Raw genomic sequence first — 57671 nt, 5'->3', positions numbered from 1 at the left:
CAACTCCGATGTGCCGGACGCGATCCGCCGCATGGTGGCCGCGCTGGTGCCCATGGTGCCCGAGGGCCTGGTGCTGCTGACCAGCATCGCCTTCGCCGTCGGCGTGGTCCGGCTGGGGCGGCGGCAGTGCCTGGTGCAGGAGCTGCCGGCGATCGAGGGCCTGGCGCGGGTGAACGTGGTGTGCGCGGACAAGACCGGCACGCTGACCGAGAACGGCATGCGGCTGGCCGAGGTCCGCCCGCTGGACGGCCACGACACCGCCGAGATCGGCACCGCGCTGGCCGCACTGTCCACAGTGGATCCACGCCCGAACGCCAGCCTGCAGGCCATCGCCGAGGCGCACCCCGGCGGCGCGGACTGGACGGTCAGCGCGATCGCGCCGTTCTCCTCGGCCCGCAAGTGGAGCGGGGCCAGCTTCCAGGGCGACGGCGACTGGGTGCTCGGCGCGCCGGATGTGTTGCTGGACAACGACTCCCCGGTGCGCGCCGAGGCCGAGCAGACCGGCTCGCAGGGCCTGCGGGTGCTGCTGCTGGGCCGGGCCAGCTGTGCGGTGGACGACGGCGCCGCGCCCGGCGTGGTCACCCCGGTGGCGCTGGTGGTGCTGGAGCAGAAGGTCCGCCCGGACGCCAAGGAGACACTGGACTTCTTCGCCGCACAGGACGTCGCGGTGAAGGTGATCTCCGGCGACAACGCGGTCTCGGTCGGCGCGGTGGCCGCCTCGCTGTCCCTGCCCGGCGCGGACCGGCCGGTGGACGCGCGCACCCTGCCGGAGGGCAAGGAGAACCTGGCCGGGCCGGTCAACGACGGCGTGGTCTTCGGCCGGGTCACCCCGGCGCAGAAGCGGGACATGGTCGGCGCGCTCCAGTCCCGCGGGCACACCGTGGCGATGACCGGCGACGGCGTGAACGACGTGCTCGCGCTCAAGGACGCCGACATCGGCGTGGCCATGGGCGCGGGCAGCCCGGCCACCCGGGCGGTGGCGCAGATCGTGTTGCTGGACAACAAGTTCGCCACCCTGCCGTACGTGGTGGCCGAGGGCCGCCGGGTGATCGGCAACATCGAGCGGGTGGCCAACCTGTTCCTCACCAAGACGGTGTACTCGGTGCTGCTGGCGGTGCTGGTGATCATCGCCCAGGTGCCGTACCCGTTCTACCCCAGGCATTCCACCCTGCTCAACGCCTTCACCATCGGCATCCCGGCCTTCTTCCTGGCACTGGCGCCCAACACCGAACGCGCCCGCAGCGGCTTCGTGGCCAGGGTGATGCGGCTGGCCGTGCCCGCGGGCGCGATCGCCGCGGTGGCCACCTTCACCAGCTACCTGCTCGCGCTCAACGACTCCACCGCGACCCAGGACCAGCAGAGCACGGCCGCGGTGGTGACGCTGTTCCTGGTGGCCTTCTGGGTGCTCGCGGTGATCGCCCGCCCGTACGCCTGGTGGAAGGTCGCGCTGCTGCTGGTGATGGCGGGCGGCTTCGCCTTCGCCACCCTGATCCCGTTCGGCCAGGAGTTCTTCAAGATCGACCCGAACCACTCGCCAACCCTGCTGCTGGCCTTCCTGGTGGCCGGGGTCGGCATGCTGCTGATCGAGCTGAGCTGGTGGCTGGACGGCTGGCTGCGCCAGGAGAAGGAACGCCTGGCCGAGACCGCCTGACCTGGCCGAAAGTACAACAAAAAGAAACAGGGTGAACGCACCGAGCCGCCACTCGGTGCGTTCACCCCTACCCTGGATCGGCGGTAGCCATCCGGGGAGCCGTACTGACTGACTGATCAGACAGTAAGCCTTGGACCTGCGGTTCGTCAAGAAGTGGCGCGGATGAATACGTTGTCATCCGGACGCTACTCCATGCTGACCAACCTGGGCCAGACCGTATTGACAGCTCGATGCACTCTCGTCGCACCGCGCGTGCTTGTGTCTGTTTCCGTTGATTTTTGACCGGTTGGCCGCTACCGCCAAGATCATCGCGCCTGCGGGCCGGGTGCCGCGGCCCTTGACGATGGGTGAGCGGGGTCACTAACATCCGTCCCACTGTTAGGAAACTAACCTAACAATGTTCCCTGGTACGAACCCTGCTTCTGCTCCACCGAACCGCCGCCGCCACGCACCGCCGCAAACTCGCACAGCTCGGCGGCCCCACCCTGCCCTGGGGCTCCGGACGAGAGGAGCGCAAACGATGGGACGGCTCAACGTAGTCAGGCGTGCACTCGGCATCATCGCCGCCGCCGCACTGGCCACAACCGGTGTGCTTGCCACCAGCGCACAGGGCTCTCCTACCCCCGAACCGGCGGTGGCCAACGCCGCCACCGCGCCGCTGGGGCCGGCCGCCCTGCCACCCGGCACCCCCGCGGCGATCAACGGCCAGCTCAAGGTCTGTGGCCTGCAACTGTGCAACAAGAACGGCAAGCCGATCCAGCTGCGCGGCATGAGCACGCACGGCATCCAGTGGTACAGCCAGTGCCTGAAGACCGCTTCGCTGGACGCGCTGGCCAAGGACTGGGGCGGCGACGTGCTGCGCATCGCGATGTACATCCAGGAGGGTGGTTATGAGACCAACCCCCGGAAGTTCACCGACATGGTGCACGGGTACATCGAGGAGGCCACCAAGCGCGGCCTCTACGCGCTGATCGACTGGCACCAGCTCACGCCGGGCGACCCGAACCACAACACCGCGCGGGCCAAGACCTTCTTCAAGGAGATCGCCCAGCGGCACAAGGACAAGACCAACATCATCTACGACATCGCCAACGAGCCCAACGGTGTCTCCTGGTCCCGGATCAAGACCTACGCCGAGGCCGTCATGCCGACCATCCGCGCGGAGGACCCGGACAGCCTGATCCTGGTCGGCACGCACGGCTGGGGCTCGCTCGGGATCTCCGACGGCCGCAACGAGCAGGACATCATCAACAACCAGATCAACATCCCGAACATCATGTACACGTTCCACTTCTACGCGGCCTCGCACAAGCAGCAGTACCTGGACGCGTTCACCCGCGCGGCCGCCAAGCTGCCGCTGTTCGTGACCGAGTTCGGCACCCAGACCGCCAGCGGTGACGGCGGCAACGACTTCACCTGGTCCCAGAAGTACCTCGACTTCATGAAGCAGAAGAAGATCAGCTGGACCAACTGGAACTTCTCCGATGACAACCGCTCCGGCGCGGTCTTCAAGCCGGGCACCTGTGCCGGCAACAACTTCAGCGGCACCGGCGTGCTGAAGCCGGCCGGCGCCTGGATCCGGGAGCGCATGCGCACCCCGGACGAGTTCTGAGCCCTCCTCCACAGGAGAACACCGGGGACTGTCCACTTCGGACGGTCCCCGGTCCTTTTCCCGGCGGGGTGCGGTTTTCCACAGCAGCACTGTCCGGTCGACCGCATGGTTCACCCCGCCGGCCCCGCATACCGTCACGCCCATGATGCTCAAAGTGATCTTGTCCCTCGCCCTGGCCGCAGGCCCGGCCGGCCCGCCGCCGGAGATCCCGGTGGCCGAGCTGCGCGACCGGCTGACCAGCCTGGCCGCCAAGGGCGACATCACCGCCGGGCTGGTGCACGTCCAGGACGGCGCCACCCGGTGGTCGGACGCGGTGGGCGTGCGGGACCTGGCGTCGGGGGCGCCTGCCCAGGCCCACGGCCACTTCCGGATCGGCAGTGTCACCAAGACCTTCGTGGCCACGGTGCTCCTGCAACTGGCCGACGAGCGACGGCTGACCCTGGACGACCCGATCGCGCGGCACCTGCCGGGCGTGGTGCCCGGCGGCGAGCGCATCACCGTGCGGCACGTCCTGCAGCACACCAGCGGCCTGCCCGACTACATGAGCGAACCGGGCTACTCGACCAACCGCTGGCGCGGCGAGGCCCGCTTCGACGACTACTCGCCCGCCCAGTTGTTGCGGGTGGCGTTCGCGACCAAGCCGCCCTTCGGGCCCGGCGAGTCCTGGCGCTACTCCAACACCAACTACGTCGTGGCCGGGCTGCTGATCGAGAAGCTGACCGGCCACCGCTACGGCGATGAGGTGGCGCGCCGGATCCTGCGCCCGCTCAAGCTCAGCCACACCAGCCTGCCCGGCAACCACCCGTCCCTGCCCGCCCCGCACGCCCACGGGTACGAACCGCTGCCCACGACTCCGCCGACGTTCGTGGACGCCACCCGGATGGACCCGTCGCTGGACTGGGCCGCCGGCGAGATGATCTCCACCTCGCACGACCTGGCCACCTTCGTCACGGCGCTGCTCGACGGCAGGCTGACCAGCCAGGCCGGTCTGGCGGAGCTGCGGCGCATGCGGGCTGCCGACCCGCTGTTCCGCTACGGCCTCGGGTTGCAGGAGTTCACGCTGCCCTGCGCAGACGGCCCGAAGCCGGTGTGGGGGCACACCGGGCAGCTGATCGGCTACCTCACCGTCGCACTCGCCGACGGGCGGGGCAGGTCGCTGGTGCTGTCGCTGAACCCGTACCGGCAGGACCCGTCCACCACCGCGGTGCTGCCCATGGCGGTGGCGGTCTTCTGCCGCGGGTGATCCTCAGTTGACCGGGAGCGCGTCGCTGCCCAGGACCAGGCGCAGGAAGGCCTGGGCGGACGGGCTGACGTGCTCGCCGGAGCGCAGCGCGATGCTGGCCTCCCAGTTCGGCGCGGCCGGGTTGAGCTCGGCGACGCAGACCGGGAAGCCCTTCTTGTAGGCCATCGGCCGGGGCACCACCGCGACGCCGAGGCCGTGCCCGACCAGCTCCAGCAGGCTGTGCACGTCGTTGAGCTCCAGGGCCACCCTGCGGGTCATGCCCTGGGCGGCGAAGACCCGGTCGGTGAGCTGGCGGGCGCCCCAGTCGCTCTGGAAGTCCACGAACACCTCATCGGTCAGCTCGGCCCACTCCACCCGGTCGCGCCGGGCGAAGCGGTGCTCGCGGCCGCAGACCAGCAGCATCGGCTCGGTGGCCAGGTGGGCCAGGCTGACGCCGTCGGGGGCCGGACGGGGCTGGTCGACCAGGGCCAGGTCCAGCCGGCCCGCTTTCACCCCTTCGATGAGCTTGGCGCCGCCGGACTGGGTCAGCCGGACCTCGACGCCGGGGTGCGCGGCGTGGAAGCGGGCCAGCAGCGCGGGGGCGTCGATCACGCCGAGGCACTGCACCATGCCCACCGACAGGGTGCCGCGCAGCACGCCCTGCACCGCGGCCACCGCGTCCTTGGCCGCGGCCACGCTGACCAGCGTGCGCCTGGCCTCCACCAGCAGCGCGCGTCCCGCCTCGGTGAGTTCCACCCGTCGGGTGCTGCGCACGAACAACGGCGCGCCGAGTTCGCGTTCCAGTGCTTTGATCGAGGCGGAGAGACCGGACTGCGCGACCCGCACCCGCTCGGCGGCTCGCGTGAAGTGCCGTTCTTCCGCTACCGCGACGAAGTACTCCAGGTGCCGAAGCTCCACGACTGTGCACGTTAGCCGATGAGTGCCAGCAGGTTCTGCTGTTGGACTCAACCGAGACCACACCGCAAGCTGGAGAAACGCCCACAGCTGAGGACAGGAGCAAGTATGAGGACTCGCCGGATCGGCGACGTCGAGGTGAGCGCGATCGGCCTGGGCGCGATGCCCATGGCATCGGAGTTCGGCAAGGACCGGCAGGCGTCGCTGACCACCGTGCACGCCGCGCTGGACGCCGGGGTCACGCTCATCGACACCGCGGACGCCTACTGCACCAACAGCGCCGACTTCGGGGACAACGAGCGCTTCGTGGCCGAGGCGCTGGCCGCCTACCCCGGCGACACCAGCGCGGTGCTGGTGGCCACCAAGGGCGGGCACACCCGCGACGAGCAGGGGGCCTGGGGCCTCAACGGCGACCCCGGCTACCTGAAGCAGGCCTGCGAGGCCTCGCTGAAGCGGCTCGGCGTGGACGTGATCGGCCTCTACCAGTTCCACCGGCCGGACCCGAGGGTGCCGATCGGTGACTCGGTGAGCGCGCTGCGTGACCTGCTGGACGCCGGGAAGATCCGCTACGCCGGGGTGTCCAACTTCAACCCGGCCGAGATCAGGGAGGCCAACGAGATCCTCGGCGGCAGGCTGGTCTCGGTGCAGAACCAGTTCTCCCCCGCCTTCCGCTCCAGCGAGCCGGAGCTGGCCCTGTGCGCCGAGCTGGGCATCGCGTTCCTGCCCTGGAGCCCGCTGGGCGGCATCGCCAAGGCGGCCGAGCTGGGCAGCGGGTTCGCCGCCTTCGGCGAGGTCGCGGCCGGCCGTGGGGTGAGCCCGCAGCAGGTCTGCCTGGCCTGGATGCTGGCCAAGTCCGAGGTGGTCATCCCGATCCCGGGCGCCAGCCGGACCGCCTCGGTGCTGGACTCGGTCGCCGCGGTGCACCTGGAGCTCAGCGCGGAGGAGATCGCGCACCTGGACCAGGTCTAGGCACGCCGCCGCCCGTGTCCACTGTGGACACGGGCGGCCGTCCCGGTGGCTCAGTAGCCGCCGGTCGCGCCGCCGCCCTTGGCGCTGCCACCGGCCGCGCCCTTGGCCTTCTTGCCGTCGGGGGCCGCGACGAACCAGGTGCCCTGCACGGCCTGGCCCTTGGTGTCACCGGCCTTGGCGTCCTGGGTGAAGCGGTACAGCGGCCAGCCGCCGAGGGTCACCTGCTCGGAGCCGTCGGGCCGCTTGACCGAGCCGACCAGCGCCTGGTCCACGCCCTGCACGGTGACGTTGCCGTTGACCAGCACCGGCGGCCAGGCCTCCAGGCACTTGCCGGCGCAGTTGGACTTGGACGGCTTGGCGGTGTCCTTGTCGAAGCGGTACAGGGTCAGGCCGTTGACGTCGGTGACGATGTTGCCCAGCTCGCTGGAGGCCACCGCGTTCAGGGTGGCCGCGGCGTTCTGGCCGCCGCCGTTGCTCGCCTTGGCCTTCTTGCCCTCGGGGGTGGCCGCGAACCAGGTGCCCTGCACGCCCTGGCCCTTGGCCTCGCCCGGCGCGGTGTCCTTGGCGAAGGTGTAGAGCGGCCAGCCGGCCAGGGTCAGCTGCTCGGTGCCGTCGGCCCGCTTGAGCGACCCCACCAGCGCGGAGTCCACGCCCTGCACCGTAGGCTGCCCGTCGACCAGCGCCGGGGGCCAGGCCTCCAGGCACTTGTCCGCGCAGTTGGACTTCGGCGGCTTGGCGGTGTCCTTGTCGAAGCGGTACAGGGTCTTCCCGTTGGCGTCGGTGACGACCTCGCCCAGCTGCGCCATGGTCGAGACGTTCAGCGTGGCCGGCTCCGGCTCCGGGGCCTGGCTGCTGGTGGGTTGCTGTGACGGTGCGGGCGGCTGGGGCTGGGGTGCGGCACCGTCCACTCCGGACCCACACGCGCCGGCCAGCAGCACGGCGGACACAGCGGAAACTGCCATGATCATGGTGCGCACGCGTCGAGTCTGCACGGCTCATCCCTCCACGAAGTCTTCGGTGTTTCGCCCAGCAGGCGGACGTCGTGGAATACGAGCCCATCGGCCGCGCGGGTTCAGTTCAACGGCAGAAACGGCCGAATGTCCTAGAACAACCCAGCTTCCTGAACCGGAACCGCGGACTCCTCGTATCCCACGGGAAGGACGCCCTGTGAGCAGCGCGAAGGAGCGAGGCGGAGATGAGTCGGCGACGAAAGGCAGCGCGGTGAACGTACGGCGCTTCGGCAAGCCGGAGAAGCGCGAGGACGAAGCGGAGCGCCAGCTCATCGCTCTGCTCTACCGCCAGTACGGCCAGGTGCTGATGCGGCACGCGATGCGCCTCACCGGCAACGACAAGTACTGGGCCGAGGACGTGGTGCAGGAGACGCTGCTGCGGGCCTGGCGGCACGCGGAGAAGCTGGACCGCGATCCGGACCTGTTGCGCGCCTGGTTGTTCACCGTGGCCCGCCGGATCGTCATCGATGCCCGCCGCAGCAAGGGAATCCGGCCGCAGGAGGTGGACCCGGCGCCGCTGGAGGTGATGCCGGAGCCCGCGCGCACCGACGAGGCGCTCTCCCGGATCGTGATCAAAACAGCGCTGGACAGTCTCAGCGCCGAGCACCGGGAGGCGGTCGAGCAGACCTACCTGCGGGACCGCTCGGTGACCGAGGCCGCCGCCGTGCTGGGCGTTCCGCCTGGCACAGTGAAGTCGCGGGTGTTCTACGCGCTGCGGGCACTGCGCCGGACTTTGGAAGAACAGGGAGTCACGCCATGACGCCGCCGATCGACCACACGGACGTGGGCGCCTACGTCCTCGGCGTGCTGGACGCGCACGAGGCCGAGGCGTTCGAGGCGCACCTGCTCGGCTGCGAGCTCTGCCAGGCGGAGCTGAAGTCGCTGTCCGCGCTGCCCGACCTGCTCGACGAGCTGCGTGAGCCGACCTCGGCCCCGGTCGCGGTGGAGATGCCCAGGCTGCTGGACGAGGTGGCCGCGCGCCGCCGCAGGCGCAAGATCGTCACCTGGGTGGCCGCGGCCGCCGCGACCATCGCGATCATCGCCGGTCCGATCGTGACCGCGGCGCTGACCAGGACCGACCCGAACGTGGTCGCCTTCCCGGACGGGGTGCCCAAGCTGACCGGCTCCGGGCCGACCGGCGCCTCGATCGAGCTGACCGTGCAGGAGAAGGGCTGGGGCTCGGACGTGGTGCTCTCGCTCAAGGGCGTGCGCGGTCCGGAGAAGTGCGAGCTGATCGCGGTGGGCAAGAACGGGCAGGAGGCCACCGTGAACAGCTGGCTGGTGCCCTCCTGGGGCTACGGCGTGCCCGGCTGGCCGCAGCCGCTGATGATGCGCGGCGGCGCGGCGATGAAGCCCGGCGACATCGCCAAGTTCGAGGTGCGCACGCTGGACAAGAAGGTGCTGGTCAGCGTGCCTGCCTGAGCCGTGCGACGAGAAGGGGGCGAACCCGCCTGGGTCCGCCCCCTTCTCACCCGCAGTGTTACTTGAGCGCAGGGTTACTTCAGCGCATAAGCCCTGATCAGGGTCTGCTCCACCGCGTTGCCGTCGACGTCGGTGGCGTGCACCTTCAGCGAGACGAACCCGCTGCTGTCGGCCTTGCGCGGGTGCTGGACTGTCCCGCTGTAGCCGCCGTCAGCGCCGATCGCGCGGAGCTTGACCGGTTCCCAGGTGCCGCCGTCGTTGAAGGAGACCTCAGCCCTGGCCTCGGCGACCTTGACCGGGGGCGCGCCCGGCTGGGTGGCCGCGGTCAGGTTCAGCGCGAACACCCGGTCCGCCGGGGCCGCGTTGTCCAGGTCGAGGTCCAGGTTCCACCGGGCCTGCAACACCGGCAGCGGCACCGTCTTGCCCGCCTCGCCCCGCGCGGAGCTGAAGCTCCACGAGGAGAACGACTCGGTGCCGATCGACCAGCCCGGCCGGCCCTGGTTGACGTCCAGCTCCACCCGGTAGTTGGCCTTCTCCGCCACGCCGACGGCCACCTCACCGAGCGCGTGCGGCTGTTCGGCCACCTGCTCGCCGTCCCGGTACACCCTGGCCACCGTGCTCGCGCCGAGGTCGCGCAGGTAGTGGTCGGGGTCGCTGTCCAGGAACTCGGCGAAGTTGAGCCGCAGCTTGTCATCGGTGCGGCTCACCGGCAGCAGCGCCCTGGACACGCCGGGTTGGAACGGCCCCTGGTACCAGGACACGGTGCGGCTGCTGCCCGCCACCGGCGGCGGCGCGCTGCCGTTGCCCGCCATGCCGTCCGCGCCACCCGAGCCGTAGAACAGCGGCTGGTACCGGGTGCCGTTGGCGGAGAAGTAGCGCAGGTGGTCACTGGGCACGCGCCGCTCGAAGCCGGCGGCGATCGCGATGAAGTCGTACGGCCGGAAGCTGAACATGCCCTGCGAGCCGACCTGGTCCGGCCGCACCGCGTGCAACCTGGTCCGCTCGGTGGCCACCGTCACCGGGCTGACGTCGAAGGACAGGTCCGAGGGGATGCGCTGCGCGAAGGGCTGCACCAGGTGGTACTGCACCGGGCTGTGCGCGGTGCCCTTGAGCTCCACCGTGACCGGTCCCCTGGCCAGCAGCTCCAGCAGCCGCTTACCCTCCACATTGGACAGTTCGAGGCCGGGGATGGCCGGGTTGCGGGTGGTGTAGTCGGCGAAGCGGCCCGGTCCCGAACCGAACACCGCGGCCACTCCTGCCTTGGCGTTGGCCGCGTTGCGCACCTGGTCGTTCGGCGTGATGTCCTTGGACTGCTGGATCAGCGCGATCTTGCCGCGCACGTCCCGCCCGGCGAACTCGGCCGGGGTGCCGGTGCCCACGTAGACCACCGGCAGCCGGTGCGTGCCGTCGATCCGCTTGCCGAGCTCCTGGCCGGTGCCGAGGTAGTCGGGCCGGAGCACGGTCTCCGGCGCGACCACCTTGGCGGTGAGCTTCGGCGCTTCCAGCCACATCCGGTTGGCCAGCTCGAACTCCCCGCGTTTGACCGGCTCGGCGGGCACGGCGTAGATCCGGTCCACGGTGCGGCCGTAGAAGAACCCGCTGGTGAACCGGTTGTTGCCGGCAGCCCTGGTCCAGGTCTGGGACAGGGTGACCGGTTCGGTCCGCTCCGGCGTGCGGGCCTGGACCTCCTTGCCGCCGCGGGCATCCAGGGTGATCGAGGCGGGGCCGTTGACCTCCAGCTCGTCCTTGGTCACCACGGTGTACTCGGTGTCGTTGCGGCTGGGGTCGGCGGTGGAGAGGAAGCCGCCGAGGAAGTACTTCCCGGGCGGCAGCAGCAGGGTGCCGGAGCCGGTGGCGTCCACGCTGACCCGGTGGTAGCGCGCGTTGTCCAGGTTCCACGCCGAGATCGCGGCGTAGCCGGGGGCCTTGCCGTCGCGGCCGATCGCGCTGATCGAGACCTTGTGCTGGAGGTCCTTGTGGAAGCCCAGCACGGTCCGCAGCACCGCGCCGCCGCCGTGCTGGCTCGCGGTGAGCGCGCCGGCGTACAGGCCGAGCTCACCGGCGTTCGGGTTGACCGTGACGGTCGCCGTGGCCGAGCCACCGGCCGGGATGGACACGGTGGCCGGGCTCACCGAGAGCAGCTCCGCCGGTGCGCTCACGCCGGTGGCGGACTTGGCCGCGACGGCGAGGTCGAGCCGCGCCTCGGCGGCGGAATCGTTGGTGTAGGTCACCTTGCGGGTCACCGGCTCGACTGAGCCGTAGGGGCCGAGGAAGCGGCCCAGGCTCAGCGAGCCCGCGTCGGCCCGCAGCTGCTGCTGCGCGGTCGCGGCCACCCCGGCCGCCACCCGGCCGGCGCCCTGGTCGTAGGCGCTGATGCCGTCCAGCGGCTTGGCGGTCTGCATCAGCGCGGCCTTGAGCTGCGCGGCGGTCCACTTCGGGTTGCGCTGGGCCAGGATCGCGGCCGCGCCTGCCACGTGCGGGGTGGCCATCGAGGTGCCGTCAGCGGACATGTACCGGTCGCCGCCCGCGGAGTTCGCCCTGGCCGCGCTGATCGCCACACCGGGTGCGGCGATGTCCGGCTTGAGCGCGTTGTCGCCGTAACGCGGTCCCTTGCTGGAGAAGTCGGCCAGCCGGTCCTGCTTGTCCACCGCGGCCACGGTCAGCGCCGAGTCGGCCGCGCCGGGCGAGGACACCGTCTCCGTGCCACCGCGCCCGGAGTTGCCCGCCGCGATCACGAACAGCGCGCCGGTGTCCGCGGAGATCCGGTTGACCGCCACGCTCATCGGGTCGGTGCCGTCGGTGGGCCCGCCACCGAGGCTCATGCTGACCACCTTGGCCTTGCTCGCGGCCCACTCCATCCCGGCGATGATGCCGGACTCGGAGCCGGAGCCGCCGTCGTTCAACACCTTGCCGTTCAACAACTTCGCGCCTGGCGCGACACCCTTCTTGGCACCGCCGGCCGCCGCGCCGGAACCGGCGACGGTGGAGGCGACGTGGGTGCCGTGGCCGTGCTTGTCGGTGGCGTCCGGCGCGGTGCTGAAGTTCTTGTGCTCCACCACTTTCCCGGCCAGGTCGGGATGCGTGTCGTCGATCCCGGTGTCCAGCACCGCGACCGTGCCGCCACTGCCGTCGAACCCGGCCTGCCAGGCCGCGGGCGCGCCGATCTGCGGCACACTGGTGTCCAAAGTGGACTTCACCTGGCCGTCCAGCCAGACCTTGGCCACGCCGTTGTTCAGCGCCTTGGCCCCGGGGTTGGTCAGCGCGGCCCAGAACTCGCCGAGCTTGCCCCGGTCCGCGCGCACCGCCTGCGCGCTGGCGCTGGCCAGCACGGCCTGGCGGCGGCTACCGGCGGGCGGGGTCGCGGTGACCGACAGCTGCGGCCGGTCGTAGGTGAGGATCAGCGGCAGCGAGTCCTGCCGGTCGAAACCCTGCTCGACCAGCTTGGTGACGTTGAACAGCCGCTCGTCCAGCAGCCCGGCCGCGAGGTAGGGCTCGGCGGCGAACGGGATGACGTGGGCCTGCTTGTCCACGGTGTACGTGCGGTACTGCTCGGAGCCGCGGACCCGCGCGGCTTGGCGGCCGTCGGCGTAGTGGTCAAGGGCCACGGTGTCCCCGGTGACCAGGGTCAGTTCGGTGGACCGGACCGGCACGTCCTGGCCAGGTCTGGGCTGCGGTGCCGCGGTGCCTGCTCCCCCGGCCACACCGCTTGCCACCAGGCCCAATGCCGCCAGACTGGCGACGACTTTCCGATGTCTCGACAAGGTGCCCCTCCTACCACCAGGCGATATCGGAGCCCGAAGCTAGCGGCAGGCGATGCGCCGGAGGCACCTACAAAGGTGGTCTAAACCTCGCGTTCGGGTGAACCGTCGGCATCGTTTGTCCATTGTGGACAGAACTCACCAGTGGGAGCTAGCCCGAACGGGCTCGTGCCCCCCGCCCGCGACCAGGGAGAGGCACGGGGGACACGAGCCTGGGAGGGATGTCACCGGTCGATCTCGTGCTGGTGCGGCATCGGGATCCGCGCCACGCACAGGACACAGGGCATCCCGGAGCTGGTCGGTTCGATCACGGCTAGTGGAGCCACATGTCCGCACAAGGCGGTGAGATCATCCGGCGGCGTCTCCGGGCGCAGGGTGGCCACCCTGAACCCGTGCACCTGCTTGTCCCGCCAGCTCCGCCACCAGGCCAGATCGTCATTGGCCGCCATCCGCACCACCGTCCCGCGGCGCGTAGTAGTGGCACACGACCTCTCCCCTCCGACACAACCGGCTGATCGGAGGGGTCCGACCCAGCGGTTGTCCCCGGTAACCTGCTTACCGATGGCAGTGGATCAACCACTGTCTGTACAACGTTAGGGAACCTGACGCGACAAGAGGACTGACCGGAAGTACGGGTTGGCTCGCTCCGGCCGGTGCTCGGCGGGAGGGCGAGCGGCGTGGCCGATCGGTCCGGAAGACTGCGAACGGGTCAACGTTCTCCGCGCTGTGTCGGAATCGTCTCCGGCTATGTGCTCAAGCTGGCCAGGGAGTCCGTCCCGTTGAGCCAGTCGGTGCTGGCCGAGCACCTGGGCGTTGACCTGACCACGGTGCAGGGATGGGAAAGCGGGCGCAGGCCGCTGACCGCGATCCGCACCGCCGACCTGATCCGCCTGCGCGCCAAGCTGATCCGGCTGGGCGTGCCGCCGAAGGTGTTCGCCGCCCTTGAGGACGCGCTGGAGGCGGACCTGCTGATCGGGCACGCGGTGGAGACCGGCGACCGCCCGGCCAGGGCGGGCGACCACCCACTGGCGCAGTGCGTGCACCGGCGCAACCTGACCAACATGATCACCTGGCCGTTCACCGGCCTGGTGCCGCCGAACCTGCGTGACCTGGACCGGCAGAGCCACCAGCGCCGCGGCCCGGTGCCGGACCGGCCTGCCCTGGGCGCCGCCGAGACGGACCGGTTCTTCGACCACCTGCTGGTCACCGCGGACGCCGAGGCCGCCGAGGACCAGGCGCTGCTGCGCAGGCAGGCGGTGTACCTGCTCGGCTTCGACGGCCGGGGCGCCACCGCGGAGTGGCTGGCCACCGAACAGCGCAGGGCGCTGCGCAGCGCGGGCCGCACCGACCACGTGCCGTCCTGGGTGGAGGTGCGCTCCTCGGCGATCGCGTTGAGCCGTTCCGGTGACCGGGACCCGTTGCGCGCCTTCGTGCAGACCGCGCTGACCAACGAGGCGCAGGAGATCGCCAACCTGAACTACTGGGCCTACTGGGTGGGCGAGGTCGCCGACGTGCAGATCGACGACGGTTTCATGACCGAGCTGGGCGTGCGGTCCTGGACCGGCGAGGACCTGTTGCGGCACCTGCTGGTCCGGCTGCAGCCCGGCGGCGACCACGCCGAGCTGAACATCCACAGCCTGTGGTCGCTGGTGCTGGCCCGTCCCGCGCTGCTGGACGCCAACCCCGGCTTGCGCCGCCTGGCCAGGGAGCGGGTGGACGGCATGAGCGCGGACCGGGAGCTGGCCAAGCAGGCCCATCGCGAACTGACCGGACTTGACTACGCCATCCGCCTGGCCGCGCGCTGAGCGGGCCGGGATGGCTCCAGGTACGTGACTACCTAGGAGAGAGGTCAGCCAGTGAACGACAAGCACGACCGCGAAGCGGCCGCGGTCGCCGAGTTCGCCTTCGAGCTGGGGGTGCTCAAGCGCACCCGCCGGGCTGGTTGGTGGCACGTCGGCGTCCGCGACCCCGAGTCGGTCGCCGAGCACAGCCTGCGGGTCGCCCAGCTCGCCACCATGCTCGCCGCCATGGAGGGCGCCGACCCCGCCCGCGCCGCGTTACTCGCGCTCTGGCACGACTCCCAGGAGACCAGGATCGGCGACCTCACGCACACCGCCCGCGACTACCTGCAGGCCGCCTCCAACGAGCGGATCACCGCGGACCAGACCGCCGCGCTGCCGGACACCGCGCGCAAGACGGTGCAGGAGGTGGTGCACGAGTACGAGTCGGCGGGCACCGCGGAGGCGCGCTGCGCCAAGGACGCGGACAAGCTGGAATGCCTGCTGCAAGCGGTGGAGTACCGGGAAAGCGGGTACCGGGGCGTGCAGGGCTGGATCGACTCCTCGCGCAAGGCGCTGCACACCGAGGCGGCCCGCCGGGTGGCCGAGGCCGCGCTGAGCGTGTCCACCATGGCCTGGCGCGGGCGCTGACCGCGGCGCCCCCGGCCGAGCTGGCCGGGGGCGCCGGGTTTCAGTTGCGGCTCAAGGCTTCCGCGAGTTTGGTGCGGGACCCCACCCGCAGCACGGTGTTCGCGTAGACGCGGCCGCCGAGCCAGAGCAGCAGGCCGATCGCGGGCAGCATCAGCCCGGCGGCGAGCAGCTGCTGCCACAGCGGGGCCGCGCCGAGGGCGGCCCTGATCGGCATCAGCATCGGCGCGAACGGCGGCAGCAGCGAGGCCCACTCGACCAACCGGTCGGCCGGGTTGCGCAGCAGCAGCGGCAGCCCGGCCGCGAACGGCAGGATGAGCAGCATCATCACCGGGGTGATCACCGACTGCATGTCCTCCTGCCGGGAGACCAGCGCACCGGTGGCGGCGAACAGCGTGGCGTAGAGGGTGAACCCGAGCAGGTACCAGCCGATCATCCCGGCCACCGTGCCCACCGTGCCCCCGGGCAGCGTCACCACCCCCGAGGCGGAAGCGGCGGCCAGTCCGGCCCCGGCGACCAGCGCGAGCTGGGTCAGCCCGACCAGGCCGATGCCGATCACCTTGCCTGCTAGCAGCTGCCAGGGCCGGACCGCGGCCAGCAGCAGCTCGACCACCCGGCTGCTCTTCTCCTCCACCACGCCCTGGGCCACCGTCACCCCGTAGCCGACCAGCGCGAAGTACAGCAGCATCGCGGTGGCGAAGGCCAGCATCAGCCGGGACCCGCGATCCGGGTCGGCCGGGGTCAGCGCGCGCACCTGGGCCGGTTCCGGCGCCCGCCCGGCCTGGTCCAGCACGGCCTTGACCGCGAGCACGTCCAGCGCGCCGCGCAGCTCCCGGTCGGTGTCCCGGTCCACCACCGCGGACACCCCGGAACCGTTGGCCAGGAACACATCCACCTCGCCCTCGCGGACCAGGCGCTCGCCCTCAGCGGCATCGGCCACCGGGCGCAGGGCCAGTTTCCCGCCGGTGGCCTGGAGCTGGGCCCGCAGCGCCTCCCCGGTCTGGGCGCTCTGCGCGGTGACCGCGGCAGTGCGCTCGTTGGTGCCACCGAGCGCGGAGAAGCCGACCAGGCCACCGACGATGGCCAGCATCAGCAAAGTGCCGAGCACGAAGGACTTGCCGCGCATCCGGGTGCTGATCTCGCGGCCGGCCACCAGCCAGACGCCCCGGGCCGGTCCAAGCTGGGTGTTCACGCGCCCGCCTCCTCGGTGACGATGTGCCGGTAGGTCTCAGTCAAGGTCGGTTGCCTGCGCCCGAACCCGCGCACCGGCCCGGTGCGCAGCGCCGCGGCCAGCACCAGCTGGTCGTCCGCGCCCTCGGCCAGCTCCAGCACCGTCTGTCCGTCCACTGTGGACACGGTGTGCACACCGGGGATCTGGTCGGCCCAGCCCGGCGCGGCCGAGGGCGCGTCCACCACCAGCCGCGCCGATCCCGCGCGCTGGAGGTCGGAAACGGTGCCACAGGCCACCATCCGGCCCTGCCGGACGATGCCGACCCGGTCGCACAGCCGCTCCACCAGGTCGAGCTGGTGACTGGAGAACAGCACCGGCACCCCGCGCGCGCACTGCTCGCGCAGCACCTCGCTGAGCACGTCCACCGCCACCGGGTCCAGGCCGGAGAACGGCTCGTCCAGCACCAGCAGCATCGGCCGGTACACCAGCGCGGCGGCCAGCTGCACCCGTTGCTGGTTGCCCAGGCTGAGCTTCTGCACCTCCTCGTCCCGCCGCTCGGCCACGCCGAGGCGGGCCAGCCACTCCTCGGTCTCCCGGCGGGCCGCCTTCGGGGTGAAGCCGTGCAGGCGGGCCAGGTAGGTCAGCTGCTCGCCGACCTTCATCTTCGGGTAGAGCCCGCGCTCCTCCGGCATGTAACCGATCCGGCGACGCCCGGCAAAACCCAGCGGCGCGCCGTCCCAGCGCACCTCGCCCTCGTCGGCGGTGAGCACGCCGAGCACGATCCGCATGGTCGTGGTCTTGCCCGCGCCGTTGCCGCCCACGAAGCCGAACAGCTCACCGGGCCGCACCAGGAAGCTCATCCCGTCCAGAGCCCGCCGCTGGCCGTAGCGCTTGCCGAGCCGATCCACCTCCAGGCCGAGATCCACTCCCACCGTCACTGATGCGTTCATGTGGCGAAGTGTTGTAAAAACCCAACAAGCTGTCAAGTTGTCCAACTAGCCGGTTGTGCCAGACTTAGCCCCGTGAGCCCAGTGCGACGGGGCAAGGACCTGCCGATCTACAACCGGCTCCCGGTGCTGCGCGCCGAAAGGGGCCTGTCCCGGGTCGCACTGGCCGAAGCGGTGGAGGTCAACCCGCAGACCATCGGCGCGCTGGAACGCGGCGACCACTACCCGAGCCTGGACCTGGCCTTCCGGATCTGCGAGGTGTTCGGGCTGCCGGTGGAGGCGGTGTTCAGCCGGCAGCCGTTCACTCCGCTGTCGGAGCAGGTCTATCGAGGGGGCGGGGCATGAGCCTGCGGGAGCGGTACACCGAGTTCGAGCGCCGCCGGACGGCGAAGTTCAGCCGCCAGTTCCCGGACTGGCGCACCAGGCGGCACCGGCGGCGGCTGGCCGTGCTGTGGACGCTGTTCCCGCTCGCGCTGATCGCGATCCTGCTGGTGGACCTGCGTGGCACCGGCTGGTTCCTGCCGCTGTGGCTGGGGGTCTACCTGGGCTGGCTGTCGGTGTGGGGCCTGCTGCGGGTGCTGACCGCGGCGCTCACCGAGACGATGTCGGCCGCCCTGGACGAGCGGCAGCGCCAGCTCAGGGATCGCGCGATCTTCCTCGGATACCACGTCGGGCTGCTCACGCTGCTCCCCGTGCTGGCCTACCTGCTGCTCAACATGCGCTCCCCGGCGGTCGGCGCGACCGGAGCCGTGCTGCTCGCGGTCGCCTTCGTGGTGATCGCCTCCGCGCCCACGGTGCTGCTGGCCTGGACGCTGCCGGACGACGATCCCGAGGACTTTCAGGGCCAGTAGGGCTGCGCCCGCTCCGCCGCGGCCGCGATCGCCGCGCCGTCCACCCTCGCCGTGGTGTCGACCGCGGCGCTCGCCCACTCCACCCGCAGCTCGAACCCGGTGTCCGGCAACGGGTGCAGCCACAGCTGGAAGTGCGAGTCCACCGTGCCGCTGTCCGCGGTGCCACCGTCCGGGCTGCACACCAGCAACGGCCCGGCGGGCTGTTCCTCCGGAGCCGACCCGACCGCGGCGACCTCGGTCCCGTCAGTCAGCCGCACGCTGAAGTGCGGGGCCGACTCGGTGGACGGATCCCGGTTCCAGCGCCGCCGGTGCGCGCCGAACAACCCGTCGTGCAGCTCCCACCAGGCGTCCTCGGCCAGCCCGTCCCGCCGCGCCGCCACCCGCACCTCGACCTGGCAGCCATTCGGATAGGCCCGCGCCCCGACCAGGAAGACCACCGCGTTCGGCGTCCTGGTCACCACCGCGTCCAGCGGCACCAGCACCCCCGGCACGTCCTCCGGCGGGCCGAGCCACACCGCCCGCGCGGGACGGGGCGGCTCGGCCGCGGGGGCAGGAGCGACATCCGGCTCGTCGTCGAAGAAGCCCATGCTCCGACCCTAGCGATCAGTGTCCCACCGGGAACAGCACCTTCGCGCTGCCGCCGCCGCGGCGCACGGGTTCGGCCACCGCCTGGATCCGGCCCCAGCCCAGGAACTCCAGCGCCGCCACGGTGCCGATCTCCGGGTTCGGGGTGAAGGTGGTGGACGGCAGCTCGAACTGGTGCCCGTAGGCCTCCAGCTCGGCGCGCTTGGGCGAGTTGAAGAAGGCGGGCTCGGCCTCGGTCTTGGCCCGGTTGCGCTGGGAGAGCCGGGGCGCGGCCACCGCCTGCGGCAGCGTCATGCCCAGGTCCAGCCGGTTGACCAGGGTCTGCAGCACGGTGGTGATGATGGTCGAGCCACCGGGGGAACCCAGGGCCAGCAACGGTTTGCCGTGCTTGAGCACGATGGTCGGCGACATGCTGCTGCGCGGCCGCTTGCCGCCATCGGGCGCGTTGGCCGGCCACGGCTGACCGGCGGCCGGGGGCGCGAAGTCGAAGTCGGTCAGCTCGTTGTTGAGCAGGAAACCGCGGTGCGGCACGGTGATCGCGCTGCCGCCGGTCTGCTCGATGGTCAGCGTGTAGGCCACCACGTTGCCCCAGGCGTCGGCCGTGCTCAGGTGCGTGGTGGAGGTGCCCTCGTAGCGGTCGGGGCCGGGCGCGGCGGTCTTGCAGCCGCCGGGCTTGAGCGGGTCGCCCGCCGGGGCCGGGTGCGGCATGGCCTTCCTCGGGTCGATCAGGCAGGCCCGGTCCTTGGCAAACTTGTCCGACAGCAGCGGTTTCAGCGGAACGTCCACAAAGGACGGATCGCCGAGCCACTTGTTCCGGTCCGCGTAGGCCAGCCTGCTGGCCTCCAGGTAGGTGTGCGTGGCCCCGTTGACGTCCTTGCCGGACAACGGGAACCGCTCCATGATGTTGAGCGCCTCGCCGACCGTGGAGCCGCCGGAGGAGGGCGGGGCCATGCCGTAGACGTCCAGCCCGCGGTAGCCGATCTTCGTCGGCGCGCGGTCCTCGGCCCGGTAGCGCGCCAGGTCCTCGGTCACCATCAGGCCGGGCCGCACCTTGATGGTGGCGCCCTCGGCCACCGGCGGCTGGTTCACCGTGTGCACGATCTCCCGGCCCAGCTCACCGCGGTAGAGCCAGTCCAGCCCCTTCTCCGCCAGGCCCCGGTAGGTCTCGGCCAGCTCCGGGTTGCGGAAGGTGCTGCCCACCTCGGGCAGCTTGCCGCCGGGCAGGAACAGCTTGGCGGTGGGCGCGATGGCCCGGAAGCGGTCCTCGTTCTGCCAGGTGTGGTCCCGGTACTCCTTGTCCACGGTGAACCCGTCGCGGGCCAGCCTGATCGCCGGGCGCAGCGTCTCGGCCAGGCTCTTGCGCCCCCACTTGTCCAGGGCGCGCTGCCAGGTCAGCGGGGTGCCGGGCACGCCGACGGACAGCCCGGAGGTGACCGCCTCCTCGAACGGGATGGCCTTGCCGTTCTCGACGAAGGAGTCCTTCTTCATCGCCTGCGGCGCGGTCTCCCGGCCGTCGATGGTGTGCACCTTCCCGGTGCGCGCCTCGTAGTAGACGAAGAACCCGCCGCCGCCGATCCCGGCGGAGAACGGTTCGGTCACGCCCAGCGCCGCGGCCGCGGCCACCGCCGCGTCGACCGCGTTGCCGCCCCGGCGCAACACCTCGATCCCGGCCTTGGTGGCGTCCTCGTCCACGGTGGACACCGCACCGCCGTACCCGGTCTGCGTCGGCTGCTTGCCGCTCTGACCAGCATCGGCGGCCAGCGCGACCGGCGCACCGGAGAGGGCTACCGCAGCCGTGGCGCACAGCACCGTTGCCGCGCGCAAGGGTCGTAGGGATCGCACGTCGCCGCCTTTCGCCGGTTTCGTTACCCGGGCAAACTAACGGCTCAACACCCTTCGCACCAGGCGTAGCCCCTGCCGAGGCCCCATATTCGGCAGATATGCCCGGCTGATCGCGTTCGCGATGCGCGGCAGCGCGGCCGGATCCGGGTAGGCCATGTAGAGCGGCTGGTAGGTCGGCTGGAACTTGGCCTTGAACGCGAACAGCGACCGGAACCCGTACACCGGCTCCAGCGCCCGCCCGGCGAAGTCCAGCAGCCGTTGCAGCGCGCCGGGCTGCTGACCGCGGTCCAGCCTGGCCAGCGGGGCGCCGGAGAGGCTGAGGAACTCCGCGCCCTCCTCCTTGAAGCTCAGCGCGGCCGAGGCGATCAGGAACTCCATCACGCCGCGGAAGCCGGTGGCCCGCCGCCGCATGAAGTCCAGCGTCCAGCCCACCACCTGCCCGTCCCGGTGCACCGGCAGCCAGCTGGTGATGCCGTGCACGGTCCGGTCGGCGTCCACCGCGACCAGGCAGCGAACCTCGGGGTCGTTCAGCTCGTCCAGGCCGCCCAGGGTGAAGCCCATCTCGGGCAGGCCCTTGTCCGCCACCCACTCCTCGGAGATCGAGCGCACCTGGTCGGTGATGGCCAGCGGCGCCTGGGGGTAGCTCCACCACTCCGCGGTGATCCCGGCCTTGCCCGCCTTGTTCAGCGCGGTCCGCACGTCCTGCCACTTCTTGCCGGTGAAGGCCAGCTCGGGCAGCGGCACCAGGGTGTCCTCGGCCACCTGCACCGCGCTCCAGCCGAACTCGCCGGTGGCCTGCTTGACCTGCTCGGTGACGCTGTAGAAGCAGGGCGTCCAGCCGTTGCGGGCGCAGAAGTCGGCGAACCCGCGCACCGCCTCGGTCCGCGCGGCAGGCTCGCCGACCGGGTCGCCGGTGGTGATCGCGATGGTGGCGACCACCCGGTAGGCCACCGCGGCCCGCTCGTCCTGGGTGAACCAGTAGTTGTTGCCGGGCCAGGTGGTCATGTGCGCCAGCGTGGAGCCGCCGAACTTCGCCGCCAGCTCGCGGGCGCGGGCGGCCGCGGTCGCGTCGGTCGGCGGCGCGGCCCGCCAGAAGGTGACCAGGAACCCGCCGAGCACCAGCAGCCAGAACACCACGCCCAGGTACTCGCACAGCACCTCGGCCGCGCCGCCGGTGGCGATGAACCGCACCGGGAACAGGTCGAGGTAGCCCGGCGGCAGGAACCGCGAGGGCGCGTCCGCCAGCAGGTCGCCGAAGCTGGGCCGGGGGTCGAACTGGTCCCGCCACAGGTACCCGCCGAGCACGTACAGCGCGCCGAGGGACAGGAACGCGGTCAGCACGAAGGCCAGCAGCCGCCGCCGGGACCGGCGCGGCCCGGTCACGGTGAACTGCCTGCGGGTGATGACCAGCCCGGCCAGCATGGCCACCGACAGCAGCAGCGGCATCGAGGAGTCGAACACCAGCTGCGCCTTGGTGTGCGGGGGCAGGCCGACGATGTCCTCGGCCGGGGTCAGCGCCAGGTCCACCACCGACTGCACGAACCAGACCAGCAGCGCCAGGTTGGCCACGGTGGCCGACCACCAGGCCAGCACCCGCCCCCGCCGCAGCCCCTCGGCCAGCACCAGCAGGAACAGCGCGGGCAGCACGGAGAGGATCGCGCTGGGCAGCCCGTCGAAACTGGCCCTGGCCCGGTGCTCGCGGCACTGCTCGACCAGCTCCGGATCCGCACAGACCGCCGCCACCTCCTCGGCGCTGGGGGTGGGCGCGGTCAGCACATCGCCCAGCGCCACCAGCGGCCCGGCGCTGTAGGGGTTGAGCAGCATGAACACCGGCCCCAGCGCGCAGGCCGCGAGCAGCAGCGCGACCAGCACCCTGGTCTCGGACCGGGACGGCGCGCCCAGCGTCTTGCCGACCCGCCCGAACATGGCCACCCCGGCGAGCAGGCCGACCAGCCCGCCGCACAGCCGCACCACGTCCTGGGCGTAACCGGAGAACAGCGCCAGCGTCACCAGCGCGACGATCAGCACCAGCCGCAACCGCCTGCGCCACAACGCGGGCAGCCGCGAGCTCAGCGCCAGTCCGAGCCCGACCGCGCCGGTGGACGGGCTCAGCGCCAGCTCCGCCGGATCGTCCAGGAAGTTCAGCCACAGCCAGCCGGCCAGCGAGCCGAGCTTGACCACCCCGATGCCCAGCAGGGTGCCGCCGGCCTGGGCGGCCAGGAACAGCACCGCGGTCCGCCCCGCGCCCAGCAGCCGCTCCCCCGCCGCGCCAAAACCCAGCAGCAGCACCGAACTGGCCAGGTAGCCGGTCAGGTCCAGGCACCACAGCGCGCTGCTGAGCGGCGCCCACCAGTGGCCATGGGCCAGCGAGCCGGTGCCGATGCCGACCTGCTGGAGCAGCTCCTCCGACGGCCCGTCCAGCAGGCTGCCGGTCAGCGCGCCCACGGTCCACAGCGCGACCAGGAACACCAGCGTCAGCGGCGCGTGCGCGAACAGCCCGAGCAGTGCGCGCAGCGCGGCCATGCCCTGGTGCGCCAACCGGACCGGGGCTCCTCGGCGCGGCGCGGGCGGACTATCCGCGTGACTGTCCTCAGTGGACACTTGTGGCTCCGATCATCGCGGGGTCAGTCCGGTGTGCTGGGCCAGCCACGGCAGCGACTGCGCCAGCGCGGGCCGCCACACCACCCAGTTGTGCGCGCCGGGCAGCTCCAGCCAGTCCACCTGCATGCCGGCCCGGCGGCAGGCCTTGAGCACGTCCTGCTGCTGCGGCCGGAACTCGCCGTCCTTGTTGCCGGAGGCGATCAGGCCCGCGGTCTTGGGGAACTTCGCGGTGGCCATGATGTCCAGCGGGTTGACCTTCTTGAACGCGGCCTCGTCCCCGCCGAAGGCCGCGTTCACGGTGTCCTTGCGGTTGCCCAGCGAGGGCTCGCGCTGCCCGGAGAGGTCGATGAAGTTGCGGTAGACCTCGGGCGCGCGCACCGCCAGTTGCAGCGCGCAGGTGCCGCCCTGGGAGAACCCGCCGATGGTCCAGGCCTGCGGCTCGGTCGCCACCTGGAGGTGCTGCCGGACCCAGTTCGGCACGTCCTTGGCCAGGTAGGTCTCGGCGTTGCCGAGCTTGGAGTCCAGGCACAGCGGGTTGGCCAGCTCGCTGCCCAGGTGGTCCGGCAGCACCACCACCGGCGCGAGGCCCTTGTTCTCCGCGGCGTAGTTGTCCATGGTCGTGCTCAGCTGGCCGCCGACCAGCCAGTCGGTTGGCGAACCCGGCTGCCCGGACAGCAGGACCAGCACCGGCAGCTTGGGCCGGGGGCTGGCCTGGTAGGCCGGGGGCAGGTAGACCCGGCCGGTGCGGGCGCCGAACCCAGCCGAGGACGGGATGGCCACCTCCGAGACCGTGCCCTGCGCGGGCAGGTCGGCCGGGGGCTGCCACACCTCGCTGAGCGCCTTGCCCGGCGGCACCAGCACGGTGCTCGCGGCGGGTTTGGCCGCCTCGGACAGGTCCGCGGTCTTGCCCTGCCCGCCGCCCAGCGCCGCGCCGACGGTCGGGAACTGGCCGAAGAACCGGTTCACATCGGCCGCCCCGCACACCGCGAGCACCACCACCGCCAGCGCGATGCCGATCCGGGCCGGCCAGCGCAGCGGCAACGCGCGGAACACGCCGAGCGCCAGGCCACCGGCGAGCACGGTGATCCACAGCGTCACGTTGGTCGGCAGCCGGTCGGCGAACGGCCGCCACAGCTGGTTGACCACCAGCTCGACCAGCAGGCCGAGCAGCACCATGCCGAGCAGCGCCAGCGGCACGATCCGCCGCCACCACACCCGGCGGCCATCGGCCAGCAGCACGGCGAAGGCGGCGCCACCGGCGAAGGTCAGCACGGCCGGAACCGCCCCGTCGATCAGGGACCAATCGAGCAGGCTCGCCATGCGCAACACCCTGGGTGCGCGCCACCTGGCGACACAACGCGACAACCTGTCGGTTCACCGATTGGAGCGGTTCGTGTCCCCGGAATTGGTGAAGTATGTGTCCTGTGACCGATCGACTCGCCACCCTGTTGCCCCGCCCCCGGAGCGCGCGTGGGCTCACCGGCACCTTCACCTTCACCGAGCGCACCAGCATCGTCGCTGGTCCTGGCGCTGACGGCAGCACCGACCTGGTGCGCCGCGCGCTGTCCTTCCTGCGCCTGCCGCTGCCCCAGCGCGGCACGCCCGAGCTGGGGTCGGTGGTGGTCACCCTGGACCCGGCCGCGCACGGCCCGGAGGGCTACCAGCTGCTGGTCCGGCCGGACCGGCTGGACATCGTGGCCGGTTCCACCGCGGGCGCGACCTACGCCGTGTCCACCCTGCGCCAGCTGCTGCCGGAGGTGGCCTGGCGGGCCGCCGCGGCCAGGGGCACGGTGTGGGAGCTGGCCTGCTGCGAGGTCACCGACGCCCCGGCCACCGACTGGCGCGGGGTGATGCTCGATGTGTCCCGGCACTTCCTGCCCAAGCGCGAAGTGCTGCGGATGATCGACCTGCTGGCCATGCACAAGCTGAACCGGCTGCACCTGCACCTGGCCGACGACCAGGGCTGGCGGATCGAGAGCGCCCGCTATCCCCAGCTGACCGAGCTGGCCAGCCACCGGCCGCACACCGCGCTCGGCCACGGCGCCGAGCACAGCGGCCACGACGGCACCCCGCACGGCGGCTACTACACCCGCGCGGACCTGGCCGAGATCGGCGCCTACGCGCAGGAGCGGGCGGTCACCGTGGTGCCCGAGCTGGACGTGCCCGGCCACGCCTCCGCGCTGCTGGCCGCGCTGCCCGAGCTGGGCTCGGTGCCCGGCGGCAAGTACGAGGTGCAGACCACCTGGGGCGTCTTCCCGAACCTGCTGTCCCCGCTGCCGGCGGTGGAGCAGGTGGTGGACGAGCTGCTCGGCGAGCTGCTGGAGGTGCTGCCCAGCCCGTTCGTCCACCTCGGCGGCGATGAGTGCCCGCTCGGCCAGTGGGAGGACAACCCGGAGATCCAGGCCTACCGCGAGTCCCGTGGCCTGCCGAACATGGCCGCGCTGCACGGCGACTTCCTGCGGCGGCTGGCCGACCGGCTGGCCGGCCGGGGCGTGCGCGCGGTGTTCTGGGACGAGGCCTTCGGCAGCGGCGGGCTGCGGCCGGACTCGATCGTGATGGCCTGGCGCGGCGACGAGGTGGCCCGCAAGGCCGCGGCCGCCGGGTTCCAGGTGGTGCGCACCCCGGTGTTCCCCACCTACCTCGACTACTACAGCGACGACGACCCGAGGGAGCCGCTGGCCATCGGCGGCCCGGTGCGGCTGGCCGACGTGGCCGCGCTGGACCCGCGTCCCGCCGCCTTCACCGAGGCGGAGAACGCCAACGTGATCGGCGTGCAGGCGCAGCTGTGGAGCGAGTACCTGCCGCACGCCCGGCTGCTGGACTACCGCGCCTTCCCCCGGGTGTGCGCGCTGGCCGAGGTGGCCTGGACGGGTGCCCCGTCGACCTGGCCGGAGGAGCCGGAGCGGGTGCGCGCGCAGCTGTCCAGATTGGACGCCGCGGGCGTGGAGTACCGGCCGCTGGGGGACCCGAAGCCTTGGCAGCGCGGCGGAACCGGCGCCCGCGCCTTCCGCTCCGGCTACCCGATGGCCGAGGTCACCAGGGCGCTGGACGAGCTCGCCGCCGAAGACAACCCGGAAGGCCTACAACCTTCGTCGTGACCGGCCCGTGACCCGGCCGGCCGGTCCGGTACGTTGGCGGTGTGCGTCGCGCCCGTCCCTTGGTGGCACTGCTGCTCGGGGTCCTCTACCTCACTCTCCACCTCGGTGGCGAGTGCTTCGTGGCGCACGCCGCTGACGTGCATTCCCATGCACACAACAGTTCCACCGCCGATCACGGCCAGCACGACTGCGACGGCGACCACCACGACGGCACCGACGAGCTCTGCCTCGCGCTGCCCCGCGGCGACCAGCTGACCAACGTCCCGGTCCTGCCGGACCTGGCCGTCACCGCGCCGATTTCCCTTGCCCCGCAAGCGTTGTCCGCGCCCACCTGGTGTCCCGTCCCCATATCTGTCCACAGTAGACAGTCGATCCAGCTGGTCAACTGCGTGTTCCGGACCTGAGCAGCAGCCGGTAACCCGCCTTCACCCGTACCTCTTTCCCGAGGAAGAACCACGTCATGGATCTGCTGCTGCCTCCTGCCCGCACGTCCCCGGCCCAGCTGCTCACCAGCGCGCCGCGCTGCCAGAACCTGCGCGCCGCGGTCGGCAACACCCCGGTGTTGTGGATCGACGAGCCCTTCGCCAAGCCCGGCAACGGTTTCTGGGCCAAGCTCGAAGGCGCCAACCCCGGCGGCATGAAGGACCGCCCCGCCCTGCACATGGTCGAGTGCGCCCGCCGCCGCGGTGAGCTGGCGCCCGGCGCGATGATCGTCGAGTCCACCAGCGGCACCCTCGGCCTCGGCCTGGCGCTGGCCGGGATCGCCTACGGGCACCCGGTCACCCTGGTCACCGACCCCGGCATGGAACCGATCCTGCACCGGCTGCTCACCGCCTACGGCGCGCGGATCGAGCTGGTCAGCGAGGCACACCCGACCGGCGGCTGGCAGGAGGCCAGGCGGCAGCGGGTGGCCGAGGTGCTGGCCGTCAACCCCGGCGCGTACTGCCCCGACCAGTACCACAACCCGGACAACGTGGCCGCCTACTCGGCGCTGGCGCTGGAACTGGTGGCCCAGCTCGGCCGGGTGGACGTGCTGGTGTGCTCGGTGGGCACCGGCGGCCACTCCGCCGGGGTGTCCCGGGTGCTGCGCGAGTTCTGCCCGGACCTGCGCCTGGTCGGGGTGGACACCGTCGGCTCCACCATCTTCGGCCAGCCGGCCCGCCGCAGGCTGATGCGCGGCCTGGGTTCCAGCATCTACCCGCGCAACGTGGCCTACGCCGCCTTCGACGAGGTGCACTGGGTCGCGCCGGGCGAGTCGGTGTGGGCCAGCAGGGCGCTGGCGCGGACCAGCTTCGCCACCGGCGGCTGGAGCGTGGGCGCGGTGGCGCTGGTCGCGGGCTGGCTGGCCCGCAACGCCGAACCGGACACCCGGATCGCGGCGATCTTCCCGGACGGCCCGCAGCGCTACTACACCACGGTGTTCAACGACGACTACTGCAACGCGCACGGCCTGCTGGACGGCCCGCCGCCCACCGGCCCGGCCGAGATCGCGCACCCCGGCGAGGCCGAGGTGACCTCGTGGACGCGCTGCCGCACCGTGCTCGACCCCGCCCCCGGAGCGCCGTGATGCAGGTCCTCACCCAGTACCGGTCCTTCCCCAGGCCGGTCCGCCTGCTGCTGGTCAACCAGCTGACCATCAACCTGGGCTTCTACATGCTGATGCCCTACCTGGCCGCGCACCTCTCCGGCGGTCTCGGCCTGGCCGCCTGGCTGGTCGGGCTGGTGCTCGGCGTGCGGAACCTGTCCCAGCAGGGCATGTTCCTCTTCGGCGGCGCGCTGGCCGACCGGTTCGGCTACAAGCCGATGATCATCGCGGGACTGTCGCTGCGCACGGTCGGTTTCGGGCTGCTCGGTTTTGTGGACAGCCTGCCCGCGCTGATCGCCGCCTCGGCCGCCACCGGACTGGCCGGGGCGCTGTTCAACCCGGCTTCCAGGGCCTACCTGACCGCGGAGTCGGGTGAGCGGCGGGTGGAGGCGTTCGCGCTGTTCAACGTCTTCTACCAGGTGGGCATCCTGATCGGGCCGCTGATCGGGCTGCTGCTGACCGGGGTGGCCTTCTCACTGACCTGCCTGGTCGCCGCGGTGGTCTTCGCCGTGCTGACCGTCCTGCAGGTCAAAGAGCTGCCCGCGCGGTCGGCCCCCGGTGGCGGCGGCAGTGTGCTCGGCGGGGTCGGCGAGGCGGTGCGCAACCGGCCGTTCCTGTTGTTCTCGGTGGCCATGATCGGCTCGTACGTGCTGTCCTTCCAGATCTACCTGACCCTGCCGTTGCAGGTCAGGGCGATCGCGGGCAGCGAACTGGCCGCCACCATCGGCGTCGGCGCGCTGTTCGCGGTGTCCGGGCTGGTCGCGGTACTCGGCCAGCTGCGGATCACCGCCTGGTGCCGGGCGCGCTACGGCCCGGCCCGGTGCATCACGCTCGGGCTGGCGCTGATGACCGGCGCGTTCCTGCCACCGCTGCTGACCGGCCTGCTGGACCCCCAGCAGCAGGGCGGCCCCGGCCTGTGGCTGCCGGTGCTGCTGCTGACCACGCTGCTGCTCACGGTGGGCACGGTGGTGACCTATCCGTTCGAGATGGACACCATCGCCGCGCTCTCCGGCGGCAGGCTGGTCGCCACGCACTACGGCCTGTACAGCACCCTGTCCGGCATCGGCATCACCATCGGCAACCTGGTCGCCGGCCGCGCGCTCGACCTGGCCGGATCGGCAGGGGTACCGGCGATCCCGTGGCTGACGCTGCTGGTGCTGGGCCTGCTCGGCACGTTCGCCGTGCACCGGATGGACCGTTCCGGACGGCTCACCCCGGTGCCGGTGTGAGTGTTGCGGGTGGCTCCCGATTCCGCGTCGACCGGGAGCCGCCCGCACCTCCCGCATGCCCCTTCGACACGGGAAGTCCGGCAGCAGGCGGCGATCAGCCCCGCCACGGTCGCGCTGCCCCTGCTCGACCATGGCGGGACCTCGACCGGACCGCGCCGTTGCCCGGGATATCTGTCCGGCCCCTGCTCGGGTTACACAGGCAAGACAGGTCCACTCGGACGAGTGAGTACGGCCGTCCGGGGGATGTCAGCCGCCAACCCGTCATGCGCGTCCCCGCCGGGTCTCTCACCATGGGACGAGGCCGAGCGGGAGGCGTCAATGGACCACACACCGATCACCGTCGACTACATGCCCGAAGGCGAGGACTGGACCGTCACGGTCCGGTACGGCCAGCTGGAGGAGGCGGCCACCGCGCCAGGCCTGATCGCCGCCCGCGACCAGGCGGACCAGATCCTGGAGCGGATCGCCCCCGGCATCCCCAGCCGGGCGGTGCACCTGCTCGACGGCGACGCCTTCGCCTTCACCACGGCCTACCTGCACGCGCGGCACGGCCTGACCCCGGTGGCCGATGCGCCCACCCAGCCCGACGGCGAGGAAGTGGAAGAAGCGGAAGAACAAGGCGCGCAGGCCACCACCAACACCGGCTGACCTTCCACTTCGGACGACCGGTTGACACCCCAGGCCGCACCGCGCCCCTAGGATGGCAGGACACGGGCGGTCACGTCGCCGACACGGGCGCCGGCGGCGGTGAGAGGGGGCAGGTTTGGCGACTGCGCCAGGCACTGAGGAGTTGCACGGCAGCAGCCGAGCCAAGGAAGCAGGTGGAGCGCCCCGGGGCAGACCGCGCGACGCGACCCGCGACGACGCCCTGCGCAAGGCCACCCTGGAAGTGATGGCCGAGGTCGGCTACCGCGCGCTGACCATGGACGCGGTCGCGGCCAGGGCCAAGGCGGGCAAGGCCACCATCTACCGCCGCTGGGAGTCCAAGCTCGAACTGGTCATCGACACCTGCAACGAGCTGGTCAGCCGCAGCGTCCCGGAACCCGACACCGGTTCGGTCGCCGGCGACCTGCGCGAGTTCCTGCTGGGCTACGTCGACTTCCTGACCGGCCCCTCCGGCAAAGCGGCCCAGGCCCTGGTCGGCGAGCTCCCGCACGAACCCGAACTGGCCACCGCCTTCCGCGACAGCTTCCTCACCGGCCAGCGCGGCATGCTGCGCCGCATCCTGGAACGCGGGGCCGAACGCGGCGAGATCAACCGGCACGCACCGCTGGGCATGGTGAACGAGCTGGCGGGCGCCACCCTGACCTACCGCCTGATGCTCACCGGCGAGCCCATCGACGAGGCGTTCGTCGACAAGCTGCTGGAGCAGGCCCTGCTACCGCTGCTCAACTGACCCCGCGGCAGCAGGCCCGGCCCCACTCAGCGGAAGATCTTGCGCACCAGCGCGAGCACCACCAGCACGCCAAAGGCGATCAAGGAGTACTTGATCCGCGGGTCGTCCAGCTTGGACTTCACCGCGGCCTTGGACTCATCCACGAACTTCTTCGGATTCGCCCGCACCGCCAGCTCGTCCAAGGTCGCGGCCAGCGAGTCCCGCGCCTGCTCGATGTCACGCTGAATGCTCTCCGGATCCCGAGCCACAGGTCCCTCCTCGCAGGACGAATGTCTGACGCGGGATCACGGTAGCCCCAACCCGCCACGCCGCGTCACCCAGTCCGCCTCCACCCGGCAGGTGTCGCCGGTTAGGCTGTACGCCGACGGGGCCGTAGCCCAATTGGCAGAGGCACACGGTTTAGGTCCGTGCCAGTGTGGGTTCGACTCCCACCGGCCCCATTCCGTCGCCTGGGTCGCCCCTGCTCGCGCTGCGCGCTTCGCCGGGGCGACTCGATTCATCACACCGGGGGTGCGACCCCCGGACCCCGCCCGGCGGGCTCTGCCCCCGGACCCCCGGTCGCTTCGCGGGGGTGTCGCCGTGGTTCTCCGCTCGTCTTGATCTTTCGCTCCTCGTGGTTTACCTGGGTTTCCTACCTGCGGTTTTGTGTTGTTCCGGACCGGTTGGCGTCTTTCCGGTTGTTCTGGCGCACTACCGCGCGACCAGTCCGGGAAGTGGCTGCCTCGCGCGAGTCGCCCTGCCTTGGCCGTCTCGATGGCGGGCGGGGCGACACCATGATCGTGTCGGTGGCGTGGGCGCGATGGCGATGACCGACACACGCTCGCCGCCCTCACCAGCCTCGCCGCCAATCGCGACACATTGCCGGTGCGGCGGTACTACGACTCGCGGCGGGACGGGAAGCTGGTGGTCGTCGCCGAGGTGGAGCCGCTGTCCGGGCGGCCCGAGCCCGAACTGCTCGATGGCGTGGCGGAGGTTCTGGTGGAACTGCCGCCGCCGCCCTGATCCGCCGAGCCCAGTGTGCTGAGCACGATGGTGACCGCCGCCGTCACCGCCTTGGCCCGGGTTGTCCTGCCCTCGGCCGCCGCGGTGGCCAGGCCGTCCAGGGCGTGGAACAGGCCGGTGACGATCGGTGGGGTGGCTGGGGCGAAGGGGCGGAAGGCCGCGCGGAGCTCGTCCCGGTACAGCTGCTCCGACTGGTGGCGGAAGTGGCGGGTTTCCGGGTGGCCGGAGAGGGCCGCTTTGATCTCCGCGCATTCGGGGCCCGCGGCGAGCAGGCCGTCCACGTAGGCCGTGACGACCGCGGTGGCCACCTGGTGGAGTGAGCCTGCCCGGGTCCGCGCTGCGCGCATGGCCTCGCTCAGCTGCTCGTCGTAGTCCCGGTACAGGGCCAGGAGCAGGCCCTCTCTGGTGGTGAAGTGGTCGTAGGCGACGGGGCGGGAGACGCGGGCGCGTTCGGCGAGGCGGACCAGGGTCAGGGCGGCGGCGCCCTCGGTGGCGATGATCTCGGTGGCGGTGTCCAGGAGCTGCCTGCGGCGGTCCTGGCGGTTGAGGCGTTGGTCTGCCATGCGCTTATCCTACAGAACGTAGGTTACGTTTTGTAGGTTGGAGGACATGTGGAGCAGGTTGCGGTGGTGGGGGTCAATGCCCGTGGGACTGGGTTGGCCGGGGCACTGGGGGTGGTGGCCGGCGACTCGTTCGACGCGGGGTTGGTGGTGTTGTGTGCGGCGGACCACGAGGAGCTGTGGGCGTTGCTGGCGCGGGATCTTGGTGGGCGGGACCTGGTCAACCTCACCTCAGGCACCAGCGGGCAGGCGCGGGAGACCGCCTCGCGGGTGGCGGCCAGGGGTGGGCGGTACCTCGACGGGGCGCTGATGGCCCATCCCGAGCACGTGGGCAGGCCGGAGACGGAGCTGGTCTACAGCGGGGACGCGGCGGTGTTCGAGAAGCACCGAGCAGTGTTGGAGCGGCTGGGTAACGCGACCTATCTCGGCGCGGATCCGGGCACGGCGGCCCTCTACGACATCGCGCTGCTCAACTTCGCCTGGGCCACGCTCATCGGCTACCTGCACACCGCCGCGCTGCTCACCGCGGACGGGGTGCGGGCGAGCGAGGTCACGCCGATGCTCACCCGGTGGCTGCGCGGCACCGTCTCCGAAGTTGTCGCCGACTACGCAGAACAGGTGGATCACGGTGCGTATCCGGGCGAGCAGGAGTGGCTGGAGCTGGACTGGCCGCTGATGGCGAACCTGGTGCGGGCCAGCGAGGAGCGCGGGCTGGACCCGGCGTTGCCGCGGCTGGTGGAGTCGCTGACCGCGCGGGGTGTCGCGGCTGGTTTCGGCTCGGCCAGCTTCGCGAGCTTGGTGGAGGTCATCCGGGGTGCGGCTTAGTTGTCCGGTGTCGCGAATGCCGGTGCCGGACTAAATTCACGCACACGCGAAACCCGCTGGATACCGGCCATTCGTTGCTGATCTCGGCCAAACCCGATCACCGTAACCAGTCTTGACAGTGGCCTGGCGGGTAGGTTACGTCTGGTTCTTATCACGGTTCGGTTTCGGACCGGCTCCGTTGGGGAGATCAGAACTGGGGATGCACTTGGGGCTGTCGCGCAAACGTTCTTTCTGCTAGCGGTTAGGCCACACGAGACGGCGCTGGGGAGGCGGTCTACGTGCAGGACGACGTCGGGCAACTGGAGCGAGCGGAACATTTGACGAGTCCGGTCCGGGCTGGCGGCCGCACTCGGATCGTGCCGATCAGCAGTCTGAGCTTGCGGGATTCGCCGCGGTCGGCCGGGGCCGATGCCGAGCACGTGGCGAAACTGGCCGGTTCGGCGGGTGCGCTGCCGCCGATTCTGGTGCACTGGCCGTCCCTGCGGGTGATCGACGGCGTGCACCGGGTGCGGGCCGCGATCCTGCTGCGGCGGACCGAGATCGAGGCGGAATTCTTCGAAGGCAGTGAAGCCGAAGCATTTGTGCTGGCCGTGCGGCTCAACACCATGCACGGCCTGCCGCTGACCCTGGCGGATCGGCGGGCCGCGGCGGAGCGGATCATCGCGGCCACCCCGGAATGGTCGGATCGGGTGGTCGGCGGCACCACCGGACTGTCGCCGCGCACGGTGGCCACGATCCGGGCCCGTTCGAATCCCGGAATTGCGCAGTCGAACACCCGGATCGGCGCGGACGGCCGGGTCCGGCCGATCAGTCCGGCGGCTGGCCGGATTCGCGCCTCCCGGTTTGTCCGGGACAACCCGGACGCCTCGTTGCGGCAGATCGCCAAGGAGGCCGGGATTTCGCTGTCCACCGCGCGCGATGTGCGGATGCGGCTGAACCGGGGTGAGGATCCGGTCGCCCGGCGCAAGCCCGCCGGACCGGCGGTCGCGGCGGCGGAGGAGGATTCTTCGCGGCTGGCGCGGATCGGCGCGATCGTGCAGAGCATGAACAGCGATCCGAGTTTGCGGCTGACCAGTTCGGGCCGGACGCTGCTGCGCTGGATTCACCTGCAAGCCGGTGCGCTGCACAGCCTGTACAGCGCGATCGACGGCCTGCCCGCGCATTGTTCCGATCCGGTGGCCAAACTCGCCCAGTACTACGCGGAAGCGTGGAAGGAGATCAACCGTCGGCTGGAGACCCCGCCGGAAGAATAGTTAGGGTGGCGCTCGTGGAAGAAATCCTCACCGGCGGCAACATGACCAGCGTGGTGAAAGTGGGTGACACGGTCCGGCGGGCCGCCGGGCCGTGGACCCCCTCGGTGCACGCGCTGCTCGACCACCTGCGGCGGCGCGGGTTCGACCGCGCACCGGAAGCGCTGGGCCTGGATGAGCAGGGCCGGGAGGTGATCAGCCTGCTGCCGGGCGCGGCGGCGCACTACCCGCTGCCCGCGCACGTGCTCAGCGACCGCACCCTCATCGCGGTCGCGGAGCTGCTGCGCGACTACCACGAGGCCACCGCCGACTTCCGGCCACCGGACGACGCGGTCTGGCAGCTGCCCGCGCACGAACCGGTGGAAGTGCTGTGCCACAACGATTTCGCCCCGTACAACCTGATGTTCGAGGGAGATCGGCTTTCCGGGGTCATCGACTTCGACACGGTCTCCCCCGGTCCTAGGGTGTGGGATCTGGCGTACACGGCCTACCGGTTCGTGCCGCTGACCGACCCGGATAATCACGATGTGCCCTATCCGGGTCTCGCCGAACAGCGCAGGCGGCTGACGTTGTTCGTGGCGGCCTACGGAATGGACGAGATCACCCCTGGCCAGGTGGCCGCGACGGCCGTCCTGCGGCTTCGGGAAATGGTCGAGTTCATCGTGACCCGGGCCGGGAATGGCGATCCGGCGCAGCAGCGGGTGCTCGAGCTCGGCCACCACCTGCTCTACGAACGGGATATCGCCTATCTGGAAGCGAACCGGCTCGCGGATTAGGCGGCCAGCACCAGGAGCGCCTGGTCGAGTGCGTCCGGCAGGGTCTCGGCCTGGGGCACGCCGAACAGCTCGGCGGTGCCGCGGAGATAGGCCATCTCGGCGGCTTCCGGCGGCGCGCCCAGCACGGCCTTGCCGGAACGGGCCCAGAGGCCGAACTCGAAATTGGAGGTCAGGCCGGGCAGTTCCGGCAAAACCCGGGGAATCCAGAACACGATCGCGTCGGCGTGCGCGCCGGCCTGCCAGTCCCAGCGCAACTGCACCTCGACCGGAACGGCCGGTTCGCCCGGCCGGGACTGCGGGTGCAGCACCACTCCGGCGAACTGGACCTTCCGCAGATGGGCGCAGGCCTCATCGCGCCAGGACGCGGTGGAGTTCCGCGGTGAAGGACCGGCCAGGAATAGGCGCGGACCGCTGGTGACCGACTCGACGGGATCAGGGCAATGGAGGACGCGCACCCGGCGAGCGTAAGGCGAATCGACGTGTTTGCGCGCTCTCCGCCCGCTCCGGCAGGGTGCTTTCCATGACGAGTCCACCGGAAACGCGCTACGACGTGGTGGTCGTCGGAAATGCCACGATCGACTACACCCTGCGCATCGGCGCGGCGCTCCACCCCGGCCACAAGCAGGTGGCGCACGAGCTGGCCAGGGCGGTCGGCGGGGAGGCGACCAACGCCTGCCTGGTGATGAGCGCACTCGGCCTGCGCACCAACTTCGTCGGCCGTTTTGGCGCCGATCCCGACGGCGAACAGCACCGCCGTTTCCTGCTCGACCACGGCTGCGCGGTCGAAGGCTCGATTCTGGTGCCGGGCGCCGACCACCATTTCGCCGCGGTGGTGGTGGACGGAAATGGCGAACGGACCATCGTGACCCAGAAGAACCCGGCGCTGACCCCGGACAACACCCAGCTGCCGCCAAGCCTGCTGCGCCGCTGCCACGCCTTCTTCTCCGACGGCAGGGAAGCCGAGTTCAGCCGGTACGGGCTGGCGGCCGCCAAGGGACTTGGGGTGCGCACCTTCGCCGACGCCGAGGACGCCGACTGGCTCGGCGCCGCGCTGGCCGACATCGACGAGCTGATCGTGCCCGAGCACGTGGCCGTCCGGTTCGCCGGCACCGAGGTGATCGAGGACGCCGCGCGCAAGCTGCTGGCCGACGGCCCCGAGGTCGTGGTGGTGACCCTCGGCGCGCGCGGCTCGGTGGTCGCCGACGCGGACGGCCGGGTCGAGCAGGTGCCTGCGGCCCCGGCCACGGTGGTCGACTCCACCGGCGCGGGCGATGCCTTCCACGGCGCCTACGTGGCCGCCCGGATCGCCGGACTCGCCCCGGCGAAGGCCGCCGTGGTGGGTGCGGTCGCGGGCGCGGCCACCTGTGAGCACGTCGGCCCGCGCGCGCCGGGACCGGAGATCGCGAGGCGGTGCGGGCCGCTGCTCGGCCTGGCCGAGGGAGGAGACCCGAGATGACCGAGCTCGCAGGTAGCGAAGTGACCAGGACTCAGCTGCGCCGGCTCGCCGACCAGCTCCGCGCGGACGCCATCCGCACCAGCACCGCGGCCGGATCGGGGCATCCGACCTCGGCGATGTCCTGCGCCGATGTGGTCGCCACGCTGATGAGCCGCCACTTCCGCTACGACTGGGCCGATCCCGCGCACCCGGACAACGACCGGCTGGTCCTGTCCAAGGGGCACGTCTCCGGGCTCTGGTACTCGGTGCTGGCCGCGGCGGGCGCGATCGAGGTCGAGGAGCTGTCCACCTACCGCCAGCGCGGTTCCCGGTTGCAGGGCCACCCGACGCCCGACCTGCCCTGGGTGGACGTGGCCACCGGCTCGCTCGGCCAGGGACTGCCGATCGGGGTCGGCATGGCGCTGGCCGCGCGGCTGGCCAGCCGCCCGTACCGGGTGTGGGTGCTGTGCGGGGACGGCGAGCTGGCCGAGGGCTCGATGTGGGAGGCCTTCGACAAGGCCGCGATCCACGGGCTGGCCAACCTGACCGCGATCATCGACGTGAACGGCTACGGCCAGTCCGGGCCGGTGCCGCACCGGAGTCCGGCCGAGACCTACGCGGCCCGGCTGCGCGCCTTCGGCTGGCAGGTCGCCGAGGTGGACGGCCACGACCTCGACCAGGTGGACGCCGCGCTCGCCCAGGCCGGCGCCAACGCCGAGCCGCTGGCCATCGTCGCGCGCACGGTGAAGGGCCAGGGCTTCGAGGAGATCACCCACCGCGCGGAGATGCACGGCGCGGCCCTGGACGAGGCCACCGCCCGCCGCGCGCTGGCCCTGATCGAACCGCCGGAGCGGGTGCGGCTGACCGGACCGCCGCCGCCGCGCGGGCCGGTCCCACCGCCGCCCGCCCGGACCGAGGTCCGGCTCCCCCGCTACGCCGTCGGCGACCTGGTCGCCATCCGGGACGCCTTCGGGGACGCGCTGGCCGAGCTGGGCGAGCGCCCGGAGGTGGTGGTGATCGACGGCGACGTGACGGTGTCCATGCGCACCGACCGGTTCGCCGCCCGGCACCCCGGCCGGTTCATCGAGACCTACATCGCCGAGCAGCAGATGCTGGGCACCGCGGTCGGCCTGTCCGCGCGCGGTTTCACCCCGGTGGTCTCCACCTACGGCGCGTTCCTGAGCCGGGCCTACGACTTCGTCCGGATGGCCGCGATCTCGCGGTCGCACCTGGTGCTGGCCGGTTCGCACGGCGGGGTGGAGATCGGCCGGGACGGCCCCAGCCAGATGGCGCTGGAGGACCTGGCCGCGCTGCGCGCGATCCACGGCTCGGTGGTGCTCTACCCCAGCGAGGCGGTCTCCGCGGGGGCGCTGACCAAGGCCGCGCTGGACACCGAGGGCATCTGCTACCTGCGGATCACCCGGAACGCCCGGCTGGTGCTCTACGGCAGCGACGAGCAGTTCCCGGTGGGCGGGTCCAAGACGCTGCGCTCGGACGAGCGGGACTCGGTGGTGCTCGCGGCCGCCGGGGTGACCGTGCACGAGGCGCTCGACGCGGCGGATACCCTTGCCGCACAAGGGATCCACGCCAGGGTGCTGGACCTCTACTCGGTGAAGCCCTGTGACACGGCCGCGGTCCGGCGGGCGCTGGCCGCCACCGGCGGACGGCTGGTGGTCGCCGAGGACCACCGGCCCGAGGGCGGTCTCGGTGCGGCGGTGTTCGAGGGCCTGGCGGAGCAGGAGATCACGTATCGTGCCCGGCACCTGGCGGTGCGGACCATGCCCGGTTCCGCCTCGCCCGCCGAACAGCTCGACCTGGCCGGGATCTCGGCCGGGCACATCGCGGCCGCGGCCCGCGACCTACTTCGAGGCGGTGACCTGGACCGGTGAACGGCCACTTCGACCTGGTGATCTTCGACTGCGACGGCGTGCTGGTGGACAGCGAGCGGCTCTGCGTCCAGGTCGAGGCGGAGCTGATCACCCAGACCGGGTGGCCGCTGACGCCGGCGGAGGTGGCGGGCCGGTTCCTCGGCAAGTCGGATGAGCACATGCTGGCCGAGATCGAGCGCCAGGTGGGCCGGGCGCTGGGCGCGGACTGGCTGGCCGGGCTGCACGAGCGCTACCGGGACCGGTTCCGCCGCGACCTCACCGCGGTGCCCGGCGTGGTGGCGGCGCTGGACGCGATCGCCGCCGCGGGGGTGCCGACCTGCGTGGCCTCCAGCGGCACCCCGGAGAAGATGGCCACCACGCTGGGCATCACCGGGCTGGCCGACCGGTTCGACGGCCGGATCTTCAGCGCGGTGGAGGTCGAGCACGGCAAACCGGCGCCCGACCTCTTCCTGCACGCCGCCAGGAAGATGGGCGTGCCGCCGGACCGCTGCGCCGTGGTGGAGGACAGCCCGGCAGGCGTCGCCGCCGGGCGGGCGGCCGGCATGACGGTGCTCGGCTACCGCACCGAACTGGTGCCGCCGGGCGCGCTCACCGGCGAGCGCACCATTGAGTTCGAGGACATGCGCGAGCTGCCGCGACTGCTCGGTTTGCGCTGAATTCCTTTATTCGCAACCACTCTTACCCGTCCATAGAATTTCCTCTGTCAGCCAAGAGGAGGTTCGATGGCTACCAATCTGGTGGGCGACGTCAGGGAGTTGTACTCCTACAGCGTCGGAACGGTCACCATCGTCGACGGGGAGGGTGTTTACGCCTGCGACGCCGAGGGGAACAAATATCTCGACTGCGCCGCTGGCACTTTCAACCTGAGCATCGGTTATCGCCATCCCGCACTGGTCAAGGCGATTCAGCAACAGGCCGAGCTGCTGGTGCACGCGTCCTCGTCGTTCCAGAACCACCCGGTGAACGAGCTGGTGCGCAAACTCGTCGCGGTGTCCCCGGAGAACATCCAGCGCGTGCACCTGAAAGTGGCCAGCGGATCGGATGCCAATGAGGGCGCGATCAAACTCGCCCAGCGGGCCACCGGCCGCCGGGACGTCATCAGCCTGTTCCGCGGCCACCACGGCCAGACCATGGCCACCACCGCGATCTCCGGGAACGCCTTCCGCCGCGCGCCCTTCCCGGAGGTGGGGATCAGCAGGCTGATCGTGCCGGACCCGTACTGCCACCGCTGTTTCTATGGGCAGCGGCGGGAGACCTGCGGCCTGATGTGCGTGAACCGGATCGACGACTTCATCGAGTTCGCCAGCTCCGGCAGTGTCGCCGCGGTCATCGTCGAACCGATCACCGGCAACGGCGGCAACGTGGTCGCGCCGGAGGGTTATCTGGCCCGGCTGCGCGAGTTCTGCGACGAACGCGGCATCGTGCTCATCTTCGACGAGATCCAAACCGGAATCGGCCGGACCGGCCGGATGTTCGCCGCCGAGCACTTCGGCGTGCAACCGGATGTCCTCACCATTGGCAAGGGTCTCGGCGGCGGCGCGCAGGTGGCCGCGATGCTCTCCGATCCCAAACTGGGGCCATTGGAGACCGAATACCTCTCCTTCACCTCCGGCGCGAACGTGCTGGCCGCCGCGGCGGCCAACGCCGTGCTGAGCGTGGTGGACGACGAGGCTTTCCTGGCGAATGTGCGCGAGGTAGGCGCACATATTTTGGGCAGGCTGACCGAACTCCGGAAACGGCACCGGTGCGTCGACGACATTCGCGGCGTCGGCCTGATGATCGGCTTTGAAGTGGTCGACCAGGACGGCACGCCTTCGCCCGCGCTGACCAACGAGATCGTCCGGAAAGGCCGGGAGCACGGCCTGCTGTTGCGTTCCTCGCGGTACGGCCTCGGCAACGTGGTGAAGATCCGTCCGCCGCTGATCCTGACCCACGAGGAGGCGGACCTCATCTGCGACCGGCTGGACCGCGTCCTCACCTCTCTCTGAAAGGCACGGACAACATGCATGTCCTTCAGTTCCGCGGACCCGGTGAGCTGGCGCTGGAACAGCGGGCCGCCCCGCCCGCGCCCGGACCGGGTCAGGTGACCTTCCGGCCCACCCTGGCCGGGGTCTGCGGCACCGACCGGGCGATCTACCTCGGCCGCTACCACTGCGAGCCGCCCAGGGTGCTCGGGCACGAGGCGGTCGGCGTGGTGACCGAGGTCGGCGAGGGGGTGAACAGACTGCGGCCCGGTGATCGGGTGGTGCTGGACCCGACCCAGTCCTGCGGCCGCTGCGACCGGTGCCTGCGCGCGGAGAGCAGCCACTGCGCGAACAAGTCGGCGCTGGAGATCGGCGTCGGCCGGGACGGCGCCTTCGCCCAGCTGCTCACCGTCGAGGAGCAGGCGCTCTACCCGTTGCCTGCCGACGTGCCGGACCGGCGCGGCGTGCTGATCGAACCGCTGGCCTGCGTGCTGACCGGGCTGCGCGCGGCCGCGGTCGGCCCGGCGGACCGGGTGGTCGTGCTGGGCGGCGGCCCGATGGGCGTGCTCTCCGCCCTGCTCGCGGCCCGCTGGGCGGCGCGGGTCAGCCTGGTCGAGCCCGACCCGTACCGGCGCGAGCTGGCCGCGGCGGTCACCGGCCTGACCCCGCTGGCCGGGCTCGACGAGTCGGCGTCCCCGCCGCCGACGGTCGTGGTGGACACCACCGGCTCGCTCCTGGAACTGGGTCTGCGCACGGTGCAGGACGGTGGCCGGGTGCTGTTGCTGGGCTGCGACACCGCGGCCACCGCGACGATCCGGCCCTTCGACCTGACCGGCCGCTGCGTCAGCCTGATCGGCAGCTGCGACTACCACGCGCAGGTGTTCCCGGCGGCGATCGAGCTGATCCGCGGCCTGCCCTGCGAGGAGCTGGTCACCGACGTCTTCCCGCTCACCGAGTCCAAGTCGGCCTTCGAACTGCTCGCCCTCGGACCCGGCAGCGGTTACGGCGCGGGCAAGCTCGCCTTCGCTCCCTAGCTCACTGCCGGGCGGTCGGCTCAGGCTGCTTCTTCTTCCCGAGCACGGCCTGGGCCGACGCCCCGAGCGGGCCGATCAGCGCGGCCAGCAGTCCCACCACCACGAACGCCACCGCCAGGCTGCTGACCTGGGCGATGCCGCCGACCAGCGGTGATCCGGCGAAGGAGCCGCAGTAGGCCACCGTGGTGACGAACCCGATCTCGCGCGCCCCGTCGCCGCCGTTGTCCCGGCCCGCCTTGCCCGCCATCGCCAGCGCCACCGGGAAGGCGTAGGCCAGGCCGACCCCGGCCAGCGCGAAGCCCAGGTAGCTGGCCAGGGCCGAGGGCACCAGCACCGCGCCCAGCAGGCCGAAGGCGGCGATCACGCTGGTGCAGACCAGGATCCGGGCCGCGCTCCACCGGTTGCGCACCTGCTCGCCGAACAGCCTGGCCACCATCATCGAGGCGGCGAAAACGGTGTAGGCCAGCGCGGCCGCGCCCTCGGACACACCCCGGTCGCCGACCAGGAACAGCGCGGACCACTTGCCCGCGGTGCCCTCGGCGATCACCGAGCACAGCGCGACCCCGGCCAGCAGCCACAGCGCGGGCAGGCGGAACGGCGCCCGGCCCGCGCTCCCGGCCGCGTCCTGCTTCGGCTGGCCGGTGAGGTCCTTGGGAATGGCCCGCAACGCGGTCAGCGTGACGGCCAGGCCGACCACGCCCACCACCAGCAGGTGCGCCTGCGGACTGATCTTCAGTCCGGCGGCCAGCGCGGCGGCCAGGGAGGCGAGCACGCCGCCGATGGGCAGGGCCGCGTGGAAGATCGACATCACCGGCCGGTCGAGCCGCTGTTCCATGGCGGCCGCGGCCACGTTCATCGCCACGTCGAGCAGGCCGATGCCCAGCCCGAGCACGACCAGCGCGATACCGAAGGCAACCACCGTGGTGACCGAGCCGAGCAGCGGCAGCATCAGGCAGACCAGCAGCGTGCTGGCCGCCAGCATCCGGCGCGCGCCGAAGGCCATGCACAGCCTGCCGGCCAGCGAGGCCGCGATGATCATGCCGATGCTGGAGCCGGTCAGCGTGATGCCGAGGATGCCGACGTCGGCCCCGATCTGCTCCACGATGCCCGGCAGCCGCGGCGTCCAGCTGCCGTGGGTGAAGCCGCTCAGCGCGAAGAACGCCGACACCGGCGCCAGGCGGCGGATGTCCTGTCGCATGGATCTCACCTTTCCGCGAGCAGCGCGAGCACGCTGTCGGCCCAGGACTCCCAGGTGTGCGGCGCCACGGCCGCGCGCAGCCCCGCCGAGGGGCTGGTGAGCAGCGCCCGGCGGAGCGCCTCGGCCTGCTCGGCCACGTCGAAGGGGTTGACCACCAGCACGTGCTCGCCCAGCACCTCGGCCGCGCCCGCGTTCTCCGAGAGCACGATCCGCAGCCGGTCGTTGAGCATGGCCGCCTCGAACGGCCCGACGTTCTGGCCGTCGACCACCGAGTTGGCCACCAGCACGTCGGCGTGCGCGTAGGCGCCGAAGGTGGCCGCCACGTCGTTGACCTGGACCACCCGCACGGTTTCCGCGCCCAGCTCCTTGTTCGTCAGCGCCGCCTCGGCCTCGAGCTGCTCCAGGTAGCGCAGGTTCGCGGTGTGCCCGAGGTGGTGCGGCGCGGCGCGCACCAGCAACCGGCTCTCCCGCAGCCGCGGCTCCCCGTCCAGGGCCAGCCGGAAGGCCTGGATCGCCCTGGGCGCGTTCTTGATCGGGTCGGTCCGGCCGTAGTGCACGACCAGCGGACGCCCCGCCGCCCATTGCGCGTCCTCCGGCGGGAACTCCGCCTGCCGCAACAGGTCCGGGCTGTAGCCCAGCGGCTGGACCACGACCCGGCCACCCAGCTCCGCGCCACCGAACTCCCGCGCGCAGTCCAGGATGTTGCGCGCCCACCGCTCGGCCAGCACCACGACCAGGTCCGAGCTCAGCAGGCCGCGGATCATCTCTTCTCGCATGTACCGCGGCAGTACCCGCAGCTGCCCGGGATCAGGCCAGGCCACGTGGATGACCGTGCAGATCGACACGTCCGGCACCGCCGCGCGCAACCGGGCGGGCAGCCCGGTGAACTGGTAGTCGTGCAGCACCACCCGCGCCCCGGGCTCGCCGCCGATGACCCTGGCGATCCGGTCCGCGTAGTCCTGGCAGAACTCGCCCATGGCCGCCCAGTCCCGACGGGTGCCCTCGTCGAAGGTGGGTTCGGACCAGCGGTCCCACACCCCGTGCAGCGCCTGCCACAGCAGCCCGCTGCTCGTCCGGTCCTGCACCGCGGCGAACACCTCGGCCCGGTGCTCGAGCAGGTGCACCCGGGCGGTGTGGCCCTCACCGATGGCCAGCTCGAACCCGTCCGGGTGCGCGCGGGCCAACTGGCGGTCACCGTCACTGGTCGCGCTCGATATCCAGGGCACGCCGGCGCCCAGCCGCCGCGCCATCGCGCTGACCACACCGGTGGCCGCGCCATGCGGATTTCGCGGCTCGACCGCGCCGGTGCGCGCATTCAGCCGAAACTCCGCAGGCCCTCGCTTGCTGACGAGAACAGTGCTGGTCATCACCGATCACAGTGAATAGCGCACCGGCCGGAGTGGCAAATGTTTGACCACTCCAACGGGCCGCACGCACACTCCGGGAATGAGCCTGGAGACGGCACGATTGCTGGAAAAGCTGGCGATCCACGCGTGGCCGGCGCTGAGTGTCGAGGATCTCGGCGGCTGGCGGCTCCGGTACGGCGCCGGGGTCACCCGGCGGGCCAACGCGGTGTGGCCGAACGAGCTCAGCGGCGCGGCGGACCTGGACACCCGGATCACCCAGGTCGAGAAGTTCTACGGCGAACGCGGCCTGCCACCGTCGTTTCAGCTGTCCCCAGCCGCTTTGCCCGGAGAACTCGACGAGGTGTTGGCCCGGCGCGGCTACCAGCGGAAGTGGCCCACCGCGGTCCAAGCCGCCGAGGCGGACGAGGTGCTCGACCGCACCGCCGCCCCCGGCGCGCCGGAAGTGCGGATCACCCCGGTCATCGACGAAGAATGGTTCGGCACCTACTGCAGATCCGAGTCGCCGCGAATAAGCGCGGACGCCGAGGAGTCCGAGGACCGGCTCACTCCGGAGAGCGCCGACATTCGCGCCAGGATCCTGCGCCGCATCGCACAGCCCACCGCCTACGCCTCGGTTCGCCTGGACGGCGAGCCGGTCGCGATCGCCTTGGGCGTGCGCGAGCAGGACTGGCTGGGCATCTACTGCCAGGCCACCCTGCCCTCGGCGCAGCGTAGGGGCGCGGCCCGCGCGATCCTGCACGCGCTCGCCCACTGGGGCCGGGCCGACGGCGCGAGAAAGCTCTACCTCCAGGTGATGGACGACAACCCGGCCGCACTGGTTCTCTACGACAAGGCCGGATTCCGGACCGTCTACCAAACCCACTACCGCGTGCTCGCCTAATTGCCGTCAGCTGACCCACAACCCGCCATTGGTCTGCACCGGCCACGACTACTCACCCGGGCCGACGGTCCTGTCTTTGCGCCATAACCCCAGGATTGGGGGGCATTGGTATATGCGTGGCCGTTGATGTGTGCGGCCCGGCGCGATTAGCTGGGGGCAGCTCTTTTCCCCCTGCATCGCTAGGAGATGAACCGTGCTCCAGAACAAGATCAGGCAGCTGGTGGTCGGGGTGGTCACCGCGGCGGCCTCGCTGCTCGTGGTCATCTCACCCGCGGCCGCGGAGCCCAGCGCGGTCCGAGTGATCAAGTACGACACCAGCCAGGCGCAGGAGTTCAAGGCGGCCTGGGACGAGGGCGCCAGGGTCTGGAACGCCTCGGTCAAGAACGTCCGGTTCGAGCCGGGCACGCCGGCCCAGGTCCGGATCCTGGCCGACAACGGCTGGCCGCGCGCCCAGGTGACCGGCCTCGGCCGCGGCACCGTGTGGATGGGCCGCACCGCGGTCAACGACGGGCACCACATCCCGCGGATCACCTCGCACGAGCTGGGGCACATCCTCGGCCTGCCGGACCGGCGCACCGGCCTGTGCGTCGACCTGATGTCCGGCGCCAGCGCGGGCACCAGCTGCAAGAACGTCAACCCGAACGCCGCGGAGAAGGCCCAGGTGGAGCGCAACTTCGCCAACGGCTTCGGCAGCGTGGAGCCGTTCAGCACCGACGGCAGGGAGTGGGCCCTCGCGGGCTGATCTCGAACAAGCGAAGCGGCCCGGCCGCGTTCCTGCCGCGACCGGGCCGTTCGTCTGTTCCTGCTCAGGCCACCCTGGCCAGCGCCTCCGCGTAGTCCTGGCTCGGCGAGAGCGCCGCGGCCAGCCGGAAGTGCGGCACCGACTCCGGCCGCCTGCCCGCGCGCTCCAAGGTGCGGCCGAGCAGAAACCGGACGTAGTGGTCGGTCGGGTCGGCCTCGGTCAGCTCGGTGAGCAGCCGCTCGGCCCGGCCCAGCTGCGCGGAGTGGTAGTAGGCGCGGGCGGCCAGCAGCCGCACCGAGAACTCCGCGTCCTCGCCCAGCATCGGCGCCAGCACCTGCAGCGCGCCCAGCGGGTCGCCCTGGGCCAGCAGCGACTCCGCCCAGCGGTAGTTCTCCAGCATCTCGACCCTCCACAGTGGACTCAACGGCGCTCGTGCACCGGCTCAACACCGTGTCAAGGCTGGGCATTCCCGGCCCGGAAGTAGGGGGAGCCCTGCCTGCTCCAGTGCCCTGGGGAAGCGCTGGGACCAGGCAGGGCTCGCAGCGCCGGCCGGGTGGGTCGGGATGCGGACATCCCGTCAGCCTGACGCCTACGGCCGAAGGCGGCAGCAGCGCAGCGGGCCTGCCTTCGACATACTTCAGAGTAGGCAGCCACGCTGACGTTTCGCTGACGCGTGGCGTTCAGCCGGTGTGCACATGGCGGTCGAACACGGTTTCCTCGGCCGCGCGCAGGCCGACCGCGACCGCCCCGGCCAGCACCGCGTCATCGCCCAGCTCCCCGCCGACCACGGTGGGCAGCAGCGGGCTGAGGTAGCGCAGCGCCCGCTCCATCGGCTCGATCAGCAGCTCGTAGTTGCGGCCGACCCCGCCGCCGAGCACCACCAGCTCCGGGTCGATCACCGCGGTCACCGAGGCGATGCCGTAGGCCAGCCTGGCCGCGATCAGCTCCACCACCCGCACCGCGGTCGGGTCCTGGGCGCGGGCCGCGTCGAACACGTCCTTGGCGCTGCGGGCCTGGTCAAGGCCCAGCTCGTGGGCCAGCTCGACCACCGCGCCGGCCCCGGCGGCCTGTTCCAGCAGTCCGCGCGGCGAGGGCGCCAGCTCGCCGGAGAGCACCGCCTGCTCGTCGAAGCGCCCGTACGGCAGGTAGCCGATCTCGCCAGCCGCGCCGTGCGCGCCGCGGACCAGCTGCCCGTCCATCACGATCCCCATGCCGACCCCGGTGCCCACGGTGACCAGCACAAACGCCCGCGCCTCCCGGGCGGCGCCGCGTTCCCGCTCGCCGAGCGCGGCCAGGTTCGCGTCGTTCTCCACCACCAGCCCCGGCCCGAGCACCGACTCCAGCTCGTCCAGCAGGCCCTTACGGCCCCAGCCCGGCAGGTTCGGCGCCAGCTGCAGCGCCCGGCTGTTCCGGTCGGCCACCCCTGGGCTGCCGACCACCTTGGCCACCACCTGGTCGAACCGGATCCCGGCCGAGTCGACGATGCGGTCGGCCAGCTCCCTGACCTGCCGCACCAGCGCGGAGGCCGAACGGCACCGGTTGCGCTCGTCGCAGCGAGCCGCCTCGGTCCCGCCCAGGTCGACCAGGGACAGCCGGATGCGCTCCCGGCCGATGTCCACCGCGAGCACGTACCCGGCGGCCGGGTTGGCCTCGTAGACCACCGCCGAGCGCCCCGGCCCCGCCGAGGTGCGACCGGCCGGGCGCACCAGGCCCGCCTGCTCCAGCCCGAGCAGCGCCTGGCCGACCGTGGGCTTGGACAGGCCGGTGCCCTTGGCCACCTGCGGCCGGGTCGCCGGACCCGATCGGCGTAGCAGTTCGAGCACCGCACGCTGGTTGAGCACCCGCATGCTGGCCGGTGTTCCGACCGGATGGCTCGACTGGCCCGTCACGCGCTACCCGCTTTCCTCAACTGGTGCGTCAAAGTCTAGGACCGCGAGTGTGGGACGGGTTTAAGGCCTGACCAGTGACCTCAAGAATTCGGCGCCAGAACGTTGTCGCACTCAATGGGGGTATGCAGCACGATTACCCCCGTGTCGGGTTCGAGGGGGCGGATCATCCTGGTGGCGGCTTTCGCCGTCCTCTCCGTCGCGCTCGCGGTGGTGTGCGTGCTCAGCAGGGCACTGGCCCCCTCCGACGGCACCCTGGTCAACCGGAACGACTTCGCCACCCCGGACGGCGTGGTGAAGGTGCTGGGCGAGACCCGCGACGGCCCGTTGCAGGCGGGCGACGTGATCATCGCCATCGACGGCCGGGACACCAGTGAGGGCGCCAGGCGGCCGGGCGGCCCGGCGTTCCGGGAGGGCCAGACCCTCGACTACGAGGTGCTGCGCGGGAGCGAGCGGAAGATCATCCGGGTCACCCTGACCCAGTACCCGGTGCTCGGCCAGCTGATCCACAACTGGCCCAACCTGCTGGTGCTGTTCCTGCTCTTCGGCGCCGCGGTCTACCTGTTCGCCCGCCGTCCACGGGACCCAGCCGCACGGGCCGCGGTGGTCGCCTCCTCGATCGCCATGATCACCCTGGCCGGGTCGGGCTACTTCGGCATCGAGGCGCTGGACCTGGTCTCAGGCGAGCAGTTCTACCGCTGGTACGGCGGCCAGATCTTCTGGGTGCTGCTGTGGGGCGGCATGCTGCACTTCGCCCTCGCCTACCCCGAGGTGACCACCAAGGCCAGGTACGGCCTGCTGCTCGCGCTCAGCTACGGCGGCGGCCTGCTGCTCTACGGGGCCACCCTCGCCATCGGGCTGCCCATGACGGACAACCCGGTGGAGGCGCTCAACGTCTGGGCCTCGCCGATCCGCACCGTGCTCTTCGTCTACCCGCTGCTGGTCTTCGGCGTGCTCGTGCACAAGTACCGCGCGAGCACGAGCCACCTGACCCGGATGCGGCTGCGCTGGCTGGCCGCCTCGCTCGGCCTGGCCGCGGTGCTCTACGCGCTGTTGTGGGGCCTGCCGGTGGCCCTGTTCGGCGAGGAGATCTTCGCCTACCAGTACCACGTCCTGGTGTTCCTGCCGGTGCCGCTGACCGTGGCCATGGCGGTGCTGCGCTACCAGGTGATGGACATCGAGGTCGTGCTCAGCCGCTCGGCGACGTACGTGATCCTGTCGGTGTTCGTCGTCTGCGGGTACCTGGTGCTGGTCGGCCTGCTGCGCTGGCTGGTGCTGCCGCACTCCAACGACCTGGCCGAGCAGGCGGTGGCCGCGGCGGCGGCCGCGCTCATCGTGCTGCCACTGCACGACCGGCTGGCGAAACTGGTCAACGAACGCCTCTTCGGCTACCGGGACGACCCCTATCGGGTGGTTTCCGCGCTCTCCGCCAGGCTGGAGCAGACCCAGACGCCGGAGGCCATGCTGCCCGCGCTGGTGGAGACCATCGGACACGCGTTGCGGCTGCCCTACACCGCGATCGAGCTGGAGCGGGACAAGGGGCTTGAGGTGGTCGCCGCCTACGGCGAGGAGATCGGCGAGCCGGTCCGGCTGCCGCTGGTCTACCAAGGTGAGCGCATCGGCGATCTGGTGGTCTGCCCCCGCGGTGCCGGTGAGGAGTTCAACGACCCGGACCTGCGGGTGCTCACCGACGTGGCCCGGCACGCCGGCGCGGTGGCCTACACCGCCCGGCTGACCACCGACCTGGCCCGCAGCCGCAGCAGACTCGTGCGCGCCCGCGAGGAGGAGCGGCGGCGGCTGCTGCACGACCTGCACGACGGGGTCGGGCCCACGCTGGCCGCGGCCGCGCTGGGCCTGCAGGTGGTCCGGCAGGTGATGAACACCAACCAGGGCGCGGCCGAGGAGATGCTGAGCAGGCTGGAGGACGAGCTGCAGGGCGCGATCGGCGAGATCCGCCGGGTCGCGCACGGGCTGCGGCCGCCGGTGCTGGACCAGCTGGGCCTGGCCACCGCGGTGCGCGAGCACGCGGCCACCCTGGCCGGGCGGATCGGCGGCAACGGCGACGCCCCGCTGACCATCGCGGTGGACGTCTCCGACCAGCTGCCCCCGCTGCCGGCCGCGGTCGAGGTGGCCGCCTACCGGATCGTGTGCGAGGCGCTGACCAACGTGGCCAGGCACTCCGGCGCGCAAAGCTGCCTGGTCCGGATCTGGCTGGACCGGGACCTGCACGTGGAGGTGCTCGACGACGGGCTCGGGCTCGGCGAGACCAGGCGCAACGGGGTCGGGCTGCGCTCGATGCGGGAACGGGCCGGGGAGCTCGGCGGTGACTTCCAGGTGGAGTCCCGTGACAAGGTGAGGGGAACCCGCGTCGCGGCGCGGTTGCCGGTGCCGAGGGAGGAAGCCTGAGTTGGACCAGCTCCGGATCCTGGTGGTGGACGACCACCCGCTGTTCCGCTTCGGCCTGTGCCAGACGTTGCAGCAGGTCCCCGACGTCGAGGTGGCGGGCGAGGCGGCCACCGGCACCGCCGCGGTGGCCATGGCCGACTCGCTGCAGCCCGACGTCGTGGTGATGGACCTGAACATGCCGGACTTCAACGGCGTGGAAGCGACCAGGCGGATCGTGCGCACCAGTCCGCACATCGGTGTCCTGGTACTGACCATGTTCGACGACAACGAGTCCGTCTTCGCCGCGATGCGCGCCGGGGCCAGGGGTTATCTGCTCAAGGGCGCGACCCCGGAGGAGATCGTCCGGGCCATCCGGGCGGTCGGGGAGGGACAGGCCATCTTCGGCCCCGCGATCGCCTCCAGGCTGCTCGGCTTCTTCGGCAACAACGCCCGTGCCCAGGTGGAGGCATTCCCCGAACTGACCGCCCGCGAGCACGAGGTGCTGGTGCTCATCGCCCAGGGCGAGGGCAACGCCGCGATCGCCCGCAAGCTCGTGATCAGCGGAAAGACCGTGCGCAACCACGTGTCCAACATCTTCTCCAAGCTGCACGTGGCCGACCGCACGGAGGCGATCATGCGGGCCAGGGAAGCCGGTTTGGGCGAAAACTAGCGACCATAAGTACCTTGCTTGTTGGAGATTTTCGGGGCTTGTATAACGATTAGTGAAATCGAAGCACAACGGGACAGCTAGTCCCATGTCCCTGGGACACCGGGTGGGCCACGCTCTCAAGGTCAGCGCAGCACTTGGCTTGAGGGGGCCAAACATCATGACGAACACGGAACGTGTTCCGGTTGTTCTGCACGCAACGGATGCGATCTCACGCGCGGGCGTCGCGGCCGCGCTTCGCTCCCGGCCGGAGGTCCTGCTGGTCGACTCACTGGAGGCCCGCCCGGACGCGGTGGTCCTCGTGGTGACCGACCGGACGGACACCCGGACCCAGCAACTGCTTCGGGGACTTCAGGTTCGGGGCAACACCAAGGTAGTGCTCATCGCAGGGGAGATGGACGACACGGACCTGCTGACCGCGGTGGAAACCGGGGTCAGCGCGGTGGTCCGCCGCTCCGAGGCCACCCCGGAGACCCTGGTCCGCCTGGTGCGGGCCGCGGCCGCCGGCGAGGGCGCACTGCCGCCGGACCTGTTGGGACGGCTGCTGAACCGGGTCTCCCGGTTGCAGCGCAACGTCCTGCGGCCGAACGGGATGAGCCTGGCAGGCATGTCGGAACGGGAGACCGACGTGCTCAGGCTGGTCGCGGACGGTCTGGACACCCGCGAGATCGCCGAGCAGCTGTGCTACTCGCAGCGCACGGTGAAGAGCATCTTGCACGACATCACCAACCGCTTCCAGCTGCGCAACCGCTCGCACGCGGTGGCGTTCGCGCTCCGGGAGGGGCTGATCTGAACCGCGGCGTTCGGGCCGTGTGCGAAGACGGGGAGCGTCATGGAGAACTCGTCACGGCCCGAACGGTCGGATGATGAGCCGACCGGCGGGGTGATCCGCGAGGTGGACACCGCGCTGTGCCGACTGCTGGGCAGCAGGTTGCCGGACGGGGTCGAGGTCAGGCTGGAACCACCGACCCCGACCTGGATCAACGAGGCCGACCCGCCGCCCGCGGTGCACGTGTTCCTCTACGAGATGCGGGCGGGCCGGGCACACCGGCCCGCCCGCGATCTCGAACTCTGTTATCTGGTCGCCGCGCGGGCGGGCAGCGTGGCTGGTGAGCACGAGCTGCTCGACGGCGCGCTGGACGCGCTCACCACGCAGGAGTCCGGACAGCCGGTGGCGGTGCGGCTGGCCGACCACGGGGTCGGCGGACTGTGGTCAGCGCTGGGAATGCCGGCCAGGGCCGCGTTCGTCATCTCGGTGACGGCCCCGCTGCCCGCCACCCCCGCCTCGCCGGTCCCGCTGCAGCCGGGCAACCGCGCCTGGCGGTTACCCGGCTGAGCGCTGCTACCAGGCCAGCTCCCGGCACTTGGCCTCGTGGCCCGCCGGTTCGACCTGCAACGTGGCGTGCTCGATGTGGTAGCGCTCGGCGAGCAGCTTCTGCGCCGCGGCCAGCACATCGGCGAAGTCGACCTCCGGCTTGGCGGTCAGGTGCGCCGAGGCCACCTCCATGCCCGAGGTCAGCGTCCACACGTGCAGGTCGTGCACCTCGATCACGTTGGGCAGCTGCTGGAGTTCCTGGGACATCTCGGTCACGTTCAGCCGTTCCGGCGCGTGCTGGAACAGGATGCGCAGTGCCTTGCGGCCCAGCACGTAGGCCCGGGGCAGCACGAACAGGCCGATGGCCACGCCGATGATCGGGTCCGCGTACTTCCAGCCGAAGATCATGGTCACCAGTCCGGAGATCAGCACGCCGACCGAGCCGATGGCGTCGGCCACCACCTCCAGGTAGGCGCCCCGGACGTTGATGCTCTCCTCCGCCCCGCCGCGCAGCAGGAGCAACGCGATCAGGTTGTTGACCAGGCCGACCACCGCGACCAGGGTCACCGGCAGCCCCGGCACCTCCGGCGGCGCGCCGAAGCGGTCCACCGCCTCGATCAGCACCCCGATGGCGACCCCGAACAGCAGCAGCGTGTTGGCCAGCGCCGCCAGCACCTCGGCCCGGTAGAGCCCGAAGGTGCGGCCCGCGGTCTGCGCGGCCCGGCGCGCCACGATGATCGCGGCCAGCGCCATGCTCACGCCGAGGACGTCGGTGAAGACGTGCGCGGAGTCCGACAGCAGCGCGAGCGAGGAGGTGAACAGGCCGACGGTCACCTGCATGACCAGCGTGACCAGCCCCAGGCCCACCGCCCACCACAACCGGCTCACGTACTTCGACGAAGCACTGGCGGCCTGCGCTACCGGCAACCCATGACCGTGCCCGTGTCCCTGCCCCATCTCACGCTCCCTTCCGGCACCCAACATATAGCGACATGCGCATATGAACAACGGTGACCCGGGTCACGCGGTCACCTCTTGGGCAGCAGGTCCACCCGCGCCGCGGCGCGCAAAAGCGCAGGTGAGAGCCGGGAGACCAGCAGTCCCAGCCGCGCTTCCCCGGTCACCGGCACCACCGCCACATTCCGCTCCACCGCGTCCAGCACCGCCGAGGCCACCCGCTCCGGCGCGAAGCCCCGCCGCAGGTAGCGCCGGGTGGTGATCTCCCGCAGTCGTTCCTGGGTGGCCGGGTCCGTGCCGGCGAACCGGGCCGAACGGGTGATGTTGGTGTGCACGATCCCCGGGCAGATCGCCGACACCCCGATCCCCCGCCCCGCCAGCTCCGCCCGCAGGCACTGCGCCAGCATCAGCACCGCGGCCTTGGTGGTGGCATAGGCGGGCAGGTTCCGCGTCGGCGTGTACGCGGCCATCGATGCGGTGACCACCAACTGTCCGCCCTCCCCTCGCTCCGCCAGCTGCTGGCCGAAGGCGCGCAAGGTGTGGACCACTCCCCACAGGTTCACGTCCACCACCCGCTCCCAGTCCGCCACCGAGGTGTCCAGGAACGCCCCGCTGACCGCGATCCCGGCGTTGGCCACCACCACATCCGGCACCCCCACCTCCGCCCGGACCCGCTCGGCCAGCGCCGCCACCGCGGCCCCGTCAGCCACATCCACGGCATAAGCGGTCCCGCCGACCTCCGCCGCCACCGCCGAGGCCCCCGCCCCGTCCACATCAACCACCACAACCTCGGCCCCCGCGGCAGCGAAGCCCCGCGCACAAGCTCGCCCAATCCCACTGGCCCCACCCGTGACCAGCACAACCTTCTCGCCAAACCGCGCCGAGCTCACCGCCGCCCGCAACCCCCGGCTGGCCGGCGCCCCCTCCACGTGATCAACGAACTCCCCCACCATCCGCGCCAGCGCCGCCGGATGCGTCCGCGGCACCCAGTGCCCGGCCCCCGGCAACTCCCGCCGCCACAACCGCTCCGCCCACCGCGCCGTCCCCGCCACGTGCGCCGGCGTCACGAACGGATCCCGCCCAGGCACCACCAACTGCACCGGCAACGAAGCCCACCGCTCCCTCGCCGACCGCACCAGTCCAGGCAGGTTCGCCCGGTAGAGCTCAAGTCCCCGCCGAACATCCCCACTCCGCACCCCGAACCGCCGCGCAAGGAAAGGAGCCACCAACTCCCCAGCCCAGGACCGGAAAACCCAGGTGTAGGCCGACCGCACCGCGATGGTCGCCAACCCCCGGACCCCGCCCCACGAAGGCCGCCGCAACGCCCCCCGAACCCACCACCCCAGGTGATCAAGGCAAGGCCCCGACACCGACGTGAACGAGGCGAACACCCCAGAATTTGTGGGATCGGTCACAGCCTCCCAAGCCTGCACCGACCCCCAGTCATGCCCCACCACATGCACCGGACGCCCCGGCGAAACAGCCCGAGCCACCGCCACCAGATCCGCGGCCAACCGCTCCACCCGGTACCCATCCCGCCCCCGAGGCCGCCCAGACCGCCCACAACCCCGCACGTCATACCGCACAACCCGGTACCGCCCACCCAGCTCCGCCACCACCCGCTCCCACAACGCGGCGGTATCCGGGAACCCATGCACGAACACGATCACCGGCGCCCCCGGCTCCCCCTCCACCCAGACGCCAAGCCGCAGGTCACCAGAATCTACTGAGCAGTAGCCAGCCTCGGTCATGCCTTCAGACGGTAGGGCGTGCAGACCCCCTCCGGCTATGCGCTAAGCTTCTCCTCGTCGCCGCGACACCGGGTTCAACCGGGGTACGGAGATCGGGTTAGCCCCCGTAGCTCAGGGGATAGAGCACTGCCCTCCGGAGGCAGGGGCGCAGGTTCGAATCCTGCCGGGGGCACCACACAGACCATCCCCTTGTATGGTCATATCTTTGTCGTCCATCGACATCTCCTCGCCTTCATCGGGCTCGTTCCGCCTTGGGAACGGGATGACCACCGCTTCTTCAGCGGTGCTGGCCACGGCTCGGATGGTCTCGCCGGTCAGCGTGATCCGACAGATCGCGACACGAGTCGTGAAGTCGTAGTGGATCTCCAGGCGGAGTGCCTCGAACAGGCGCCTGGACAGGTGGTCGGGGAGATCTTCAAGATCGAGCTGGCCGACTGGCAACTCGTCCAGCAGGATCGGATTCGGAGCAACCAGCTCCTGCTCCTCCAGCTCGTGCAACTGCTGTTGCAGCCTCTCCCGCTCGACACGCAGCTCCGCGCGACGTTCCTTGATGTCCCGGAACAGATCCGGCTCGTGCTCGTCGGCGACCTCCAGGCTCTGGATGAGGCGCCGGCTCCGCTTCTCGTTGTCGGTGATCTCCCGGCGCACGGCCGCCAGCCGCCGGAGGCGTTCCTTCCTGGAGTTGTCATCGAGCACACGGAGGTTGGCCGCCAGCAGATAACGGCGATGCTCACCGAAGACGTACTGGACAAGGAAGCTGTTCAGCCTGGGCAGGATCTGGTCCTCGCGCACCCGGAAGATCACCGGATGGTCTTTCGGCCGCCACGCCTTCTTGGGCGCGCAGGCGTAGTAGCAGACGTTCTTCTTGGTGTTGCCGAACATGCGACGACCGCACTTGGCGCAGAGCAGGTAGCTGCGGAGGCGGTACACCCGCATGGTTCCCGGCGCGCGCCCCATGCCTGCCGCTCCGCGGGACTTCTCGCGCCGCGCGGAGACCTGCTGGGCGAGCACGAAGGTCTCCAGGTCGACGAGTTGATCGTGCACCGGTGCCGGCGACCAGACCCATTCGCTGACGGGGTTGATCCGGTTCTTCCCTTTGCCCTTCCGGGCGCGCCGGTTCCAGACCATGTGCCCGGTGTACTTGGGGTTGGTGAGCAGCTCGCGCACGCTGGAGTAGGTCCAGTAGCCGAGCGCACGCGCCGGATCCACCGGGGTCGGGGGCGGGTTCAGCACGAGGTCCTCGTTGAGTTTGTCGGCGATGGCCTCGAACGCCAGCCCCTCGTTGACCCGCCAGCCGAACACCTTGGTCACCACCAGCCCTTCGACCTCGTGGGCGACCAACCGGGTCTTCTTGAGGCCCTTGGCCCGCTTGGCGGGCACCGGGTGCGGGATGTGGTGAGCGCGGAAGCCGTAACACGGCTTGCCGATGTTGTAGCCCTGCTCGGTGTGGGTCTCGAAGCCGTCCCAGCTCTTTTCGAGCATCTCCAGCACGTACCACTCGGCGACGCCCTGCTTGACCCGCCGCGTCAGCACCGCGGTCGACGTCTTGACCCGGCGGCCGGAAGCACCGAGGTCGAACGGCTCGTCGGAGGCGACCAGCCGGACACCCATCTCTTCAAGGCGGTGCTCGATCTGGGAGGAGATGTGGTTGCGCCTGCCGATGCGGCCGATTTCCTCGCAGATCACCACGTCGAACCGCCGGTTCGGGCCCTCAGCTTCCTCCAGCAGGTCCTGGATGCCGCCGTCCCGGGGGATGGCGATCTGGAACATCCCGTGGGCGTTGCCCCGGCTCCGTGCTTCCAGATCAAGGCGGCCGGACTCGATGTCGTAGAAGTGCGCGACGATCACGGCGTTGTCTGGCAGCGCGTTCTGGCAGTTGCGCAGCTGCCGCGGCAAGGACAACGTCGGATCCTGCAGGTCGTAGGTCGAAGTCCGTCCTGCCCAGGCCACCCGGATGATGCTGGGCTCGGTGCCACCGGCAGCACCGTTGAGCAGACGGCCGTGGTCTACGCGGCGTGGTCCTGACCAGTCGAGTAGCGCCCGCGGGCCAGCCATTCCAACACCTCCCGCATGACATGGGCCTGCGTGATCGCAAGCTCTCGGGCCTGCTGACCGTCCGCCTGGCGGATCTCGAAGATCACCCGGATGTCGCTCTCCGGCATTGGCACTTGGTGCTTCTCACGCCGTTCGCCAGGCTCAGCCATAGCTGCGTCCTCGACGTGAAGCTGAACGGGTCCAGGTGCGCGATCTTGCCGAGGCAAGCGTGAAGAACAGGTGCCGTTGCGAAGGACGAAGTTGCACCGGAGACGTGCCCGGCCACGCCTGGTCCGCGCAGAGGATCGCGACGCCGTACATGGCCGCGGCGTCCTCGCGCTCCCGTATGCGGTCATCGCTGCGACCCAGCCGAGAGAAGTCCGAGCACACGACGGCGTCGAAGTCCCGGTCGGGCGCGGCCAGCCAGCCCGCCAGTTCGGGCCACCCGCCGACGTGGAGGCTCGGCGCATCGGTCCGGTCGCCGAGTTCGGCAAGGCTGTCTGGCGCGGCAGGGATTGCGGTCCCGACGAAGACACGGACGATCCGCCCACGGTCCCCGAGGAACCGCTGGGCCGCGATCAGTTGACGGACAAGTGACCTCTCGACAGGGGATTCCGCAGAGCCCACACCGCTTTTGTTGGTATACCCCCAGAATGCGAAATGGGTAGAGACCGGCCTGTTTGGCCGGCGTTCCCCCTTGGCTGTCGGAGGCCTGCTTGTCAGAGTTGGCATGGCGTGGGTTCCTCCGTGCCGCACAGCGCAGCACTGACTGCCTGAACACGTGAAACCGCTGTTCAGGCCCGGTATCTGATCCGTATGGGCCCGAAAGCGTAACGCTGGAGACGCGAAAACGGAGGCCCCGAACGAGTGGGCCTGTCTTTCTCGACTTCCACGCATCGTCACCGATTGCGGTCGGCTTGCTCGGCGCCGCTATGGCTTCTGGCCAGGCTGTTGACGTGGTCGTCGCGGTGCATGCGTCCGAGGGCGATGTCGTGGTAGGCGGGGTTGAGGTCGATGCCGAGGTAGATGCGGTCGAGGCGACGGGCGGCCAGCCCGGTGGTGCCGGCGCCGCTGAACGGGTCGAGGACGGTGCCGCCCGGCGGGCAACTGGCGGCGATGCACCGCAGCGGGATGTCGATGGGGAACGCGGCGAAGTGCGCCTCCGGCAGCGGGCGGGTGCTGATCGACCAGACGTCGCCGGGGTTTCGTCCCCGGGGGTGGCTGGCATTGTGCCGACGCCCGGTTGGGCGCAGCGCCGAGCCGTGCGGGCGCTGCGGGAACGGTGTGAAGTCGGTGTACTTGCCGTAGACGCTTCGTCCCCGGCGGCGCGCGGTTGCGTCGACCCCGCCGTGGCACCCTTTGCGGCGGCCGCCGATGACACTGCCCTCGTTCAGCGCCTCCGGGCGGGCGAGGGGTTGCCGGATGGGGTCGAGGTTGAAGTAGTAGCGGGGCTGTTTGGCCAGC

52 protein-coding genes, 2 tRNA genes and 1 pseudogene (2 of these 55 only partly in view) are annotated in these 57671 nt (G+C 71.1%); 32 read left to right on the top strand and 23 right to left on the bottom strand.

The features are described from left to right. From M8C13_RS09380 to M8C13_RS09370, 3 genes are all read left to right on the top strand, one after another. On the top strand, positions 1-1651 hold the 3' portion of the coding sequence (locus M8C13_RS09380; protein ID WP_252480110.1) for a cation-translocating P-type ATPase. It extends 734 nt beyond the left edge of the window; 1651 of the gene's 2385 nt are visible here — the last part of the coding sequence; its start codon lies off the left edge, out of view; its stop codon occupies positions 1649-1651. Positions 1652-2171: 520 nt separating this feature from the next. Then, a complete protein-coding gene (locus M8C13_RS09375) occupies positions 2172-3263 on the top strand; it encodes a glycoside hydrolase family 5 protein (RefSeq protein WP_252480109.1) in 1092 nt (363 codons plus the stop codon). Positions 3264-3405: 142 nt separating this feature from the next. Then, complete coding sequence (locus tag M8C13_RS09370) at positions 3406-4506, top strand: serine hydrolase (RefSeq protein WP_252480108.1); 1101 nt, start codon at positions 3406-3408, stop codon at positions 4504-4506. Between the two features lie 3 nt (positions 4507-4509). On the opposite strand, the gene M8C13_RS09365 is transcribed toward M8C13_RS09370, so the two are convergent. Next, positions 4510-5403 (bottom strand): LysR family transcriptional regulator, encoded by an 894-nt coding sequence (locus tag M8C13_RS09365; RefSeq protein WP_252480107.1) that lies wholly within the window; start codon positions 5401-5403, stop codon positions 4510-4512. Between the two features lie 105 nt (positions 5404-5508). Here M8C13_RS09365 and M8C13_RS09360 point away from each other — a divergent pair, with 105 nt between their 5' ends. Continuing rightward, positions 5509-6369, top strand: coding sequence for an aldo/keto reductase (locus M8C13_RS09360; RefSeq protein ID WP_252480106.1), 861 nt, complete (start codon positions 5509-5511; stop codon positions 6367-6369). 50 nt (positions 6370-6419) lie between these two features. Here M8C13_RS09360 and M8C13_RS09355 read toward each other — a convergent pair whose 3' ends face one another. After that, positions 6420-7361 carry a hypothetical protein gene (locus M8C13_RS09355; RefSeq protein ID WP_252480105.1) on the bottom strand — a complete coding sequence of 314 codons (942 nt, stop codon included), beginning with the start codon at positions 7359-7361 and terminating at the stop codon, positions 6420-6422. Between the two features lie 289 nt (positions 7362-7650). Here M8C13_RS09355 and M8C13_RS09350 point away from each other — a divergent pair, with 289 nt between their 5' ends. Both M8C13_RS09350 and M8C13_RS09345 read left to right on the top strand, forming a co-directional pair. After that, complete coding sequence (locus M8C13_RS09350) at positions 7651-8139, top strand: sigma-70 family RNA polymerase sigma factor (protein ID WP_374213048.1); 489 nt, start codon at positions 7651-7653, stop codon at positions 8137-8139. Next, complete coding sequence (locus M8C13_RS09345; RefSeq protein WP_252480103.1) at positions 8136-8801, top strand: anti-sigma factor; 666 nt, start codon at positions 8136-8138, stop codon at positions 8799-8801. The genes M8C13_RS09350 and M8C13_RS09345 overlap by 4 nt, the downstream gene beginning before the upstream one ends. A 74-nt stretch (positions 8802-8875) precedes the next feature. Here M8C13_RS09345 and M8C13_RS09340 read toward each other — a convergent pair whose 3' ends face one another. Continuing rightward, positions 8876-12514 carry a S8 family serine peptidase gene (locus M8C13_RS09340; RefSeq protein ID WP_252480102.1) on the bottom strand — a complete coding sequence of 1213 codons (3639 nt, stop codon included), beginning with the start codon at positions 12512-12514 and terminating at the stop codon, positions 8876-8878. Positions 12515-12783: 269 nt separating this feature from the next. Continuing rightward, the gene (locus M8C13_RS09335) at positions 12784-13008 is read right to left on the bottom strand and encodes a hypothetical protein (protein WP_252480101.1); all 225 of its coding nucleotides are present in this window, start codon (positions 13006-13008) and stop codon (positions 12784-12786) included. A 300-nt stretch (positions 13009-13308) separates the two neighbouring features. Here M8C13_RS09335 and M8C13_RS09330 point away from each other — a divergent pair, with 300 nt between their 5' ends. Both M8C13_RS09330 and M8C13_RS09325 read left to right on the top strand, forming a co-directional pair. Beyond that, on the top strand, positions 13309-14364 hold the full coding sequence (locus M8C13_RS09330) for a DNA-binding transcriptional regulator (protein ID WP_252480100.1): 1056 nt from the start codon (positions 13309-13311) through the stop codon (positions 14362-14364). Positions 14365-14415: 51 nt separating this feature from the next. Next, a complete protein-coding gene (locus tag M8C13_RS09325; RefSeq protein ID WP_252480099.1) occupies positions 14416-14988 on the top strand; it encodes an HD family hydrolase in 573 nt (190 codons plus the stop codon). A gap of 40 nt (positions 14989-15028) precedes the next feature. Here the strand turns inward: M8C13_RS09325 and M8C13_RS09320 are convergent, their stop codons facing one another. Next, the gene (locus M8C13_RS09320; RefSeq protein ID WP_252480098.1) at positions 15029-16177 is read right to left on the bottom strand and encodes an ABC transporter permease; all 1149 of its coding nucleotides are present in this window, start codon (positions 16175-16177) and stop codon (positions 15029-15031) included. After that, positions 16174-17106 carry an ABC transporter ATP-binding protein gene (locus tag M8C13_RS09315; protein WP_252480097.1) on the bottom strand — a complete coding sequence of 311 codons (933 nt, stop codon included), beginning with the start codon at positions 17104-17106 and terminating at the stop codon, positions 16174-16176. Before M8C13_RS09315 ends, M8C13_RS09320 begins: the two co-directional genes overlap by 4 nt. Positions 17107-17178: 72 nt before the next feature. Between M8C13_RS09315 and M8C13_RS09310 the strand changes: the two genes are divergently transcribed. After that, entirely contained in the window at positions 17179-17448 is a 270-nt protein-coding gene (locus M8C13_RS09310; RefSeq protein WP_252480096.1) for a helix-turn-helix domain-containing protein, read from the top strand. Then, positions 17445-17954: a hypothetical protein gene (locus M8C13_RS09305; protein ID WP_252480095.1), complete on the top strand. Its 510-nt coding sequence runs from the start codon at positions 17445-17447 to the stop codon at positions 17952-17954. Before M8C13_RS09310 ends, M8C13_RS09305 begins: the two co-directional genes overlap by 4 nt. Here the strand turns inward: M8C13_RS09305 and M8C13_RS09300 are convergent. Genes M8C13_RS09300 through M8C13_RS09285 form a run of 4 tightly spaced genes read right to left on the bottom strand, consistent with a single transcriptional unit; the run spans position 17942 to position 24302 of the window. Beyond that, entirely contained in the window at positions 17942-18541 is a 600-nt protein-coding gene (locus M8C13_RS09300; RefSeq protein ID WP_252480094.1) for a hypothetical protein, read from the bottom strand. The genes M8C13_RS09305 and M8C13_RS09300 overlap by 13 nt on opposite strands. Before the next feature lie 16 nt (positions 18542-18557). After that, positions 18558-20381 carry a gamma-glutamyltransferase gene (gene ggt / locus M8C13_RS09295; RefSeq protein WP_252480093.1) on the bottom strand — a complete coding sequence of 608 codons (1824 nt, stop codon included), beginning with the start codon at positions 20379-20381 and terminating at the stop codon, positions 18558-18560. A gap of 36 nt (positions 20382-20417) precedes the next feature. Next, a complete protein-coding gene (locus tag M8C13_RS45350) occupies positions 20418-22982 on the bottom strand; it encodes a bifunctional lysylphosphatidylglycerol flippase/synthetase MprF (protein WP_252480092.1) in 2565 nt (854 codons plus the stop codon). 12 nt (positions 22983-22994) lie between these two features. After that, positions 22995-24302 (bottom strand): esterase family protein, encoded by a 1308-nt coding sequence (locus M8C13_RS09285; RefSeq protein WP_252480091.1) that lies wholly within the window; start codon positions 24300-24302, stop codon positions 22995-22997. A 104-nt stretch (positions 24303-24406) separates the two neighbouring features. On the opposite strand from M8C13_RS09285, the gene M8C13_RS09280 reads away from it, so the two are divergent. The 6 genes from M8C13_RS09280 (at position 24407) to M8C13_RS09255 (ending at position 30290) form a co-directional block, all read left to right on the top strand. Further along, complete coding sequence (locus M8C13_RS09280; protein WP_252480090.1) at positions 24407-26080, top strand: beta-N-acetylhexosaminidase; 1674 nt, start codon at positions 24407-24409, stop codon at positions 26078-26080. A gap of 62 nt (positions 26081-26142) precedes the next feature. Next, on the top strand, positions 26143-26484 hold the full coding sequence (locus M8C13_RS09275) for a hypothetical protein (protein ID WP_252480089.1): 342 nt from the start codon (positions 26143-26145) through the stop codon (positions 26482-26484). A gap of 56 nt (positions 26485-26540) precedes the next feature. Beyond that, positions 26541-27647 carry a PLP-dependent cysteine synthase family protein gene (locus tag M8C13_RS09270; RefSeq protein WP_252480088.1) on the top strand — a complete coding sequence of 369 codons (1107 nt, stop codon included), beginning with the start codon at positions 26541-26543 and terminating at the stop codon, positions 27645-27647. Beyond that, complete coding sequence (locus M8C13_RS09265) at positions 27647-28894, top strand: MFS transporter (RefSeq protein ID WP_252480087.1); 1248 nt, start codon at positions 27647-27649, stop codon at positions 28892-28894. Before M8C13_RS09270 ends, M8C13_RS09265 begins: the two co-directional genes overlap by 1 nt. 318 nt (positions 28895-29212) lie before the next feature. Further along, complete coding sequence (locus tag M8C13_RS09260; protein ID WP_252480086.1) at positions 29213-29542, top strand: hypothetical protein; 330 nt, start codon at positions 29213-29215, stop codon at positions 29540-29542. 115 nt (positions 29543-29657) lie between these two features. Beyond that, positions 29658-30290, top strand: a complete 633-nt coding sequence (locus M8C13_RS09255; RefSeq protein WP_252480085.1) for a TetR/AcrR family transcriptional regulator — start codon at positions 29658-29660, stop codon at positions 30288-30290. 26 nt (positions 30291-30316) lie between these two features. Here M8C13_RS09255 and M8C13_RS09250 read toward each other — a convergent pair whose 3' ends face one another. After that, on the bottom strand, positions 30317-30538 hold the full coding sequence (locus tag M8C13_RS09250; protein WP_252480084.1) for a DUF3618 domain-containing protein: 222 nt from the start codon (positions 30536-30538) through the stop codon (positions 30317-30319). 118 nt (positions 30539-30656) lie between these two features. Between M8C13_RS09250 and M8C13_RS09245 the strand changes: the two genes are divergently transcribed. Next, positions 30657-30730: transfer RNA gene (locus M8C13_RS09245), tRNA-Leu, on the top strand. A 435-nt stretch (positions 30731-31165) separates the two neighbouring features. Here the strand turns inward: M8C13_RS09245 and M8C13_RS09240 are convergent. Further along, complete coding sequence (locus M8C13_RS09240; RefSeq protein ID WP_252480083.1) at positions 31166-31855, bottom strand: TetR/AcrR family transcriptional regulator; 690 nt, start codon at positions 31853-31855, stop codon at positions 31166-31168. A 93-nt stretch (positions 31856-31948) separates the two neighbouring features. Here M8C13_RS09240 and M8C13_RS09235 point away from each other — a divergent pair, with 93 nt between their 5' ends. The 3 genes from M8C13_RS09235 to M8C13_RS09225 all read left to right on the top strand — a co-directional run bounded on the left by M8C13_RS09235 (position 31949) and on the right by M8C13_RS09225 (position 34703). After that, on the top strand, positions 31949-32677 hold the full coding sequence (locus M8C13_RS09235; protein WP_252480082.1) for an NAD(P)-dependent oxidoreductase: 729 nt from the start codon (positions 31949-31951) through the stop codon (positions 32675-32677). A gap of 356 nt (positions 32678-33033) precedes the next feature. Beyond that, positions 33034-33930 carry a ParB/RepB/Spo0J family partition protein gene (locus M8C13_RS09230; protein WP_252480081.1) on the top strand — a complete coding sequence of 299 codons (897 nt, stop codon included), beginning with the start codon at positions 33034-33036 and terminating at the stop codon, positions 33928-33930. A gap of 5 nt (positions 33931-33935) precedes the next feature. Beyond that, positions 33936-34703 (top strand): phosphotransferase, encoded by a 768-nt coding sequence (locus tag M8C13_RS09225; protein ID WP_252480080.1) that lies wholly within the window; start codon positions 33936-33938, stop codon positions 34701-34703. Here the strand turns inward: M8C13_RS09225 and M8C13_RS09220 are convergent. Next, the gene (locus tag M8C13_RS09220) at positions 34700-35158 is read right to left on the bottom strand and encodes a nucleoside 2-deoxyribosyltransferase domain-containing protein (protein ID WP_252480079.1); all 459 of its coding nucleotides are present in this window, start codon (positions 35156-35158) and stop codon (positions 34700-34702) included. The two genes, M8C13_RS09225 and M8C13_RS09220, sit on opposite strands and share 4 nt — an antisense overlap. A 65-nt stretch (positions 35159-35223) precedes the next feature. Between M8C13_RS09220 and M8C13_RS09215 the strand changes: the two genes are divergently transcribed. The 5 genes from M8C13_RS09215 (at position 35224) to M8C13_RS09195 (ending at position 41025) form a co-directional block, all read left to right on the top strand. Continuing rightward, positions 35224-36159, top strand: a complete 936-nt coding sequence (locus M8C13_RS09215) for a carbohydrate kinase family protein (protein ID WP_252480078.1) — start codon at positions 35224-35226, stop codon at positions 36157-36159. Then, positions 36156-38027, top strand: a complete 1872-nt coding sequence (locus M8C13_RS09210; RefSeq protein WP_252480077.1) for a transketolase — start codon at positions 36156-36158, stop codon at positions 38025-38027. Before M8C13_RS09215 ends, M8C13_RS09210 begins: the two co-directional genes overlap by 4 nt. Then, the gene (locus tag M8C13_RS09205) at positions 38024-38683 is read left to right on the top strand and encodes an HAD family phosphatase (RefSeq protein WP_252480076.1); all 660 of its coding nucleotides are present in this window, start codon (positions 38024-38026) and stop codon (positions 38681-38683) included. Before M8C13_RS09210 ends, M8C13_RS09205 begins: the two co-directional genes overlap by 4 nt. A 66-nt stretch (positions 38684-38749) precedes the next feature. Further along, entirely contained in the window at positions 38750-40015 is a 1266-nt protein-coding gene (locus tag M8C13_RS09200) for an aspartate aminotransferase family protein (RefSeq protein WP_252480075.1), read from the top strand. 14 nt (positions 40016-40029) lie between these two features. Beyond that, entirely contained in the window at positions 40030-41025 is a 996-nt protein-coding gene (locus tag M8C13_RS09195) for a zinc-binding dehydrogenase (protein ID WP_252480074.1), read from the top strand. Between the two features lies 1 nt (position 41026). Here M8C13_RS09195 and M8C13_RS09190 read toward each other — a convergent pair whose 3' ends face one another. Both M8C13_RS09190 and M8C13_RS09185 read right to left on the bottom strand, forming a co-directional pair. Continuing rightward, complete coding sequence (locus M8C13_RS09190; protein WP_252480073.1) at positions 41027-42223, bottom strand: MFS transporter; 1197 nt, start codon at positions 42221-42223, stop codon at positions 41027-41029. Positions 42224-42228: 5 nt separating this feature from the next. Then, entirely contained in the window at positions 42229-43590 is a 1362-nt protein-coding gene (locus tag M8C13_RS09185) for a trehalose-6-phosphate synthase (protein ID WP_252480072.1), read from the bottom strand. A gap of 79 nt (positions 43591-43669) precedes the next feature. Here M8C13_RS09185 and M8C13_RS09180 point away from each other — a divergent pair, with 79 nt between their 5' ends. Then, positions 43670-44470, top strand: a complete 801-nt coding sequence (locus tag M8C13_RS09180) for an N-acetyltransferase (protein ID WP_252480071.1) — start codon at positions 43670-43672, stop codon at positions 44468-44470. Between the two features lie 193 nt (positions 44471-44663). Next, entirely contained in the window at positions 44664-45212 is a 549-nt protein-coding gene (locus tag M8C13_RS09175; RefSeq protein ID WP_252480070.1) for a snapalysin family zinc-dependent metalloprotease, read from the top strand. 64 nt (positions 45213-45276) lie between these two features. Here the strand turns inward: M8C13_RS09175 and M8C13_RS09170 are convergent, their stop codons facing one another. Continuing rightward, entirely contained in the window at positions 45277-45612 is a 336-nt protein-coding gene (locus M8C13_RS09170; RefSeq protein ID WP_252480069.1) for a tetratricopeptide repeat protein, read from the bottom strand. A gap of 280 nt (positions 45613-45892) precedes the next feature. After that, on the bottom strand, positions 45893-47101 hold the full coding sequence (locus M8C13_RS09165; RefSeq protein WP_374213043.1) for an ROK family protein: 1209 nt from the start codon (positions 47099-47101) through the stop codon (positions 45893-45895). A 141-nt stretch (positions 47102-47242) separates the two neighbouring features. Here M8C13_RS09165 and M8C13_RS45345 point away from each other — a divergent pair, with 141 nt between their 5' ends. From M8C13_RS45345 to M8C13_RS09145, 4 genes are all read left to right on the top strand, one after another. After that, positions 47243-49504 (top strand): sensor histidine kinase, encoded by a 2262-nt coding sequence (locus M8C13_RS45345; RefSeq protein ID WP_252480068.1) that lies wholly within the window; start codon positions 47243-47245, stop codon positions 49502-49504. A gap of 1 nt (position 49505) precedes the next feature. After that, positions 49506-50153, top strand: coding sequence for a response regulator transcription factor (locus M8C13_RS09155; protein WP_252480067.1), 648 nt, complete (start codon positions 49506-49508; stop codon positions 50151-50153). A gap of 157 nt (positions 50154-50310) precedes the next feature. Continuing rightward, on the top strand, positions 50311-50943 hold the full coding sequence (locus M8C13_RS09150; RefSeq protein WP_185001885.1) for a response regulator transcription factor: 633 nt from the start codon (positions 50311-50313) through the stop codon (positions 50941-50943). Between the two features lie 39 nt (positions 50944-50982). After that, positions 50983-51486, top strand: a complete 504-nt coding sequence (locus M8C13_RS09145; RefSeq protein WP_252480066.1) for a Pvc16 family protein — start codon at positions 50983-50985, stop codon at positions 51484-51486. 6 nt (positions 51487-51492) lie between these two features. Here M8C13_RS09145 and M8C13_RS09140 read toward each other — a convergent pair whose 3' ends face one another. Together M8C13_RS09140 and M8C13_RS09135 are read right to left on the bottom strand one after the other, a co-directional pair. After that, positions 51493-52422 (bottom strand): cation diffusion facilitator family transporter, encoded by a 930-nt coding sequence (locus M8C13_RS09140; protein WP_252480065.1) that lies wholly within the window; start codon positions 52420-52422, stop codon positions 51493-51495. A gap of 71 nt (positions 52423-52493) precedes the next feature. Next, complete coding sequence (locus tag M8C13_RS09135) at positions 52494-54173, bottom strand: SDR family oxidoreductase (protein WP_252480064.1); 1680 nt, start codon at positions 54171-54173, stop codon at positions 52494-52496. A gap of 100 nt (positions 54174-54273) precedes the next feature. Between M8C13_RS09135 and M8C13_RS09130 the strand changes: the two genes are divergently transcribed. After that, positions 54274-54348 (top strand) — tRNA-Arg (locus tag M8C13_RS09130). A gap of 875 nt (positions 54349-55223) precedes the next feature. Here M8C13_RS09130 and M8C13_RS45750 read toward each other — a convergent pair. The 4 genes and pseudogenes from M8C13_RS45750 to M8C13_RS09110 form a co-directional block, all read right to left on the bottom strand. Continuing rightward, positions 55224-55655, bottom strand: a pseudogene (locus tag M8C13_RS45750) (recombinase family protein); the annotation flags it as partial. A 524-nt stretch (positions 55656-56179) separates the two neighbouring features. Then, positions 56180-56335, bottom strand: a complete 156-nt coding sequence (locus M8C13_RS09120; RefSeq protein WP_252480062.1) for a hypothetical protein — start codon at positions 56333-56335, stop codon at positions 56180-56182. A 34-nt stretch (positions 56336-56369) separates the two neighbouring features. Continuing rightward, positions 56370-56834 (bottom strand): hypothetical protein, encoded by a 465-nt coding sequence (locus tag M8C13_RS09115; RefSeq protein ID WP_252480061.1) that lies wholly within the window; start codon positions 56832-56834, stop codon positions 56370-56372. A 272-nt stretch (positions 56835-57106) separates the two neighbouring features. Then, positions 57107-57671: the 3' end of a site-specific DNA-methyltransferase gene (locus tag M8C13_RS09110; RefSeq protein ID WP_252480060.1), read on the bottom strand. It continues 635 nt past the right edge of the window; the window shows 565 of its 1200 coding nt (coding positions 636-1200); its start codon lies beyond the right edge, outside the window; it ends in the stop codon at positions 57107-57109.

Source organism: Crossiella sp. SN42 (assembly GCF_023897065.1).
Taxonomy (GTDB): Bacteria; Actinomycetota; Actinomycetes; order Mycobacteriales; family Pseudonocardiaceae; genus Crossiella.
Note: the sequence above shows the minus strand (reverse complement) of the source record. Positions and strands in the feature narration are given on the sequence as shown.

Coding starts and splice junctions, on each gene's coding strand:
- M8C13_RS09375 (WP_252480109.1), top strand. CDS start 2,172: ATGGGACGGCTCAACGTAGTCAGGCGTGCACTCGGCATCATCGCCGCC.
- M8C13_RS09370 (WP_252480108.1), top strand. CDS start 3,406: ATGATGCTCAAAGTGATCTTGTCCCTCGCCCTGGCCGCAGGCCCGGCC.
- M8C13_RS09360 (WP_252480106.1), top strand. CDS start 5,509: ATGAGGACTCGCCGGATCGGCGACGTCGAGGTGAGCGCGATCGGCCTG.
- M8C13_RS09345 (WP_252480103.1), top strand. CDS start 8,136: ATGACGCCGCCGATCGACCACACGGACGTGGGCGCCTACGTCCTCGGC.
- M8C13_RS09335 (WP_252480101.1), bottom strand. CDS start 13,008: ATGGCGGCCAATGACGATCTGGCCTGGTGGCGGAGCTGGCGGGACAAG.
- M8C13_RS09315 (WP_252480097.1), bottom strand. CDS start 17,106: ATGAACGCATCAGTGACGGTGGGAGTGGATCTCGGCCTGGAGGTGGAT.
- M8C13_RS09305 (WP_252480095.1), top strand. CDS start 17,445: ATGAGCCTGCGGGAGCGGTACACCGAGTTCGAGCGCCGCCGGACGGCG.
- M8C13_RS09300 (WP_252480094.1), bottom strand. CDS start 18,541: ATGGGCTTCTTCGACGACGAGCCGGATGTCGCTCCTGCCCCCGCGGCC.
- M8C13_RS09285 (WP_252480091.1), bottom strand. CDS start 24,302: ATGGCGAGCCTGCTCGATTGGTCCCTGATCGACGGGGCGGTTCCGGCC.
- M8C13_RS09270 (WP_252480088.1), top strand. CDS start 26,541: ATGGATCTGCTGCTGCCTCCTGCCCGCACGTCCCCGGCCCAGCTGCTC.
- M8C13_RS09265 (WP_252480087.1), top strand. CDS start 27,647: ATGCAGGTCCTCACCCAGTACCGGTCCTTCCCCAGGCCGGTCCGCCTG.
- M8C13_RS09260 (WP_252480086.1), top strand. CDS start 29,213: ATGGACCACACACCGATCACCGTCGACTACATGCCCGAAGGCGAGGAC.
- M8C13_RS09240 (WP_252480083.1), bottom strand. CDS start 31,855: ATGGCAGACCAACGCCTCAACCGCCAGGACCGCCGCAGGCAGCTCCTG.
- M8C13_RS09215 (WP_252480078.1), top strand. CDS start 35,224: ATGACGAGTCCACCGGAAACGCGCTACGACGTGGTGGTCGTCGGAAAT.
- M8C13_RS09210 (WP_252480077.1), top strand. CDS start 36,156: ATGACCGAGCTCGCAGGTAGCGAAGTGACCAGGACTCAGCTGCGCCGG.
- M8C13_RS09200 (WP_252480075.1), top strand. CDS start 38,750: ATGGCTACCAATCTGGTGGGCGACGTCAGGGAGTTGTACTCCTACAGC.
- M8C13_RS09195 (WP_252480074.1), top strand. CDS start 40,030: ATGCATGTCCTTCAGTTCCGCGGACCCGGTGAGCTGGCGCTGGAACAG.
- M8C13_RS09190 (WP_252480073.1), bottom strand. CDS start 42,223: ATGCGACAGGACATCCGCCGCCTGGCGCCGGTGTCGGCGTTCTTCGCG.
- M8C13_RS09185 (WP_252480072.1), bottom strand. CDS start 43,590: ATGACCAGCACTGTTCTCGTCAGCAAGCGAGGGCCTGCGGAGTTTCGG.
- M8C13_RS09180 (WP_252480071.1), top strand. CDS start 43,670: ATGAGCCTGGAGACGGCACGATTGCTGGAAAAGCTGGCGATCCACGCG.
- M8C13_RS09170 (WP_252480069.1), bottom strand. CDS start 45,612: ATGCTGGAGAACTACCGCTGGGCGGAGTCGCTGCTGGCCCAGGGCGAC.
- M8C13_RS09150 (WP_185001885.1), top strand. CDS start 50,311: ATGACGAACACGGAACGTGTTCCGGTTGTTCTGCACGCAACGGATGCG.
- M8C13_RS09145 (WP_252480066.1), top strand. CDS start 50,983: ATGGAGAACTCGTCACGGCCCGAACGGTCGGATGATGAGCCGACCGGC.
- M8C13_RS09140 (WP_252480065.1), bottom strand. CDS start 52,422: ATGGGGCAGGGACACGGGCACGGTCATGGGTTGCCGGTAGCGCAGGCC.
- M8C13_RS09135 (WP_252480064.1), bottom strand. CDS start 54,173: ATGACCGAGGCTGGCTACTGCTCAGTAGATTCTGGTGACCTGCGGCTT.
- M8C13_RS09120 (WP_252480062.1), bottom strand. CDS start 56,335: ATGCCGGAGAGCGACATCCGGGTGATCTTCGAGATCCGCCAGGCGGAC.